45 protein-coding genes and 3 pseudogenes (2 of these 48 running past the window's edge) are annotated in these 57671 nt (G+C 61.9%); 21 read left to right on the forward strand and 27 right to left on the reverse strand.

Annotation, left to right across the window (positions count from 1 at the left end):
• From FLM52_10275 to FLM52_10295, 5 genes are all read right to left on the reverse strand, one after another.
• Positions 1 to 350, reverse strand: partial view of an NERD domain-containing protein gene (locus FLM52_10275; protein NVN56175.1) — the 5' end (the start) only. It extends 1069 nt beyond the left edge of the window; only the first 350 of its 1419 coding nucleotides appear in the window; the start codon lies at positions 348 to 350; its stop codon lies beyond the left edge, outside the window.
• 248 nt (positions 351 to 598) lie between these two features.
• On the reverse strand, positions 599 to 1489 hold the full coding sequence (locus tag FLM52_10280; GenBank protein ID NVN56176.1) for a LysR family transcriptional regulator: 891 nt from the start codon (positions 1487 to 1489) through the stop codon (positions 599 to 601).
• Positions 1490 to 1617: 128 nt separating this feature from the next.
• Positions 1618 to 2556, reverse strand: a complete 939-nt coding sequence (locus FLM52_10285; GenBank protein NVN56177.1) for a trimeric intracellular cation channel family protein — start codon at positions 2554 to 2556, stop codon at positions 1618 to 1620.
• A 205-nt stretch (positions 2557 to 2761) separates the two neighbouring features.
• Complete coding sequence (locus FLM52_10290; protein ID NVN56178.1) at positions 2762 to 3853, reverse strand: helix-turn-helix domain-containing protein; 1092 nt, start codon at positions 3851 to 3853, stop codon at positions 2762 to 2764.
• A gap of 302 nt (positions 3854 to 4155) precedes the next feature.
• Positions 4156 to 5139, reverse strand: a complete 984-nt coding sequence (locus FLM52_10295; protein ID NVN56179.1) for a DMT family transporter — start codon at positions 5137 to 5139, stop codon at positions 4156 to 4158.
• Between the two features lie 307 nt (positions 5140 to 5446).
• Here FLM52_10295 and FLM52_10300 point away from each other — a divergent pair, with 307 nt between their 5' ends.
• Complete coding sequence (locus FLM52_10300) at positions 5447 to 6382, forward strand: LysR family transcriptional regulator (GenBank protein ID NVN56180.1); 936 nt, start codon at positions 5447 to 5449, stop codon at positions 6380 to 6382.
• A 78-nt stretch (positions 6383 to 6460) separates the two neighbouring features.
• Here the strand turns inward: FLM52_10300 and FLM52_10305 are convergent, their stop codons facing one another.
• The 3 genes and pseudogenes from FLM52_10305 to FLM52_10315 form a co-directional block, all read right to left on the reverse strand.
• Positions 6461 to 7717, reverse strand: a complete 1257-nt coding sequence (locus FLM52_10305) for a GGDEF domain-containing protein (protein ID NVN56181.1) — start codon at positions 7715 to 7717, stop codon at positions 6461 to 6463.
• A 192-nt stretch (positions 7718 to 7909) separates the two neighbouring features.
• A complete protein-coding gene (locus FLM52_10310) occupies positions 7910 to 9427 on the reverse strand; it encodes a sodium:solute symporter family protein (GenBank protein ID NVN56182.1) in 1518 nt (505 codons plus the stop codon).
• A 58-nt stretch (positions 9428 to 9485) separates the two neighbouring features.
• A pseudogene (locus tag FLM52_10315) lies at positions 9486 to 9707 on the reverse strand (hypothetical protein).
• A 398-nt stretch (positions 9708 to 10105) separates the two neighbouring features.
• On the opposite strand from FLM52_10315, the gene FLM52_10320 reads away from it, so the two are divergent.
• The 4 genes from FLM52_10320 (at position 10106) to dkgB (ending at position 14381) form a co-directional block, all read left to right on the forward strand.
• A complete protein-coding gene (locus FLM52_10320) occupies positions 10106 to 11287 on the forward strand; it encodes an MFS transporter (GenBank protein NVN56183.1) in 1182 nt (393 codons plus the stop codon).
• 118 nt (positions 11288 to 11405) lie between these two features.
• Complete coding sequence (locus FLM52_10325; protein ID NVN56184.1) at positions 11406 to 12320, forward strand: TIGR03571 family LLM class oxidoreductase; 915 nt, start codon at positions 11406 to 11408, stop codon at positions 12318 to 12320.
• A gap of 72 nt (positions 12321 to 12392) precedes the next feature.
• A complete protein-coding gene (locus tag FLM52_10330; protein NVN56185.1) occupies positions 12393 to 13403 on the forward strand; it encodes an alcohol dehydrogenase in 1011 nt (336 codons plus the stop codon).
• Between the two features lie 171 nt (positions 13404 to 13574).
• Positions 13575 to 14381: a 2,5-didehydrogluconate reductase DkgB gene (gene dkgB / locus FLM52_10335; GenBank protein NVN56186.1), complete on the forward strand. Its 807-nt coding sequence runs from the start codon at positions 13575 to 13577 to the stop codon at positions 14379 to 14381.
• Between the two features lie 139 nt (positions 14382 to 14520).
• Here dkgB and FLM52_10340 read toward each other — a convergent pair whose 3' ends face one another.
• From FLM52_10340 to FLM52_10415, 16 genes are all read right to left on the reverse strand, one after another.
• Complete coding sequence (locus FLM52_10340) at positions 14521 to 15372, reverse strand: SDR family oxidoreductase (protein NVN56187.1); 852 nt, start codon at positions 15370 to 15372, stop codon at positions 14521 to 14523.
• The gene (locus FLM52_10345) at positions 15369 to 16217 is read right to left on the reverse strand and encodes an iron-containing redox enzyme family protein (protein ID NVN56188.1); all 849 of its coding nucleotides are present in this window, start codon (positions 16215 to 16217) and stop codon (positions 15369 to 15371) included. Before FLM52_10345 ends, FLM52_10340 begins: the two co-directional genes overlap by 4 nt.
• Before the next feature lie 10 nt (positions 16218 to 16227).
• The gene (locus FLM52_10350; GenBank protein NVN56189.1) at positions 16228 to 18051 is read right to left on the reverse strand and encodes a long-chain fatty acid--CoA ligase; all 1824 of its coding nucleotides are present in this window, start codon (positions 18049 to 18051) and stop codon (positions 16228 to 16230) included.
• Entirely contained in the window at positions 17930 to 18760 is an 831-nt protein-coding gene (locus FLM52_10355; protein ID NVN56190.1) for a hypothetical protein, read from the reverse strand. The genes FLM52_10350 and FLM52_10355 overlap by 122 nt, the downstream gene beginning before the upstream one ends.
• A gap of 148 nt (positions 18761 to 18908) precedes the next feature.
• The gene (gene cydC / locus FLM52_10360; GenBank protein NVN56191.1) at positions 18909 to 20630 is read right to left on the reverse strand and encodes a thiol reductant ABC exporter subunit CydC; all 1722 of its coding nucleotides are present in this window, start codon (positions 20628 to 20630) and stop codon (positions 18909 to 18911) included.
• Positions 20631 to 20634: 4 nt separating this feature from the next.
• Positions 20635 to 22341: a thiol reductant ABC exporter subunit CydD gene (gene cydD, locus FLM52_10365; protein NVN56192.1), complete on the reverse strand. Its 1707-nt coding sequence runs from the start codon at positions 22339 to 22341 to the stop codon at positions 20635 to 20637.
• Between the two features lie 67 nt (positions 22342 to 22408).
• A complete protein-coding gene (cydB, locus tag FLM52_10370) occupies positions 22409 to 23407 on the reverse strand; it encodes a cytochrome d ubiquinol oxidase subunit II (GenBank protein NVN56193.1) in 999 nt (332 codons plus the stop codon).
• A 4-nt stretch (positions 23408 to 23411) separates the two neighbouring features.
• Positions 23412 to 24818 carry a cytochrome ubiquinol oxidase subunit I gene (locus FLM52_10375; protein NVN56194.1) on the reverse strand — a complete coding sequence of 469 codons (1407 nt, stop codon included), beginning with the start codon at positions 24816 to 24818 and terminating at the stop codon, positions 23412 to 23414.
• Between the two features lie 566 nt (positions 24819 to 25384).
• On the reverse strand, positions 25385 to 26629 hold the full coding sequence (locus FLM52_10380; GenBank protein ID NVN56195.1) for a GGDEF domain-containing protein: 1245 nt from the start codon (positions 26627 to 26629) through the stop codon (positions 25385 to 25387).
• Positions 26626 to 28125 carry a GGDEF domain-containing protein gene (locus FLM52_10385; protein NVN56196.1) on the reverse strand — a complete coding sequence of 500 codons (1500 nt, stop codon included), beginning with the start codon at positions 28123 to 28125 and terminating at the stop codon, positions 26626 to 26628. The genes FLM52_10380 and FLM52_10385 overlap by 4 nt, the downstream gene beginning before the upstream one ends.
• Positions 28126 to 28308: 183 nt before the next feature.
• On the reverse strand, positions 28309 to 29685 hold the full coding sequence (locus tag FLM52_10390) for a GntP family permease (GenBank protein ID NVN56197.1): 1377 nt from the start codon (positions 29683 to 29685) through the stop codon (positions 28309 to 28311).
• A 163-nt stretch (positions 29686 to 29848) separates the two neighbouring features.
• Positions 29849 to 30844 carry an NAD-dependent epimerase/dehydratase family protein gene (locus FLM52_10395; protein NVN56198.1) on the reverse strand — a complete coding sequence of 332 codons (996 nt, stop codon included), beginning with the start codon at positions 30842 to 30844 and terminating at the stop codon, positions 29849 to 29851.
• Positions 30845 to 31157: 313 nt separating this feature from the next.
• The gene (gene hyi, locus FLM52_10400) at positions 31158 to 31952 is read right to left on the reverse strand and encodes a hydroxypyruvate isomerase (GenBank protein ID NVN56199.1); all 795 of its coding nucleotides are present in this window, start codon (positions 31950 to 31952) and stop codon (positions 31158 to 31160) included.
• Positions 31953 to 31990: 38 nt separating this feature from the next.
• Positions 31991 to 32644, reverse strand: a complete 654-nt coding sequence (locus tag FLM52_10405) for an aldolase (protein ID NVN56200.1) — start codon at positions 32642 to 32644, stop codon at positions 31991 to 31993.
• Positions 32641 to 33993 carry a four-carbon acid sugar kinase family protein gene (locus tag FLM52_10410; protein NVN56201.1) on the reverse strand — a complete coding sequence of 451 codons (1353 nt, stop codon included), beginning with the start codon at positions 33991 to 33993 and terminating at the stop codon, positions 32641 to 32643. Before FLM52_10410 ends, FLM52_10405 begins: the two co-directional genes overlap by 4 nt.
• Positions 33993 to 34931: an NAD(P)-dependent oxidoreductase gene (locus FLM52_10415; protein NVN56202.1), complete on the reverse strand. Its 939-nt coding sequence runs from the start codon at positions 34929 to 34931 to the stop codon at positions 33993 to 33995. The genes FLM52_10410 and FLM52_10415 overlap by 1 nt, the downstream gene beginning before the upstream one ends.
• Before the next feature lie 162 nt (positions 34932 to 35093).
• Between FLM52_10415 and FLM52_10420 the strand changes: the two genes are divergently transcribed.
• From FLM52_10420 to FLM52_10440, 5 genes are all read left to right on the forward strand, one after another.
• Entirely contained in the window at positions 35094 to 36131 is a 1038-nt protein-coding gene (locus FLM52_10420) for a LacI family DNA-binding transcriptional regulator (protein NVN56203.1), read from the forward strand.
• 281 nt (positions 36132 to 36412) lie between these two features.
• The gene (locus FLM52_10425) at positions 36413 to 37348 is read left to right on the forward strand and encodes a 3-keto-5-aminohexanoate cleavage protein (protein ID NVN56204.1); all 936 of its coding nucleotides are present in this window, start codon (positions 36413 to 36415) and stop codon (positions 37346 to 37348) included.
• Complete coding sequence (locus tag FLM52_10430; protein NVN56205.1) at positions 37345 to 38298, forward strand: L-carnitine dehydrogenase; 954 nt, start codon at positions 37345 to 37347, stop codon at positions 38296 to 38298. The genes FLM52_10425 and FLM52_10430 overlap by 4 nt, the downstream gene beginning before the upstream one ends.
• Positions 38298 to 38765, forward strand: coding sequence for a hypothetical protein (locus FLM52_10435; GenBank protein NVN56206.1), 468 nt, complete (start codon positions 38298 to 38300; stop codon positions 38763 to 38765). Before FLM52_10430 ends, FLM52_10435 begins: the two co-directional genes overlap by 1 nt.
• Before the next feature lie 198 nt (positions 38766 to 38963).
• Complete coding sequence (locus tag FLM52_10440) at positions 38964 to 39932, forward strand: alpha/beta hydrolase (GenBank protein NVN56207.1); 969 nt, start codon at positions 38964 to 38966, stop codon at positions 39930 to 39932.
• A gap of 726 nt (positions 39933 to 40658) precedes the next feature.
• On the opposite strand, the pseudogene FLM52_10445 reads toward FLM52_10440, so the two are convergent.
• A pseudogene (locus FLM52_10445) lies at positions 40659 to 40955 on the reverse strand (hypothetical protein).
• A gap of 138 nt (positions 40956 to 41093) precedes the next feature.
• On the reverse strand, positions 41094 to 42050 hold the full coding sequence (locus tag FLM52_10450) for a GlxA family transcriptional regulator (GenBank protein ID NVN56208.1): 957 nt from the start codon (positions 42048 to 42050) through the stop codon (positions 41094 to 41096).
• A gap of 722 nt (positions 42051 to 42772) precedes the next feature.
• On the opposite strand from FLM52_10450, the gene FLM52_10455 reads away from it, so the two are divergent.
• The 6 genes from FLM52_10455 to FLM52_10480 all read left to right on the forward strand — a co-directional run bounded on the left by FLM52_10455 (position 42773) and on the right by FLM52_10480 (position 52645).
• Entirely contained in the window at positions 42773 to 44392 is a 1620-nt protein-coding gene (locus FLM52_10455) for a BCCT family transporter (GenBank protein ID NVN56209.1), read from the forward strand.
• 465 nt (positions 44393 to 44857) lie between these two features.
• Positions 44858 to 46555 carry a BCCT family transporter gene (locus FLM52_10460; protein NVN56210.1) on the forward strand — a complete coding sequence of 566 codons (1698 nt, stop codon included), beginning with the start codon at positions 44858 to 44860 and terminating at the stop codon, positions 46553 to 46555.
• Positions 46556 to 46835: 280 nt separating this feature from the next.
• Positions 46836 to 48314 carry a hypothetical protein gene (locus tag FLM52_10465; GenBank protein NVN56211.1) on the forward strand — a complete coding sequence of 493 codons (1479 nt, stop codon included), beginning with the start codon at positions 46836 to 46838 and terminating at the stop codon, positions 48312 to 48314.
• Positions 48315 to 48748: 434 nt separating this feature from the next.
• A complete protein-coding gene (locus FLM52_10470) occupies positions 48749 to 50260 on the forward strand; it encodes a Na+/H+ antiporter NhaC family protein (protein NVN56212.1) in 1512 nt (503 codons plus the stop codon).
• Positions 50261 to 50384: 124 nt separating this feature from the next.
• Positions 50385 to 51623 (forward strand): glycine C-acetyltransferase, encoded by a 1239-nt coding sequence (locus tag FLM52_10475; protein ID NVN56213.1) that lies wholly within the window; start codon positions 50385 to 50387, stop codon positions 51621 to 51623.
• Positions 51620 to 52645: an L-threonine 3-dehydrogenase gene (locus tag FLM52_10480; GenBank protein NVN56214.1), complete on the forward strand. Its 1026-nt coding sequence runs from the start codon at positions 51620 to 51622 to the stop codon at positions 52643 to 52645. Before FLM52_10475 ends, FLM52_10480 begins: the two co-directional genes overlap by 4 nt.
• Before the next feature lie 15 nt (positions 52646 to 52660).
• On the opposite strand, the gene FLM52_10485 is transcribed toward FLM52_10480, so the two are convergent.
• On the reverse strand, positions 52661 to 53602 hold the full coding sequence (locus FLM52_10485; protein NVN56215.1) for a LysR family transcriptional regulator: 942 nt from the start codon (positions 53600 to 53602) through the stop codon (positions 52661 to 52663).
• A gap of 131 nt (positions 53603 to 53733) precedes the next feature.
• Here FLM52_10485 and FLM52_10490 point away from each other — a divergent pair, with 131 nt between their 5' ends.
• The 5 genes and pseudogenes from FLM52_10490 to FLM52_10510 form a co-directional block, all read left to right on the forward strand.
• The gene (locus FLM52_10490; GenBank protein ID NVN56216.1) at positions 53734 to 54195 is read left to right on the forward strand and encodes a DoxX family protein; all 462 of its coding nucleotides are present in this window, start codon (positions 53734 to 53736) and stop codon (positions 54193 to 54195) included.
• 49 nt (positions 54196 to 54244) lie between these two features.
• Positions 54245 to 54970 (forward strand): pirin family protein, encoded by a 726-nt coding sequence (locus FLM52_10495; protein NVN56217.1) that lies wholly within the window; start codon positions 54245 to 54247, stop codon positions 54968 to 54970.
• A 219-nt stretch (positions 54971 to 55189) separates the two neighbouring features.
• A complete protein-coding gene (locus FLM52_10500; GenBank protein ID NVN56218.1) occupies positions 55190 to 55594 on the forward strand; it encodes a DUF1232 domain-containing protein in 405 nt (134 codons plus the stop codon).
• Between the two features lie 154 nt (positions 55595 to 55748).
• Positions 55749 to 56453, forward strand: a complete 705-nt coding sequence (locus FLM52_10505) for a hypothetical protein (GenBank protein ID NVN56219.1) — start codon at positions 55749 to 55751, stop codon at positions 56451 to 56453.
• Between the two features lie 355 nt (positions 56454 to 56808).
• Positions 56809 to 57671: pseudogene (locus tag FLM52_10510) on the forward strand (L-lactate permease); it runs 831 nt beyond the window's last position.

Consider the following 57671-nt stretch of genomic DNA (forward strand, 5'->3'; position numbering starts at 1 on the left):
ATCAACAGGCGCTTGAGAATATCCTGCTGCAATTCCGCCTGACGCAGTGGTGACTTGAGCCCAGACCAATTGCCCCGATAGCTGCGCTGCCATTCACCTGCCGCATTGACCCTGACTTCACCAGTGATGCTTTTCGACTCGATGATGATGAAGCCGAAGGGATGCATGACCAGATGATCGATCTGGGCATTCTCTTCACCATGTTTCAGTCGCAGATCATTGAAGATCACGACCTCGGGGTCGTCCCCGAAGGCACGCCGTAGATGGAAGGCCACATCCTCTTCCTGGCGGTGACCATATCTGGCGCGCTCATCGTCGCCACTGTAGGCCTCTTTTTCCTTGGCTATCATCTGCTCGTCCCTGAAGCGCTGATTACATCCTTCTCAGCCCAATATATCGCTATTGCCCGTAAAATACGCCATGCAACATGCGTCAATAAACAGATTTCATCAAGAGATTATAAACTTTATTTAAATCAGCCCGACTTCACTGCCATGCTTCAGGTGCGGGATAATCGTTAAAACTCTGTGCCAGGACAAATCAGCGCCCCTTTATCCGCTGTTGTCAGGGCAAGTCTGGGGCGCCAGACATCAGCCACTCACAGCGTCAGGCGGGTGGCGAGAAACTCGACGAAGGCGCTGATGCGTGGCGACAGCGTGCTGTTGCGGTAATAGACCGCCTGGATCTGCTCGCGGGGATTGGGACTCTGGACCTGCCCGGGCAACACTTCCACCAGAGCGCCGGTCTTGAGATCATTGCCCAGCATGAAGCGCGAGATCAGGGCGATACCATGTCCCGCCAGGCACAGCTGACGCATGACTTCGCCACTGGTGGTCGGCAGATGAGGGGTCGTGTCGAAGCCCTGTGCGGCACCCTTGAGCGGCCAGCGATTGAGACGACTGGGGGGCAGGAACCCCAGCAGCTGATGGGCCTGCAGCGCCGCGACACTGGACGGCACGCCATGCTCGGCCAGATAGGCAGGGCTTGCGACCAGATGCAGCGTGGAGCGGCCCAGTACCTTGGCGTGCAGCGTGGAGTCATCCAGCTCGCCGATGCGGATGGCCACATCGGTACGCTGTTCCAGCAGATTGATGATGTCATCGGCCGCTGACAGCTCCAGCGCGATGCCGGGATAGCAACGGGAGAACTCCGCGACCAGCGGCACCAGTTGATGCAGCACGAAGGGGCTCGCGGCATCGACGCGCAGCCGCCCGCTGGGCTGATCGCGCTGCTGCAACAGAGCCTCTTCGGCACTGCCGAGCAGCAACAAGCCCTCGCGCACGCGCTCGACGAAGCCGCGCCCCTCATCGGTCAGTGCCACGCTGCGTGTGGTGCGATTCAGCAGCGGCGTTTCCAGCTCACCCTCCAGGCGCTGGATGGCCCGCGATACCTTGGCCACCGGAATGTTCAACCGATTGGCGGCGGCGCTGAAGCCCCCGCTATCCACCACGGCCAGTAGCAACTCGAGGTCATCCGAACGGCTGCGCATGCTGTGATCTCCTTGAAAGTGCAAGATGCATGGTCCCATGCATCTTTGCAGAAATCACAATAATCATCCGCATCAGGATCGCTTTTGCAATATTGCTTGCCGATAAAATCACCCAGCAAAAGGATCGCCTAGAACCCGCCACGCCGACGCTCTCCGGGGCGCAACATCCTGACGCGTGCCTTGGGCGTGCGCCGCGGCAATGAAGGTGGCGCAGGAGGCGTCTCCAACTGATCAGAAGGGGGAACATCGCTGGTGCCGATCGAGCCGCCCAGCGTCGTCGCGAATTCCGAGCACCGAGAAGGCTTGTCCTCGATTGGTGCGTGCGAATTCCCACCTTTCTCAGCCGCCGTACCATCGACCCTATCCTCAGATGCCGAGCCATTGCCCTCTCCTCCCGATAAGGATGGGCCATGCCCATGACCTGCGGGCTGCGAAGCCAGTGGAGGAGGCGAAATGATCACCCAGGCAAAGGTCGGCAAGGTCAAATGCCAATAGATCGCCGGCAGGCGAATCGCCAGTATCAGCACGATGGCAGCGCCGGTGGCCCACGCCAGGCCAACGCCAGCCTCGAGAAGCGCGATATAGAGAATGCCACCCGCCAGCGACGCGGAGGCATAGATTTCCTGACGCAGCACCATCGGTACACGACGTGCGAGCACATCGCGGATCATGCCACCCGCCACGCCGCTCATGGTGCCCATCAGGACGGCCACGATGCCATCCACGCCCAGCATGCGCGCCTTGTGTGCGCCCAACACCGTAAACAGCGCCAACCCGAAGGCATCGGTGACCGGTAGGAAAACCCGCGTCAGGCGATGGATATAATGAAAGCCGAGCGTCGCCACCAGCACCGTCAACAGGATGACCCACAGATAGATCGGCTGCTCGACCCAGAACACCGGGCCGATCCCCAGCACGAGATCACGCAGCGTACCACCGCCGATACCGGTCACGGCACCCAGTACCAGCATGCCGATCGGGTCCATGCGTGAACGGCACGCCACGACGACACCGGTCAGGGCAAAGATCATCACACCGGCCAGGTCGAGCCAGGTTATCCAGTTCATTCTCGTGAAGCCTCCTGCAGTGCGCTGGCGTGCGCATGAAACAATGGCGTATATGCTTGTCGCGAACCGTGATGGCCTCTTCTGCCAAGTCGTCTGCTGCGATGGCGTTTCGGCGCAGCGGCGCGATCATACTCCCTTTGGCGGCTTTTTTTGCGCCCTCATGTCATCCGCGCCACCTTCAGGGAGCGCAGGATGGTGGGCCGCTTCAGGGCGAGACCTGACCACGGCGGGCGGTCGCGCTGGGCGGCTCCCCGAATCGCTGACGATAGGCACGCGAGAAGTGCGCCAGATGCGCGAACCCGACGCCGAGGGCCGCCTGGGAAACGCTGCGACTGCTGTCGGCCAATACACACCGCGCATGATCCAGGCGCATGCCGAGATAGCGCTGCTTGGGCGTTTCCTCAAAATGCGCCATGAACAGACGCGTCAACTGGCGCTGGGATTGGCCGACCAGACGGCAGATGTCGGGGATCGAGAGCACCTGGGCAAGATTGGCCTCCATCACGGCCAGCGCCTTGACCACACTACGTGGCAGCGAATCGTCTCGAGTGCTGACCGCAGCAGGCGTGGCCAGATGTCCGCGCTGATGCACCAGCTGCCACCCGACGGCGTCCGCCAGCGACGGCCCGTACAGAAACTCGATCCACGCCAGCATCATGTCGATACTGGCCGCGCCGCCAGACCCCGTCAGCCGCTCGCCCTGCCATTCATAGTCGGCCTGACTGATCTCGAGTTGAGGAAATTCCTCGCGAAAGGCCGGCACGCTCTCCCAATGCAGGGCGACCCGATGACCGGCGAGCACCCCGGCGCGCGCCAGAATGAAGGGAGCGGTGTCCAAGCCTCCCAACCAGGCGCCGTGGGCTGCCAGATGACGAATCACGCCACGCGCCTGGCTGCCGACGCTGACTTCCGGCCCGTAGGATGACACCACCATCAAGCGCGTCTGCGCCCCACCCTGGCCACCCGACGACGGCTCATCGACCAGAGACGACAAGGCACCATCGACGTCGATGCGTACGCCATTGCTGGCCACGACAGCCTCGCCATCACTGGACAGCAGGCGCCAGGCGAACAGCGGCCGTCCGAAGCGATTGGCGACCCGTAGCGGTTCCAGCAGACAAAACAACGTCAACATCGAGAAGCGCGGCACCAACCAGACATTCAGCGTGTGCTCGGCGGCCCCCGGCGCCAGCAGCGGCGGTGAATCCGGGCGCGGATACGGCGCCAGCAGCGGCGGTGAATCCGGGCGCGGATACGGCGCAGAGAGAGACTCCGACGCCGACGCTCGAGGAAGCATGAGGAATGGCGCGGGCTGTTCTGAAAGCCCGGAGGATTCAGAGGGGGCGGACTGCGGTTCAGACATGAGGCAAATTTCATCAACCTGTGGCCATTTTCCTCAACCTTACCCGTGTCATGCATTCGAGGTAAGTGGCACAGGGTTGAGACAGGTCACACCGGATGAAACATGATGCTGTACCCCGCTCACAGGCAGGGTGCAGCAACAGGCGTTCGATCATTCCCCGTCACTATCGCGAAATGCAGTTGCGATGCTCAGCCGTGCTTCTCTGCTGCGGCCTCAATCGTGATCCCAGGTGTTGATCATCGCGCCGAGTGATTCGAGGTCTCGAGGCCACCTGAACGTGGCAATACCTGTTCAGTTTCGAAGTCATCTGGATTGGGAGGCGCTACCTCCTGCATCTGTCGCGCGGATTGCAACAGGATGACGCCCACCAGAATGATCGCCATTGCCAGCAGGTCGAGTCCGCGGATGGGCTCTCCTATCAGCAGCACACCGATGATGACGGCGACCACCGGAGGCAGGTAGGTTACACCAGAGGCCTTGATGGCGCCAAGTTCGCCGACGATGAAGTAATAAAGCACATAGGCCACGCCGGTTCCCAACACCCCGAGGCCGATTACCAGCCCGGTCAAGGCAACGCCGTCGTTGCTCAGCGCCAGGATACCCTCAAGATCAATGACAGCGAGCAGCAGCAGAGTGGCTATCCCAGTCTGATAAGTAGCCAGGGCCAGCGAAGGGATCGCCAACGGCATCACGAAGCGCTTGGCATAGACGAATGACAAGCCGACACACAACGCGCCGCCAAGCATGGCAGCCACGCCCGCCAACGAGACATCCGCCTGCAGCCCCTGCCATGGGCGGGCAATCAACGCGATACCGATGATGCCGAGCAAGGTGGCGGTGATCGAACGTGCATTGATCGGCTCGTTGCGCAGGAACAGGGCCGCCGCCACGAAGGTGAAGAGCGGAATGGCGCCGCTGAGCATGCCCGCGACACTCGACAGCAATACCGAACTGCCATAGGCGAATGCCAGGTAGTACAGCGCCCTCGCCAACAGCGCCATGACAACGAAGTGATGTAGATGGCGCCAGTGCGCCCGGTGCAGGACGCCTTGGCAGGCAGCATAAAGGGCCAAGGGGATGAAGCCTGCCACGACACGCAGCAGTGTCACCTGACCCGGGGTGATCCACTCCGCTGCCCATTTCATGAACAGGAAGTTGCTGCCCCAGATGATACCGAGCGCCAGAAAGGCAAGATGTGCCGAGAATCGTGAGCGAGGCATGGGGGACTCCTTGTGGCGAGGATACTTGGGGAGCCAACCACATGGCACCCCTGGCGATAGCGCCATGTGGGGGGCGATAGCGTCATGTGAGGCCGGCGGCACCATGTTTGGCCGGCGGCACCATGTTTGGCCGATAGCGCCATGTTCGGCTGTGCTCCGCGTCGCGACAAGCGTGCATTATTTGCATTACCGTGTAGAAAATCTTCACTCTCATCTCATTAGGCGACACTCGTGGTGCGCCGGCTTCACGCTCGGATAGCGTGCTGGTGCCGAAGGGGTATCGTCGCCCTCGGCCGGCCAAGCGCCCATGGCGCTTAACATGAGCCTGAACATGAGCACGCCCCTGAACATGAGCAAGAACCTGAACACGAAACTGCGCCTGGGCGCGCTGCCGGCCTTTGATGCAGCAGCGCGCCATCTCAACTTTCGCCGCGCGGCGCAAGAGCTGTCGCTCACCCAGAGCGCCGTGGCGCAGCGTGTACGCGAGCTGGAAACACAGCTCGGGATAAAGCTTTTCCATCGTCTCCCGCGTGGTCTGGCATTGACTCACGCGGGCCAGCGCTTCCATGAGCAGATCGCCCTGGCGCTGGGCAATATCGATAAGGCCGTGCGCGATGTCATCCATGACCCCGCTGACACCACCCTGTCATTGAGCGTCCCCCCCTCCTTTGCCGCCAAGTGGCTGATGCCCCGTCTGGCAAGCTTTCGCCACGCACATCCCGAATGGCAACTGCGGGTACATGCAAGCGAGGGCCTTTCGAATCTGCATCAGGACGGGGTCGATCTCGCCATCCGCCAGGGCTATGGCCAGCATGACGCCGGACTCAAGGCAATATGGTTGACGGGGCTTGAGCGTATCGCCGTTTGCAGTCCCGGCTATCGGGAACAGCTGGGCGAGCGACTGGATAGGCTCGATATGCGCGGGTGCGTATTGATCGAGGACAGCCATCAGGGGTGGCATACCTTTGCGGCGCACTTCTCGGGCCTGGAGAAGGCCGATCGCCTCTGGGTCAATCACACCAGTCTCGCGATCGATGCCGCTCTGGCGGATCAGGGTATCGCGCTGACACCGCGCCTGATGGCGGCGGAAGGCATCGCGAAGGGGCAACTGGTCACCCTGTGTGGCCTGCCGGATCAGGGCCAGGGATTCCATCTGGTCTACCCCGGCGCACGGGCGCATCAGGCAGAGCAGATCATGCTGCCGTGGCTTCGCCAGCAGCTGGGGCTGTCACACAAGACGTGAGCGAACACCCCCTTGGGCGCTCGACCCAGACTCCACAACGACACAACGACACAACGACATCACCACATCACCACGACGCTAGCCGGCGAAGGCTCGGCCCAGCGCTTGCTGATTCTGCTGAGCAAACAGCTCGCAGCGATCTCGCCCCGAGGCCTTGGCACGATAAAGCGCCTCATCCGCCTGCTTCAGGATGGTCTCGAAGCTGCAGTTCTGGCCGGTGCCTGTGGCAGAAACCCCGATACTGACGGTGGCAATATCGTGGCGTGAATTCCCCGCGTGCGAAAGCGCCAGGTCGCGAACATGGCGGCAAATCTCTTCTGCGCGAGCCAGTGCCTGCTGCGATGTACAAAATGGAAGTAGCACCACGAACTCCTCACCCCCGAAACGCGCCACGATATCGACATCAGGGTGCACACTTTCAGAGATGGCCGTCGCGATACGCTTGAGGCACTGGTCCCCTTTCACGTGGCCGTAGTGGTCGTTGTAGGCCTTGAAATGGTCGACATCGATCATGGCCACAGCGCACTGGAGTCGACTGCCGGCCTGCTTGCCGGGCAGGGAGTTCACGAGACTGTCGAAGTGACGCCGGTTATAGACTTCGGTCAAGGGGTCGATCGATGCCAGACGCCGAAACTCTTCACTCTTTTCAGTGAACTCCTCGACCCTGAGCTGCTCGCGTAGCAGCAACAGGTAGGCAAGACGCTCGGCCTTTTCGCTGCGTAGATTGGCAATGATCGAAAACAGAGTAATGGAAAAGAACACCATGAAGGCCATCAAGCCCGCCGAATCGGAAGGCGTGGGATGCGTGGTAACCAGATACAGCATCACGCTGAAATGAAAGATCGAGGAGCACAGGGCATACCAGAAGCGCAGCTGAAACAGGACATTGCCCACCAGCACGATAAGACCGAGTGCGAACAGGTCGAGGAAGGAATGCGCAGAGGCTGACACCTGAAGCAACAAGGCAGTCAAAATCATCGCGAGGCAGATGAGCCCAGTCATCAACATCTCACGCATAATCGGTGAAACGCCACGCTTGAGCACGTATAGGCCGAACAAGGTGATGGGTGTCATGACCCCGACGCGAATGACGATGGCTTCCCGCATGTGGTCCGGTCGCAAATACCAGTCATTGAACAGAAACAACACATAGATACCTATCGCCACCAACCCCATCAAGGCGAGCTTATGACTACGAGCCTGATGAATATCCTGCTCGAAGCGGGCCTCAATCTCGACCGGGAAACGCACTCCAGGACCGCCCTTATGCTGTATCTGTCGTTCCACCTGCACCATCAGGTCATTCATTAACATCCCCTCCAAGAGGAGTGACAATCAATGAGCTCATTCTAGGTGTGGCGATTCAGATCGTTAAGCAATCAGATACAAACGTGACAATCGTTCACAACCTCGCCATACGCAGAGTCTGTCAACATATTTCAGACAACTGTTCTTGAGCCAAACGCTCGGTTATCAGCGGAGTGATGCCCCCCGACATCACTCCGCCATGACCTACCAGGCTGCTTATCAGCGCTTGAGACTCCAAGGGGCCGCGATGCGGAAGAAGCGCAACGTCACCGCCTCATCCACCGGCCGGGTCAGCAATGACACCAGCACGAAGACCGGCAGGTTGAGCATCAGCCCCCAGAAACCGGCATGCAGGCCCAGCGGATGCGGCCATACGACGGTAAACAGCACCGTGACCACGAAGCCGGCACTGATGCCGCTGATGACACCTGACGCCGAAGCGCGCGGCCAGAAGAACATGCCTAGAAATGCCGGCAATACCTGAGAGGCAAAGCCCAGCCCGATCAAGAGGATCATCACCAGGTTGCCCGGCTCCCAGATCGCAAGCGGCGCCACGATCAGGAACATCACCGGGAAGATCAGCCAGCGCGCCAGCCTGCCAGCGCGTTGGTCATCAAGCTTGAGGCCCGGCTGCAGCACATCACGACTCAAGCTCAGGGCCACCGAGTGGATGAAGGGCTCGCTTGAGGACATCGAGGCCGCCAGCGTGCCCGCGCCCAACAGACCCACCAGCCAGACCGGCATGTTGGCCATCGCGTATTCGAGCACCACGGTGTCGGCGCGCGCAAGCTCTGGCAGGCTATAGATACCGATGAAGCCGACCACCACCAGCGGCAGGATCACCACATAGTAGGTCGGCAGCCAGCTGGCACTGCGGCGGATGGTGTCGGCGGAGGCGGCACTCATCCATTGGGTCCATACCGGCGGCATGAAGGACAGCATCGAGACGATGATCGAGGTGGTCCAGAAGCTGAAGCTCATGTCGCCGCCGGCGCCGGGCAGACGCAGATACTCCGGGTGGCTGGCCTCAAGACGCGTGAACACGCCACTGAACCCCCATTCGCCGGTGGAGAGATAGGCCGCCCACAGGCCGATCACCCAGGCAACGACCAGCATCAACACGCCCTGGAAGGCATTGGTACGCCCGATGGCGCGCTGGCCGCTGACGAACAGATAGACGGCAATCGCGCTGAGCACCAGTAACACGCCAGCCCAGAGCGGAATGCGCCCGCCGCTCATCACCAGCAGGATGTAGGCCGAGCCGATGGTCTGCAGGACCGCATAGGCGATGGAGGCAATCGACATCACCAGCGCCGACAGCGCGCCCAGCAGCGGGCTTTGATAGCGGTCCGCGATCGCGCTTGCCTGGGTGACATGACCGAACTGCTCGCCGAACTTCCACACCTTGGGGCCGAAGTACCAGGCCACCAGCGCCAGATAGGCCAGATAGATGGCGACATAGAACACCGGCACGCCCTTGCTGTAGGCCCAGCCCGGCGCGCCCATGAAGGTATAGGCACTGACGCTGCCGGCGGCGATCAACAGATAGAGCGTCACAGGCCCCATCGAGCGCCCGGCAACTCCCCACTGCTCCAGCGTGTCCATGCGCCGGCCGCCCCGCGCCCCGAGACCGATGGCCATGGCGAGGACGACATACCCTAGGGTGACCAGCAAGGGCACGCTGTCATGCACGGGCGAAAAGGCATGCGGATCAATCACGCGGCGCCTCCGTCTCATTCGCCAGCGGGTCCTTGGTCATCAGGCCTTTGGCCCACGGGCCTTTCGTCAGCGCGTCGTCACCGTGGCGACGGCGCAACAGGCAATTGCCCAGCAGCATCGCACCACTGCAGGCGAAGATGATCAGGTAACTCCAGATGATCAAGGACGGCATGCCCCACAACAGGGTCTGCTGGTTGATCCAGCCGATCACCGGCCAGACGCCCATCACGACCAGTAGCAGGAAGATCACCAGCAGGCTCCAGCCCCGCCAGGTCGAGGGCACGACGAGGCGTGGCAAGGAACAGGGGGTCTCTGCAGCCCGGGCATCAGGCTGAGAGGAAGACAAGGTGTCAGGCGCGGCCAAGACGATCTCCGATGTGAACAGGGAGTGAATGAAAATTCTCGGCGCGCAGTGTAGCCGCTGCGCCCCGCCCTGTGGAGTCACCCTGGTGAATCCCGCTGTTGAGTCGCCCGGTTGAATCAGCCAGTGGCGCCACGTGACACGAAATCGCGCTCGATAAGGCGACACAAGCTGACAGGGACAGCCGCTGCAAGGATGGGAAGAAAAGAAGCTCTCAAGGGTCGTCTTTACGAAAACTGCAAAAGTCTTTCATCATTTGGCGCGTTTATCACAAAGGTAACTCACGGCAGACTGCACAGCATCCAAGACCCACCCATTGCTGATGGAGAACTGCCATGCCCCTTGCCCTGCTGGCGCTGACATTGAGCGCCTTTGCCATCGGGACCACCGAGTTCGTGATCGTCGGACTGGTACCCACCATCGCTCAGGATCTGAGCGTCTCTCTGCCTTCCGCTGGCCTGCTGGTCAGCCTGTATGCCGTCGGTGTCGCCATCGGCGCCCCCGTGCTGACCGCCATGACCGGCCGCTTCAATCGCAAGCTGGTACTGCTGGGGCTGATGGCACTGTTCATCGCCGGCAACCTGCTGGCTTGGCAGGCACCCAGCTATAGCTCGCTGATCACGGCGCGCATCCTGACTGGCCTGGCCCACGGGGTCTTCTTCTCCATCGGCTCCACCATCGCGACAAGCCTGGTGAGCAAGGACAAGGAAGCCAGTGCGATCGCCATCATGTTCACCGGCCTGACCGTGGCTCTGGTCACTGGCGTGCCGCTGGGCACCTGGATCGGTCAGCACTTCGGCTGGCGCGCCACCTTCCTCGTGGTCTCGGTCCTCGGCGTGCTGGCACTGATCGGTAGCGCCATTCTGGTGCCCAACAATCTCAAGAAGAACGTACCGGCCACCTTCGCCCAACAGCTCAAGGTGCTGACTCATCCGCGCCTGCTGCTGGTCTATCTGATCACCATTCTCGGCTACGGCGGCACCTTCACGGCCTTCACCTATCTGGCCCCGCTGCTGCAGAACGTCAGTGGCTTCAATGAAGGCGCCATCAGTCTGATCATGCTGGTCTACGGTGTCTCGGTCGCCATCGGCAACATCCAGGGCGGCAAGCTGGCCGACCGCATGGGCCCGATTCGCGCCCTGACCCTGATCTTCGGTGGCCTGATCGTCATCCTCGGCGTGCTGACCTTCACTGCCGCCAACCCGATCACCGCCGTGATCACCATACTGATCTGGGGTGCCTTCGCCTTCGGCAACGTGCCGGGCCTGCAGGTCTACGTCGTACAACAGGCCGAACGCTTCGTGCCGCAGGCCGTTGATGTGGCCTCCGGCCTCAACATCGCCGCCTTCAACATCGGCATCGCGCTGGGCTCCATCGTCGGTGGCCAGGTGGTCTCCTCGATGGCACTGACCGACACCGCCTGGATCGGCGCGCTGATCGTCACCGCTGCCCTGCTGCTGACCCTGCTGGCCGGTCGCCTCGACAAGCGTCACGCGTCTTCCATCGCGACCGCCTGACTCGTCACCTGCCCGCCCGCAGCCTAATGCCATCACGACGTGCCCCCGATTCCGACAGCTCAGCCTGCTGGCTCGGGGGCACCGTCGTCTACATACCCACTTGCTGAAGGATTCCATCATGATCTCCCCGACCCGCCCGCTGGATCGCCTCACCCAAGGCCCCCTGACCCTGGGCGTCGAACTGCCTCTCGACAATGACTGGGTCCGCACTGACAGAGCCCCCTCCACGCCCTTCGGCGTGCCTGACATGCGCGCCCATGCCGAGCTGATCAAACAGGTCGACAGGCTCGGCTTCCGCGCCGCCTGGCTGCGTGACGTGCCGCTGTTCGACCCCGCCTTCGGCGATGCCGGTCAGGTCTTCGAGCTGTTCACCTACCTGGGCTATCTGGCCAGTCACACCGACAACCTGCTGCTGGGTACCGCCGCCGCGGTGCTGCCGCTGCGCCAGCCGTGGCTGGTGAGAAAGGCCGCCGCCAGCGTGCAGGCCCTGAGCGAAGACCGCCTGCTGCTGGGCGTCGCCAGTGGCGACCGACCGGCGGAATATCCACTGTTCGGCGAGGAGTTCGCGACCCGTGGCGCCGCCTTCCGTCACGCGGTGGATGTCATCAAGGGCCAGGCGGATGATGCCCTGCGTGAAGGTCAGGCCATCCTGCCTGCCGCAACGCGCCCGCCGCTGTTGAGTGCCGGGCTCTCGCAGCAGACGCCGGAGTGGATCGGCCGCGAGATGGACGGCTGGCTGGCCTACCCAGGCACACCGGACGATCACATCCGCCGCGCGGCGCTCTGGCGTCAGGTCGCCGGCGACAAGCCCTACGTCAGTTTCATCCACCTCAATCTGGAAGAAGACCCGCACGCCCCGGTGCGTCGTCATCGCTTCGGGTTGTCGAGTGGCCGCCTTGCCCTCATGGAAGAACTGTCTGCCATGCAGAATGCCGGGGTAAATCACATCGGCTTCCACCTGCGTCGCAATCGCCGCCCGCTCACGGAAACCCTCGAGGAACTGGGTCGTGAGGTGCTGCCGCACTTTTCATGAGGCTGATGGTTCACACTGATCTGCCCCCGCCATGGCGCAAAGGATTACCGTTCACGCTTGCAAGGAGATCCCATGTCAGATTCCACAGAGACCACTACCCCGCAAGACATCAGTCACAGCGCCACTCGGGTACCCGCCTGGATATGGCAAGGCCCGGGAGAGCCTGAGGCGCTCGAGCAGTCAGAGGTGGACATCGGTGCCCCGGGTGACGACGAGGTACTGGTCGCCACACGTGCCATCGGCCTCAATCCCGTCGACTGGAAGTTCATGGCGATGGACAGCGAGCTGTGGCAAGCCGGCCAGATACCCGGCGTCGATGCCTCCGGCGAGGTGATTGCCTGCGGTGCCAATGTCCGCCACGTATCGCCGGGCGATCGCATCGCGGTCCACACCACTCTGGCGGGGCCGGGCACCTTCAGCAAACGCCTGCGTGTCCCGGCGCGCGCCGTGATGCGCCTGCCCGTCACCCTGGGCTTCAATGACGCCGCCGCCTTCCCGTGCCCGGCACTGACCGCCTGGCTTGCCATCGACAAGCTGCCCGTCAAGACCGGGCGACGCCTGCTGATCACCGGCGCCTCCGGCAGCGTGGGCCGCTGGTTGATCCAGCTGGCCAGACAGCGCAACTTCCACGTCATTGGCGTTGCCTCCGAGAAGCGCCACACGGACCTGAAGGCGCTGGGCGCCGACGAGACGCTTGCGGACGCCGAGCAACTGGACGCGCCGGTCTTCGCCGTGATCGACACCGTCAATGGTGATCACGCCCACAAGATGACCCGCCATCTGGGGGCCAATGGCCACATCGTCTGCATTCAGGACCGTCTGGAGCAGGCGGCCACGCCAGCCTTCGATCGCGCCATCTCGCAGCATGAAGTCGCGCTGGGTGCCCTGCACTGGGCGGGTGATGACGAGGACTGGGCACGCCTGGTCGAGGCGGGGGAAGGTCTGCTCGAAGCGATTGCCGATGGCTCCATGAATCAGCCGGCGCCCTGCGTCGAGTCGTTCACGGCACTGCCGACCTGTCTCGCCGAGCTGAAGGGCGGTGAGCGTCGCGCCCTGAAATTCGTTATCACGGCCAACGAATGAGGTGCATTGCGGGAGGCTCAGGTCGAGAAATGCAGCATTGTTGCGAAAACGGCACTTGACTGATGCGTAGGTACGCCATTGTCGCGCCACTTTTACAGCCCCAGTAAACACGACACCACACATGGAAACGCTCCCGTCATTCACGACGGAAACGTCAACAGGAGTTACCGCATGTCGACTACCCTACCGAATCCCGGCTTTGGCACTTTCCGTCTGGAAGGCGATGTCCTGCGTGACAGCATGCAGGCAGCGCTGGACGCCGGTTATCGTCACTTCGATACCGCTCAGTTCTACGGCAACGAAGCCGAAGTGGGACAGGTGCTCGCCGACAGCGGCATTCCGCGCAGCGAGCTGTTCGTCACCACCAAGATCTGGCACGACCGCCTGCAGCCGGGCGACCTGGAGAAGAGCGTCGAAGAGAGCCTTGAAAAGCTCAAGATGGACTACGTCGACCTGCTGCTGATTCACTGGCCGTCGCCGAATGACGAGGTGGCCATGGAGGATTACCTGCCGGCACTCGCCAAGCTCAAGGCTCAGGGCAAGGCCCGTCACATCGGCGTCTCCAACTTCACCTGTGCCCAGTTAGAACGCGCAGTGGGCATTCTGGGGCGTGACGAGCTGATGACCAATCAGGTCGAGGTGCATCCCTTCCTGCAGAACCGCAAGGTACTCGACAAGTGCCACGAGCTGGGTATTCAGGTCACCGCCTTCATGCCACTGGCTGTCGGCAAGGTGATGGATGACGACACCCTCAAGGCCATCGCCGAACGCCACGATGTAAGCCCCGCGCAGATCGCGCTGGCATGGCTCAATATGCAGGACATCGTCACCTTCCCGTCCTCCACCAAGGCGAAGAACATCAAGAGCAACTTCGAGGCCTTCTCGCTGACACTGACCGGCGAGGACATGGCCAAGATTGCCGAGCTGGATCGCGGCGAACGTATCGCCAACCCGGACTTCGCACCCGACTGGGACTGATGACCCTCAGGCCTGTGCCTGATGCCACGTCAAAGAAATGAAAAGGCCTCCCTCGGGAGGCCTTTTGCGTTGCTGTCCAAGGATACTGGCAGACAGACCCCGATCCCGCTCGCACGAATTTGACGTGTTATTCGCATCCTCACGCCTTATGGGAGGTAGCCCCTATCTTTTCATTCGTCTGTGAGAGCGGACCGAGATGACGTTCCATCACTTGACGCTTGCCTATCAATCCACGGTCCAATAGTCTCGGCCACAAACTATTGAGCACAGCGAAGGATCGCTCTGCCCACCCTATCGTTTGACGCACTTGTCCACTAGCCAACTGCTTCACCACAAGTCTCGCAACGCTTTCTGGCTCATCAATGGCATTGCCCAATGCCGCGTTCATCTGCTCAACATGTTGTGGATTGATGGGAGTACGAGTTGCCCGAGGTGCAATGTACTGTATCTTCACGGAACTGCCCGCGAGCTCTCGCGCCAATGCCTCACTGAACCCCCTGAGTCCTGCCTTCGAGGCACAATAGGCAACATTGCCAGGGTGGCCGATATGACCAAGCATCGACCCCACCAGCATCAACTGTGCTTTTTCTGCCAACGCCAGGATCGGCAAGAGCTGCTGGGTCAGCAAGATCGTGCTGGTCAAGTTGATGTCGAGCAATCGTTCCACCTTCTCGCTCGACTGTTGGGCAAACCAGCCAACCTCATTCACACCCGCCAGATGTACCACCAGAAAAGGTCGCTGAGACTGAGGACAGGTCAATAGTGCATCACTCAATGCCTCACGGGCACTGACGTGGGTCAGATCAAGTGCCAGCAAGCTGGTTACCACGCGCTTGGGCAACTCATCACGCAATGCCTCCAACGTGTCACGACGACGCCCTACCAACCATAGTTCACAGCCGAGCCTCGCCAGCTCATGGGCCAGTGCCCGTCCTATCCCGCCACTGGCCCCTGTGATCAATACTCTGGATGCGTGAAGCGAGTGGCTCATGCCAACGCCTCCTTCTCCATGGCGCAATCCGCTGCAAGCGCCGCATCAGTCCAGTGGAATGCATCCTCGAGCGCAGCCTGATGGACACTGGAATAGAGATGATAGAAGGCCTTGGCGGCATGGATAATTGCCTGCTGCTCTCCTTCATCGGTGATACTGTCCATGAGGTTGGCGAAGAACTCCATGTGAGAGATATCAAGCTCGCCATGAGAAAAAAGATAGTGGAAGGCATCATCTCCAAGCCCCAGACTGTCACGCACGGCTCGTCCGGCCCCGCTGGCCACAGCAGTACTGGTCCCCTCCAGCACCAGCACCATCCCGAACATGCTGAGTGGATGACGCCGACGTATGCTGTCGTAGGCATAAGCCACCATCAGCTCGGTTGCCAACAGTGGCGCTCGTTGCACCGCCCTCTCACGAGGGACTCCCGTCGCAGCGAGATCATCCAGTACCCAATGCTCGTGCCCCTTCTCTTCATCAATGTATTCCGCGACGGCCATACGCAGCGCGTCTCGCGAGACATGAGCGGGTTCTGACAACTGCGCCCCACAGGCCATCATGAGCGATACGGTATGGCGCACATGGTGATAGGCTTGAGCCAGGAAGGCGCGATATTCCGCCAGGGTGATCTGACCATTCAGTGCACGGGCCACCAGAGGACCGGATAGCAACTTCTCGCGTTCCGTGGCCGTGGCAGCGACCAACTGGCGGTAGAACCCATCAGGCCGGCCATTGTCGGAGGGGATGCCAGCTCCAGAGGCAGCAGGAGTCTGAGTAGCGACTTCGCCAGTATCCGCCTGCCGATTGACAGATTGGTATGATGAGACGTTGTTGTTTAAGGACATGATCATTTCCTCAGGAAGCACTGTGATGACGTGACAATACGTCAGACTCTTGGGAAGAAGAGGGGCAGGGATAAACGGTCGATGGCGTCGAGATGCGTTGAGCCAATCGCTTGAGATCATCACCACGCCGTTCACGAATACGCGCGCGCCTGAGGCGCCCGTTATCCGTCATTTCACCACTGGCAATCGATAATGGCTGCGTGGTATCCGGTGATGCTTCCAGTACCTGCCAGGCAACAAGTCGGGCGTAATCAGGCAAACGAGAATTGAGCAGGGTAATCGCTCGAGCAATGGCATCCTCCGTACACGTGGAGTCTCCGTTGAGCACCGGTGCCAGCAAGGCAATCAATCCGCATAGACCATCACCCTCCACGAAGGCCTGTCGGATACCGGGAATGAGTGCCAGCTCTGCCTCGATCCATCCTGGCGAGACATTTCGGCCCGAGGAAAGGATCAGCACGTCTCTTTGTCGCCCTTCCAGACACCAGCCCCCGGTTTCGAGACAGCGAGCAAGGTCACCACTGGGCCATGGCTGATCGGCTGACAAGGGATTAAGTTCCCCCAGATAGCCCAGCATGCGACGGCCGTGGATCATCAGCTGTCCCGTATCATCGAGTGAGAGATTCAGGCCCTCAAGCGGCTGCCCGACACTGTCAATTTCGCCTTTTTCCTCCCCAGGTAACGACAGACACACCACGGACCCCAATTCCGACAAGCCATATCCCTGGGCGACCGGCAGGCCAAGCCTTATGGCACGCGCCAGCAGCGAAGCGGGGACCTTGGCTCCACCGACCGCGACCAGCGTCAGTGAGTTGCGCCAAGGTGACTCAATCGGTGAGCTCTCACACAATGCAACCAATACCTGCAGCAGATTAGGGACCAGAATCAGGCTCTGGGGCCGACGTTCATCAAGCCAGGATTCAAGCGTCAGGGCATTGAGCCCTCCACTACCAATCAATCCAGTGCAACTAGCGGTATCCACGATGGCGCAGCGGCCTTGCCACAGTGCCAGCAGACCACCAGCGAGGTTCTCCAGTAGCACTGCCAGCGGCAGGAGAACGCCATGCCGCTTGAGCGTCACGGGCTCCAATCGTACCGATAGACCCTCAAGAACCTTTTCAAGATGCTCAAGCGACAGACAGACTCCCTTGGGCGCCCCTGTCGTCCCAGAAGTGAACGTGATCAATGCAGTGCCGGCAGGGACGGCAGCAGGGACGGATGAGCGCTGTATCAGATAGACCGCCTCACCCTTTTCCAGCGACAGACAGCGGGACCTCCATTCGCCCTCGCCAATCTCATGATCCAGCTGAGCATGCCATGACTCATCGGCCAGACTCTCATTGGAAACTTCTAAATTGACCAGACGAGTCAACGCCCCCGGTTCAGCGCTCGCGATGGCATCAAGTGCCGTAGTAGCCAACAGATGTTGGCACTGTTCGGAACTGAAGAAATTCGCAATAGGGGTAACGACAATACCCGCCCGCCAGGCGGCAAGTTGGATGACAAGCCACTGCGGACTGTTGTCCCCCGCCAACCCCAGATGGCGAATACCAACGGCATTGAAGGCGCCTCCAAGTACCTCGATCGCCTCCCATAGTTGCTTTGCCGTGTAATCTCGATCCTCATGGATGGCATCGCGCCCTATCAGCAAGACTCGCGCAGGGTCGACCTCGGACAGGAGCTCTAGCGTCTCCAGCAGTCGTGAGTTCATCTCAGCACCCTCCGTTAGTGGTAGGAAATGCCGGGAATGGTGAAAGACTTGTCTGCAGAAAGCGTGGTGCTCCAGCCAGCAATCGGCGTCCCAAGGGAGAGCTGCCCATACGCTGAGCCTCATCCAAGGGACGAATCACGACGACGCGAGGATCATGTGCATAATAGCTTCCCCAATCATCCTGACTGTCAAGGCATGTGGGATCGGCCTTGCCCATATCACGCATGGCGATACCCAGACGTGACAGACCATTTCTCACCTCGCGCGAAGCCGTCACCACCAGCCACTCGACCTCGAGACTCGCCAGCACCTCAACCAGAGCCAACATCAGCATCCGTCCTGCACCCGCAGTGGCGCTGCATAGTGCACCGATTTCCATGATCTGATGCCGTTCGATCTGACGTTGCTCAGTGTCGGCCAGCAGCGTCTCGATGCGAACTCCAAGATAGGCTTCCACCCTCAAGGGACCTTCATCGGCGCGCATCAGCCCAGTCACTGCATGAATGTCGACATCTCCGATATCAAGCGAATGGCCATCCTCTGGCTCACCCTGCATCACCAGTAGACGAGAATAGTGGACGTGAATGCGCGCACTATGGTGACGCTGGAAACAAGCTTTCACGAAGGCCTCTGCCTGAGGCCGGCCAGCTATATCGCACCAATACAACTCGTTGCGCACCGTGACATCGGATGGCGCTGGCGTCTCTGAAAACGAAGTCCCTGTTGCGACAAGAGAAGAACTACTGGAACGGATAACAGGCGAAACATCATTGCTGACCGCAACCGTCGCTGTCGTAAGCTGAGAGCTTGAAAATTCCATGGGGCACCTCATCGAGGAAGATGTCCCCAGACTAGGGTCGCCAGCTTAGCGAAGGCTTAAGACAGGAAAAAAGATCGTCACTAGGAAATGCACGGCCTGAGAGGTAACCGTGCATGTCATTCTGCAAGCCAGGTCGATGGCCACAGAGAGGATTCCGGGATCAGAGTTTCTTTTGCGCCAGAACGCTACTCGTTACCGGAAGTGAGTGAACCCGAGTGATGCTCTGCGTACCGGGGCGCGGTGAAGCCAAGTCATGCTCATGCAGCAGATAGATCACCGTTCGCGCCTTGAACCAACCCTCCAGACGCTGTGCCATACGCTGTGTGGTGCGCGCATCCAGGCCGGAAAAGGGTTCGTCCAGAATCAGCAATCCCGGGTCCGTCAGCACGAGACGCGCCAACCCCAGGCGCCGCGCCTGCCCCCCCGAGACCTGCCGGCCGCCCTCACCCACTCGGGTGGCGAGCCCCTGCGGCAACTGGCGTGCCCACCCGGCAAGGTCCACCGCTTCCAGAGCCTGCCAGACCTGCGCATCGCTGGCCTGACGCGCGCCCAGTCGCAGGTTGTCGGCAAGGCTAGCATCCAGCAGCTCCACCTGCTGGGTCAGACAGCCCACCGCATGGGAAAGCGCCTCGGGCGAACAGGCCTCGATGGGCTGATCATTGAGCAGGATGCTGCCGCTCTGCAGGCGCGTCTGACCAGTCAGCAAGGCCGCCAGCGTCGACTTGCCGGAACCGGATGCTCCACAGATGGCCAGTTGGGTACCTGGGACGATATCAAGCGTTACCTCATGCAGCGCCTCGAACCAGGCACCGGGATAACGCCACGACACCTGCTGTATCTGTACCCAGACGGCTCCGCTGGCCAGAGCCTGCTGCCCCTTCAGCGCGCGAGTGGCGAAGGACAGCTCATTGAGACGTTCGGCAGCCCCCAGGCTGGCGCCGGCCTGGGTGAAGGCAGCAGGCAAACCCGCCAGGCCCTCACTCAAGGCCATGGCCGCGAGCGGCAGCATGACCATCACCGCCGGTGTCAGTCGCTCATCCGCCATCCCCTGCATGGCGGCCGCCAGCAACAGCAGCCACGCAAGGCCGATCACCAGACTGGCCAGCCCGTTGCCGATGGCCGCGATCACCGCCAAACGCCACTGATCCTTCAACAGCCGCGATTCGATCTCGTCCAGCCGCTGGCGGGCACTGCCCAGCGCCGCATAGGCTTCAAGCTCCGCCTGACCGCGTAGCGTTTCCATCAGTGCCGAGCGCAACGCCTCCAGGGTCGTGACGCGTCGTCGACTGGCAGCCAGCCCCCAGCGCGCCTGGCCCAGCGTCAACCAGGCCCAGCCCAGCACGAGGAGTCCCGCCAGCCACGCCGCCGTTACCGGCAGCCAGACAGCGACCAGCCCCACCAAGACCGCGATCAGCCCCAGCGCCATCAGTGGCGGCGCTGCCAGACGCAGGTAAAGCGCATCCAGGGTGTCGATATCCGCGGTGAGGCGATTGAGCCAGTCACTGGAACGCCGCGCCGCCACCCGCGCGGGGTCCATCGTCACCAGTGCGGCAAACGCCGTGCCGCGTAGACTGGCCAACAGACGCAGGATGGTGTCGTGGTTGTAGAGCCGCTCCAGATAGCGCGACACGGTGCGCACGACGGCGAACAGTCGAATGCCGCTGCCCGGGGTGTAGACATCGAGTGTCATGGCCGCGCCAGCGGCCAACGCCGCCCCCGTCAGGGCGGACGCGGTGATGAACCAGCCAGACACCGCCAACAGGCCGAGCGCCGAGCAGGCCGTGAGCAGCATCAGCACCACGCCGAGTATCAGGCGACGGCGATAGCGATCATGCAGACGCCACCAGGGAGCCAAGCGCGTAAGCGCCTCGCGCAAGGTCACACTGTCAGTCTCGGGATGTGTCACGCTCGTCCTCCTGTTGGCTCGTCGCTCCGGCTGTCACTGGCAGGATTCGCCCCTCCTCCAGCACCAGGTGGCACGTCGCCATGGCGATCAGCGCCGGATGGTGGGTCGCGATCACCAGAGTTCGCCCTTGCGCGCTCAATCCCTCGAAGCCCGCGATCAGATGACGTTCCGTCTCGGCATCAAGACTAGCGGTGGGCTCATCGAGCAGCACCAGCGCGGCATCGCTCAGAAATACCCGCGCCAACGCCAGGCGCTGTGCCTGACCACCGGACAGCCCACGTCCGCCCTCGCCAAGCGGCGTGTCGATGCCGTGGGGCAAGGCGGCAAGCACGGCCTCAAGCCCGGCGCGCTCAAGCGCGCGGGTGATCTCGGCGTCACTGGCCAGGGGAGCAGTGATCCGCAAATTGTCGGCCAGACTGCCCTGCATCAGCAGCGGGCGTTGATCCATCCAGGCAAGCTGCGTGGAGGGGGCTATCTGACGCTGACCGCTGTCCGGGGCCACGAACCCGGCGATCACCTGAAGCAGGGTCGACTTGCCTGCCCCGGACGCCCCGCTGAAGACCAGCACCTCGCCCTCCATCAGTGCCAGATCCAGCGGCCCGAGTACCTGACCGCGCTCGGGGTGGCTCAGACAGACCTCCGTCAGGCGCAACAGCTCATCTGTCGCTGAGGCGGCAGCGTCACCAGGCGCAGGCTTCGCCACAGGGTCGGCATGGCGCGTCGGCGCGCCATCGGCAGCGGCGAGAATCTCCATCAGCGTCTCGGAGGCGGCCAGCGCCGCAGCGCGATCATGATAGAACTGCGACAGGGTGCGTAACGGCTGGAAGAACTCGGGCGCCAGCAGCAGGATCACCAGTGCACTGAACAGCGTCAGCTCATCGGCGGGCCCGATGGGGATGTCGCCGAGCAGGCCGAAGCCGATGTAGATGGCGACCACGGCGATCGACACCGAGGCAAAGAACTCCAACACCGCCGATGACAGGAAGGCGAGCCGCAAGGTGCGCAGGCTGCGTTTGCGGTAATCATCGGCCACCAGCGTCACCTCACGAGTCGCCAGATCCCCTAGCCCGAACAGCCGCAGGGTGGTGATGGCACGCACCCGATCGACGAAGTGACGCGACAGCCGAGAGACCGCCTGAAACTGGTCACGATTGAGCGACTCGGCCCCCATGCCGACCAATGCCATGAACAGCGGTATCAGCGGCGCGGTCAGCGCCAGCAGGATGGCCGCCAGCCAGTCCTGACTGAGCACGATGACAAGAATCACCAGCGGCGTGATCACCACCAGGCGCATCTGCACATGAAAGCGCGCGAAGTAGCCTTCCAGCGCCTCGACCTGTTCCACCCAGCGCTGGGCGAGCTCGGCACTGTGATAACGGGCAGCGCGGACCGGCCCCAATGTCTCGAGCGCTGTCAGCACCTCGCCACGAATGGCTTGGCGCAGTCGCTGGCTGGCACGCTGGGCCAGCAGCTCCTGTGCCCCCGTCGCCAGCACCCGCGCGCCCAGGAGCGCCAGCAGACCGACGAAGGGCCATATGAGCTCTCCCAGCGCGGCGGGAGACGCGATGGCTTCGCTGATCACCCAGGCGGCAAGCACCAGCTGGGCGACCGTCAGGCCGCCGGCCAGGATGCCGAAGCACGCCGCAAACCCAAGCAGGCGACGCTCTCGCGTCGCCTGCTGTCTCAGCCATCGACCGGCCTGGCTGCATTTTCGGGTGCCCCGATCAGCGTTACCGACCGGGGACTTGACTGATTCAGTGATAGCCACCTTCCTTGACCTTGCCGCGGAACACCCAATAGCTCCAGGCGGTATAGCCCAGCACCATCGGAATGACGAACAGGACGCCCAACAGCAGGAACAACTGCGATTCCGGCGCGGAGGCAGCGTCCCACAAGGTGATATCCGGTGGCACCAGATACGGCCACTTGCTGAAGATCAGCCCGAGATAAGTGAACAGGAACAGACCCAGCGTCGCCACGAAGGGCTGTCCTTCCAGGCGCTTGCTGGTGGCCCGCCAGATCAATGCCGCGCAGCACAGCGCCAGTACCGGGAAGACCCAGAACACGCCCAGATGATCGAACCAGCGCTCCCGCACATAGTCATCCACGAACGGGGTGTAGAGACTGATGACCCCGAAGCCGACCAGCACGGCAATCAGCAGTTTCGGCGTGATGCGATAGGCCCACTCCTGCACCTCGCCCTCGCTCTTCATGATGGTCCAGGTGGCCCCCAGCAGGGCATAACCTGCCACCAGCGCAAGCCCGGTGATCACGGTGAACGGGGACAGCCAGTCAAAGGCGCCGCCGACATAGACGTGCCCTTCAGTGGCGAAGCCCTGAATATAGGCACCGACCACCACGCCTTGACAGAAGGTCGCCAGGAAGGAGCCGCCGCTGAAGGCGATGTTCCACCAGTGACGATTGCGCGAGGACTTGAAGCGGAACTCGAAAGCGATGCCCCGGAAGATCAGCCCCGCCAACATCAGGAACACCCCCAGATATAGCGCCGGCAGCAGGATGGTGTAGACCGCTGGGAAGGCGGCCAGCAACCCGGCCCCACCCAGCACCAGCCAGGTCTCGTTGCCATCCCAGATGGGCGCGACCGAGTTCATCATCACGTCGCGGGCGTGCTCGTCAGGAGCGAAGGGATACAGGATGCCCACCCCGAGATCGAAGCCATCCATCAGGATGTACATCATGACGCCGAAACCGATGATCAGCGCCCAGATCATTGTCAGATTGATCATTTCCATCAGCTCAACTCCTCACCGTACGGCTGGCATCGTCATCCAGGCTCTCATGGGCGGCAGACAGCGGACGCATCGCGGTCTCGACTTCGTCATGCGGCAGTTCCGGTTGCATGCCACCGCGGATGACGCGGGTCAGGTAGTAGCTGCCGGTCACGAAGACCACCAGATAGACCAGGAAGTAGCCGATCAGAGTGGTCAGCACCATCCATCCGGTGAGTGACGGCGTAACGGCCTCCTGCTGAGTCATCATCCCGTAAACCAACCATGGCGACCGCCCGGCCTCGGTCACGAACCAGCCCGCCAGCACGGCGAAGAATGGCGCAATGGACATCAGGCGCAGCGTCTGCAGGAAAGGACGTGAGTGATAGAGCCTGCCCCCGCGGCGCAGATAGAAACCGATGAAAGCCACGGCGATCATCAAGAGCCCCATCGCCACCATCACGCGGAACGACCAGAACACGAACCACACCGGCGGCTGCTTGTCAGGCGCGACCTCCTTGAGCCCCGGCACCACACCGTCGGGGTCATGAGTCAGAATCAGACTGGCAAGCTTGGGAATCGCGATCTCGAAGTGGTTGGTCTGGGCTTCCTTGTCCGGCCAGGCGAACAGCAGCAGCGGCGCGCCCGACTGGGTCTCCCAGTTGCCTTCCATCGCGGCGACCTTGGTCGGCTGGTGCTCCAGCGTGTTGATGCCGTGCATGTCACCCACCACCGCCTGCGCCGGCGCCAGCACCAGCAGCAACCACATGCACATGGACAAGGCCCGCTTGTTGGCTTCCACGTCGCGTTTGATCAGCAGATACCAGGCACTTACCCCCGCCACGACAAAGCCACCAGTCAGAAAGGAGGCGATCGCCATATGGGCGAAGCGATACGGCAGGGAGGCATTGAAGATTGCAGCGGCCCAGTCCTTGACGAAGAAGTGGCCATCTACCAGCTCCACGCCTGCCGGGGTCTGCATCCAGCTGTTGGTGGAGAGAATCCAGAACGAAGAGATGAAGGTCCCCAGTGCCACCATCAGAGCTGAGAACAGATGAACCCCTTCCGGCACCTTGCCTCGCCCAAACAACAGCACGCCGAGGAAACCCGCCTCCAGGAAGAAGGCCGTCACCACCTCATAGCTGAGCATCGGGCCGATGAAGTTGGAGCTGGCATAACTGAAGTTGCTCCAGTTGGTACCGAACTGGAAGGCCATCACGATTCCCGAGACCACCCCCATGGCGAATACCACGGCAAATACCTTCACCCAGAAGGCGGCAAGTCGATCCCAGGCAGCATTGCCCGTCTTGTAATAAAGCCCGTGCAACAAGGCAACATAGGACGCCAGACCGATAGTAAACACCGGGAAGACGGCGTGGAATGACACGACAAAACCGAACTGTATTCGCGACAGCATCACGGGATCCAGTTCCATGGGCGACTCCTCACGACTTCAAGCTTCAGGATTGCACAGCGCGCGCCTCATCCAGAGACAGAGCGCTCTGTGGCAGCGATATCACGGTCAGGCCGTGATCACACGATAGACAGGCTCAATGCTTTTTACTGACATACAGAGCATAGAAAACAACGTTCTAACATGCACGATGACGTATTGCCGCAGGCCTGGCCGTACCCATCATCATCAAATGCTGCGTGACAGGGCCCGCCATATTGCATGGCAGCATCTCCGTATTTTTCACTCAAATCACTTCCACTTGCCACCTTTCTTTCTCTGCATAACCGTATTTATTGACGCATATCAAGATACCCAAACGCCGAGCTTCAGACACGGCCAATGATAATCAAAATCAGTGACGAGACAGCTTGGCTGCCATCGGCCGCTCCCCACTGATTCGAGCACTTACATTAATATAGTCTTATGTAAAGACATACCCTTTCGAGAATACATGTTATTTGCTTCCATGCCTCGATTGCTTTTTTGCCAAACCTCTTACTTTGCCCTCTTCTTCTTGTTCTGTTCTACCACTCTGGCGCAGTCACTCACCCCACGACACACCGATCACGGCCCTGATGCTTGGCATCATACAATGCTGCATCGGCGGCACGTACAAGGTCGGTGAAGTTGGTGTGCTGCTCAGCCTTGTAGCTCACCGCCCCGACACTGACGGTCAGTACTTTCGCCACGGAGCTTTCGGGGTGGATCAGCTTGAGCGCACGCACCTTGCGACGGATGCGTTCGGCGCAGGCCCGCAATTGCCGCTCGGTCACTGACTCCAGCAGAACCAGGAATTCCTCGCCGCCATAGCGCACCACCATGCCCGGCTGCGGGCCGATGGCGGCCTGAAGGGCCTCGGCGACCTGCCGCAGGCAGTGATCCCCTTCCACATGGACATGATGGTCGTTGTAAGTCTTGAAGTAATCGACATCCACCATCAGGATCGCCAGCCCATTCTCACGGGTCAGGTCCGCCCAGCGCTGGGCCAGATCCCGTTCCAGGTGACGCCGGTTGTAGACGCCCGTCAGTGCATCGCAGTTGGCTTCTCGGGTAAGGCGCTGACCGGCAGCGCGCTTCTCCTCCAGCAACAGTCGCTCACGCTGGCGCAGCAACCACACCTGCCGCTGATTGTGCTCGAGCTGGTAATTGGCCAATAGCGAAAGTCCCGTGGTGCTGACGAATATCACCATCGCCAGCAGCTCCAGCCCCTCCTGACCGGCAGGTTCCAACACGATCACCCCGGCCATGATGAGCGTGCAGGTCAGCGACGCCGTCAGTGCCTGGGGGAAGCGCAGCCGAAAGAGAATGTTGCCGACCATCGGAAAGAAGCCGAACAACAGCGTATCGACATGCGAAAGCTCGGTGCGCGAGAGCTGCAACAGGATGGCGCTGACCAGCATGGTGTTGATCACCAGCGCAGTCATCAGCCATTCCTTGAGCCGCATGGAAGACGCGCGCTGCACCAGCGGCAGCACCAGCATGGCCACCACGCAGACACAGCCCAGCCGCAGCATGGCGGCCAGTGCCAGGTCCTCACTGCGATGGATGGTGTCACTGATCAGGAAGGTGGCATACATCACGAAGGCGAAGATGCCGGAATACAGCAAGCCGCGCGTGCGCGAGACGCGCGTCTCTTCCACATACCGAGTCTCGAGGGCGTCAGGGAACATGAGCCGCCAGCGTGACGCGCCATGACCGTCGATCAGCCCCTCGACGACCCCGCGCTCGGCGGCCACCGCCGCGGGCATCATCGCCTCACGGCCGCCGGGGAGTCGCTTTTGACTTCTCATGACAGGCCCGCTCCGCCCATCGGCGGCCTGTGATCAGGCAACTCAGCCTTCTGTTCATCGTGCTGCGCATTCTGCCGCTCACCCTGCGGCGCAGCCTGGCGCTCGTCATGAAGGCCATCACGCAGGTCATCACTGACCTGGGCGCGCGCCTTGTCATGGCCGTTGCCACGTTGCACGCAGGTACGGTTGCGGCCATGGCGCTTGGCACGATAGAGCCCCTTGTCGGCCTGATCGACCCAGCGGCTGAGCAGCGTCTCGACCGCCATGTCACGCGTCATCTCATCCTCCATCCCCTCGCCCTCGAGCAGGTACGACAAGGGGATGACGCAAAGCCCCACACTCAGGGTGACGACGCCGAGTTCCGACTCGCGGTGAGGCAGCTTGAGCGACTTGATGGCATAGCGCATCGCCTCGGCCAGGCTGCGCGCATGCTCGAGATCCCGCACGGCCACCAGGGCGGTAAATTCCTCGCCACCGAAGCGGACGACGCTGGCCAACGCAGCCTCTTTCCCCTCGAGAGCACCGGCGTTGCCAGCGCCTTTTTCTCTGTCCAGTGTTTCGTGCAAGGCCTGGGCGATCTGATACAGGCAGTTGTCGCCCGCAACATGTCCGTAGTGATCATTGAAGGCCTTGAAGTGATCGACATCCATCATCATCAGCGCCAGACATGGTAAGGGTGACATCGGATGGGACGCTGACACGCCGTTCTTTGCCTGCTGAGCATCGCCATGGTGCTGCTTGAGCACCTCGATCAGATGACGGCGATTGTAGAGCTGGGTCAAGGGGTCGAGGCTGGCCATTTCCTGCAGCTCGGCATTGCGCGACTCGACATCCTGCAGACGCAGTTGATCGATGGAGGTCATCAGGTAGGCATGGCGGGCCGAGAACTCGATGCGAAAGCTGGCAACCAGCGAAAACAGGCAGAACGCCATGAAAACGAAGGCGATCGCGAAGTCCATGTGGGCATAGGGCATCGCGACACTCAGCGCTACGCTCATCACGATGGCCATTCCCCCTGCCGACAGCACCAGAGCCGAGACGAAACGAATCTGCATCAGGACGATACCGATCAGTGGCACCACGCCCAGCGCATAGAGTTCGAGGAAGCAGCGCAGGTGATTCTCGCGCACCGCCAGCCACGCCGCCAGGCCGATCACGCCCCACAGGGTCGCGACCAGCAGCGCCTCGCGCCCGGCGGAACGACAGACCTCGCTCTTGAGGACCAGCACGAGTATCGCGAGTGCGATGCAGACATACAGGCGCAGCATCACGGCGAGATTCTCTGTCACCGGCATCACGATCGGCGCATAGACGGTGTCATAGAGCACGAACATCAGCTGAAAGATGATCAGGCTCCAGCAACCCATTACGGCACGGCTTACCCGCCGACGATGCTCGAACTGCTCAAAGTCTCTCTCGAGTTCAGGGGCAAAGCTCAGCTTCGCAGGGGTCGTGGCACTCAGGTGCTGCTCCAATATTGCCATTCGTGAAGGCATGTCTGATTTCCCTTCAATCGTCCTGCTTTCTTTATCACATGCGCAGATGTTGAAAGCACGCTGATGGAAATGACAAACGCCTCAGGTCCGTGTTGATACCCCGCTGATGGACGAAAATCCAACGAAAACACCGGGCCTCGATGAGGCCCGGTGTTCTAGATACAGCTGACTGCGCTAACTGGCTCAACCGATGATGGCGTTGAGCAGCAACAGGGTAATGATGGAAATGGCCCAGGCGAGTGTCGTCGGCAATGTCAGCACCAGCATCTGATGCTTGGTGCTCTTGACGCCGAGCATGCGGTTGACGACCCAGAAATAGCTGTCATTGAAGTAGCTGAAGAACATCGCGCCGATACAGGCGGCCTGCGCGGCCAGCACCATGTTGACGTCCGGCATGCCCATCAGGATAGGTGCGGAGATCGAGGCCGCAGTAATCATCGACACCGTGCCACTCCCCTGGATGAAGCGCACCAGGGTGGCGATGATGAACGGAACCAACAGCGGCTGAAGCCCCAGCGCTGCCACCTGCATGGCGATGTAATCGCCGCCGCCACTGGCACGCAGTACCGAGCCCAGCGCACCACCGGCACCGGTGACCAGCAGGATGATACCCGCCGTCTCGACACCCTTTTCCAGATGATCGAACACTTCCTGCCTGGGGGTCTTCGGCATCAGACCATAGATGGCGACCAGCACCCCGATGCCCACAGCGATCACCGGATTGCCGACGAAGGCGATGGTGCTGGTAAACACGTTGCTGGTATCGCCCATCACGGCGCTGACCAGCGTATTGAGGAAGATCAGCGCGATGGGCAGGCCGATCGGCATGCAGGACATCAGCAGGGAAGGCAGCTGCGATTCAGGCATCATGCTGTCGGTGTCATGCTTGACGCTACCTTCGAAACCACCCGGCTGGGCTTCCAGCATCGCCTCGATACGCGGCCCCATCAGGCGGGCATAGATCACCAGTGCAATCAGCGCCGGCGCGGTAATCACCAGGCCCCAGCCGATCATCAGACCGATGTCGACACCGAAGATACCGGCCACGCCCAGCGGGCCCGGGGTCGGTGGCACGCTCGAGTGGGTGATGATCAAGCCGGCCGCCAGCGCGATGCCCAGACCGATCACCGAACGTCCGCTGTTGCGCGCCAGTGAACGCACCAGCGGGTTGAGGATGACGTAGGCCGAATCACAGAAGATCGGGATGGAGACGATATAGCCCGTCAGCGCCATCGCGGCCTCTTCCTTGTTCTTGCCCAACAGATTGAGGATGGCATAGGCCATGCGCTGCCCGGCACCGGTCACCTCCAGGATACGCCCCATCATCACGCCGAAGCCGATCACGAGGCCGATGGTGGAAAGCGTCTTGCCGAAACCAGTGGTGATGGCACTGATGACCTCATTGGGCGGCATGCCGCCGATCAACCCCGCCAGCGAGGCGGCGATGATCAAGGCCAGCAAGGCATGCACGCGGGTTTTCAACACCAGATAGATCATGACGAAGATGGCGATGCCCAGGCCGATGATGACCTGTGGCCCCGCGACGGCGGCGTCTGTCATGGGGTGCTACTCCTGTAGTTTGTTATTGTGTGGCGCAAGGTATGCGGTGTCGGCGCTGCCGGCTGGCATGACGCCGATCATTGTTATTGACGTACTGCTGTGACGAGCAGGTCTGGCAAAGGTGTCTGGCGAGCTCGTCCTGGATGAGATGCCCATACGCTGGCTAGGCGATAGCACTCTCGTCGCGATACGCATTGAGAATCTCGTGCAGGTCGGCATCGCCGACGAAGCCCAGCGAACGCGCCTTGCGGGTGTCAAAGCGCGCCGGCCAGCTGCCGACGATGGCGGTGATACGCGAGTCAGGCTCATGCTTGACGAGTGCCAGCGCCTGCTCGCCGGCGATATCCTTGAGCGCCGCGAGCATTGACGCGACGCTGACGGTGATGCCCGGCAGCATGAAGCAGCGCGAGAGGCCGAAGTCCGCGCTCGCCACCTCCGCGCCCTTGATCAGAGCCGCGACCACCCGACGGGGCGACATCACGAACATCTCGAGCTCGCTCGGTACCGGGCAGATGGCGGCTTCGCCATTGAGCGGTTCACGCAGGATGGAGGAGGCGAAGCTCGAGGCTGCCGCATTGGGACGCCCCGGGCGCACGATGATGGTGGGCAGACGCAGCACGCAGCCATCCACCAGCCCGCGACGGCTGTAGTCATTGATCAGCAGTTCCGACATCGCCTTCTGGGTGCCGTAGGAGTTCTGCGGCACCAGCGCGGTCATGTCGCTCAGCGTCTCGGGGAGATCGCCTCCGTAGGCGGCGACCGAGCTGGCCATCACCAGCCGGGTATCGCGCAATCCACGCGCCGCACAGCCTTCCAGCAGCAGGCGAGTCGCATCGAAATTGACGCGCATGCCGAGCGCCAGATCCGCCTCGGCCGCCGAGCTGACCACGGCTGCCAGGTGATAGATCACCTGCGGCTCACCCGCCAGGCAGCGATCAAGCACCTCGGCATCGGCGATATCGCCTGCCACGATCTCGATATCCAGCGAGGTGGCCGGTTCGGCTGCCAGACATGACGCCGCCTCGGGATGTGGCGCCTCGATCTGGTCCAGCAGGGTCAGGCGTGACAATGGCTGCCCCTTCAGGCTGCCCTTGTCGATCAGGGCCTCGGTCAGGCGCTGACCGAGAAATCCGGCGGCGCCGGTAATCATGACGTGCATCGTGTGGACTCCACTTTTGTGTTCTGGCGTAGGTAGGCTTGCCGCATGGGCAGATCACTCAGCAGCAGCTCTCAAGTGGTACAACAACCAGACCAGACGGAATGGAAAAATAGCGCTTCACACTCTTCAGCAGCAATGAGAAGAAGGTATATGCGACTAAAAAGGCGTCACTCACTCAATTACTTCATCTTTTCTGCACATTGTGGTCTGAACAATATACCACTGATTTTGCTACTGATCCTTGAACGCTCGCCCGGCGCAGTCACCTGCCCCAAAACTCTGGTCTTCACCGAGCGAGCCCTCTGAATCAGATTCAGGGCGTCAAGCCATGCTCGCGACCCCAGCCGAGGCCTGCGCGCGTCTCACCCCGCGGACGATATTCACAGCCGATCCAGCCGTCATACCCCAGACTCTCCAGCCGGTCGAACAGCGCCGGATAATGCACTTCCCCGACATCCGGCTCGTGACGGTCCGGCACGCCGGCGATCTGCACATGGCCAATATGCGCGAACTGCGCTTCCAGGTTGCGGATCAGATCGCCCTCGACGATCTGGCAGTGATAGAGATCGAACTGCACCTTGAGGTTGGCGGCGCCGACCTGGGCGAGAATCTCGCGTGCCTGCGCCTGGCCACTCAGATAGAAGCCAGGCATGTCGCGCGGGTTGATCGGCTCGATCAGCAGTGTCTTGCCGACCTTCTCAAGCTCGGCAGCGGCGTAACGCAAGTTGCTGATATAGGTCTCGGTGCAGCGCGCGCGCATGGCCTCATCCGCGCCCTGCGGCACCAGGCCCGCCATGGCATGCACGCACGGACAGTCCAGCGCCTGGGCATAGCGGATCGCCTCGGCCACCGAGGCCCGAAACTCCTCCTCGCGCCCCGGCAGACAGGTCAGGCCACGCTCACCGGCCTCCCAGTCGCCCGGCGGCAGATTGAACAGCACCTGCGACAGCTGGTGCTCATCAAGCCTCGCGCGCAATGCTTCCGGGGAATAGGCATAGGGGAAGAGATATTCGACCCCGCGAAAACCGCTGTCGGCCGCAGCCGCGAAGCGATCGAGAAAGTCATGCTCGGTGAACAGCATGCTGAGATTGGCGGCCAATCGGGTCATGTCAGATCCTTGGGTTTCAGAGACGAAGACGTCATCACTCAGGGGCGCCCGAACTTGGCTTCGAGTTCTGCCACCTGTTCCGGGGTCAGCCCACGTGGGTTCTTGCCCTGCAGCAACAGGAACAGCTTGGCGGTTTCCTCAAGCTCCTCCGTGGCATAGACCGCCGCTTCCAGGGTCTTGCCGGCCACCACAGGGCCATGATTGGCCAGCAACACGGCGCAGTGCTTGCCGGCCAGGCCACGCACGGCATCGCCCAGCGCGGGGTCGCCCGGCATGTAGTAAGGCACCAGCGGCAGCTTGCCGACCCGCATCACGTAATAGGCCGTCAGCGGAGGAATGCACTCGCAGGGATTCACGTCCGGCAGGCAGGACACCGCCACTGAGTGAGTCGAATGCAGGTGGACGATGGCACCCGACTGCGGGCGCTCGTCATACATGGCGCGATGCAGGAAATGCTCCTTGGTCGGCGCGTCGCCATCGATCAATACGCCCTGGGCATCGAGGCGCGAGATGCGCGCCGGGTCCAGGCGCCCCAGGCAGGCATTGGTCGGCGTCATCAACCAGCCGCCATCGTCCAGCCGCTGGCTGATGTTGCCGCTGGAGCCCATGGTCAGGCCGCGGTCGAACAGTGACTTGCCGTAGGTGGCGATCTGCTCACGCAACACGTTGATATCGTGCTGTGACTGACTCATGCGTTCTCCTCGCGAGGATTCATGGCATCCAAAACGTCGAATGCCCGGGTAAAGAAGTCTTCGCCCCCGAAGTTGCCGGACTTGAGTGTCAGCGAGAGCACCGCCTCCGGCTGCGAGGGGCCGGCGGCCGGGTGCGGTGCCTGTGTCCAGGGCACGCCGGGGTCGATCTGACCGCCGATACGCAGCTCACGGATGTCGAGTGCCGAGACTACCGCGCCGGAGGTCTCTCCCCCCGCCACCAGCAGGCGCCCGACGCCTTCCGCGACCAGCGTGCTGGCCAGACTGGCCAGGGCGCACTCGATGAGCTCACCGGCCTGCTGGACGCCCAGTGACGCCTGCGCCGCCTTGACGCTCTCCGGTTCGGCCGAGGCGTAGATCAGAAATGGCTTGGGGTCCGTCGCCGCCAGTTGCTCACGGGCGAAGCCCAGCGCCGCTTCGAAGTGGGCATCGCTTGCGTTGAGCTTGACGGGGTCCAGCGCGAAGGCAGCATGCTGCTGCGTGAAGTGCGCCACCTGCTTGAGCGTCATGCGAGAACAACTTCCGGACAGCACCATCGCGGCGCCCTGCGCCGGGGACAGCACCGCCGCATCATCGATCGGCTCAAGCCAGTTCTTGCGGCGGTACTGGGCAGGCAAGGCCTGCGCGAGGCCAGAGCCACCGGTGACCAGCGCATGATCGACCAATGACTCGGCCAGCACCTCGAGATCCTGCTCATCGAGGCTGTCACAGACCACATGACGCACGTCTTGATGGGCAAGCTCGTCCAGACGCTGACGGGCCGCCTGCGCGCCGCGGCGCAGAGTGGCGTGATCGAGCAGCCCCACGCCATGGGGCGTCTGGCGTGACAGCACGCGCACGATGTCGGCATCGGTCATCGGGTTGAGGGGGTGATGCTGCATGCCGCTGTCATTGAGCAGGCGGTCACCGACGAACAGATGGCCTTGATAGACACTGCGCCCGTTGATGGGGAACGCCGGTACGAAGGCCGTCTGCGTGGCGGACAAGGCCTCCAGCAAGGCATCGGCGACCGGCCCGATGTTGCCCTCGGGCGTGGAATCGAACGTCGAGCAGTACTTGAAGAACAGCTGGCGCGCGCCCTGGGCTTTCAGCCATTCAAGCGCCGCGAGGGATTCTCTGATCGCCTGATCCACCGGGCAACTGCGCGACTTGAGCGCGACCACCACGGCGTCGACCTCAGTCAGGTCCAGCCCGTTCGCCGCCCCTTCCTGCAGCGCGTCCTGGGGTACCCCGATCACCTGCACGGTGCGCATGCCGGCACGTACCAGGTTGTTGGCAAGATCCGTCGCGCCGGTGAAGTCATCGGCGATTCCGCCCAGTACGATCGGCATCACTGCGCTCCTTCATCATTTGCGGCCGGCAGGTTGAAGCTGCCGAGACGCTGATAGATCTTGATGACGGCCGAGTCATCCTCGCGCCCGAAGCCTGCCCCACTGGCGGCGGTGAACTGCTGCAGGGCACTGCCAGCCACCGGCATGGCAAGCTTCAGCTCGCGGCCGGTGCTGTGCACGATATTGAGGTCCTTGACGAAGATGTCGACGGCCGACAGCGGCGTGTAATCGCCCTTGAGGATGTGCGGCACACGATTCTCGAACATCCAGGAATTGCCCGCGGAATGGGTGATGACGTCATACAGGGTGTCGGGGTCGATCCCCATGCTCATGCCCAGCGCCATGGCTTCTGCCGCCGCCGCGATGTGCACGCCAGCGAGATGCTGATTGACCAGCTTGACGCTCGAGCCCGGTCCGGCGCAGTCGCCCAGCCGATAGACATTGGCCGCCATCGCCTCCAGCACGCGTTCCGCCTTGACGTAAGCCGCTTCACTGCCGGAGGACATCACGGACAGCTCACCACTGCGTGCCTTGACGGCGCCGCCGCTGATCGGGGCGTCGAGCAGCTCAAGTTGCATGCCGTTCAGACGGGTTTCGAGATCACGCGCGAAGCTCGGCGCCACTGTGGCGCACTGGATCACCAGGCTACCCGGCGCGAGTCGCTCGGCCAGGCCGCCCTCACCCTGCTCCCCGAACAGCACCTGCTCGACCTGATCGGCATTCACCACGACCAGCACTACCACCTGACACTCGGCCGCCAGTTCCAGCGGCGAGGCAACGGCGCGGCCACCCGCCGCTTCGAAGGCCTGACAGGCGGCGGGCGAGATATCACAGCCGATCACGTCCAGGCCTGCTTCCAGCATGGCGCGCGCACTGCCCATTCCCATCGCGCCGAGGCCGACAAGGCCGATCACTGGTGAAGTCGTTGCTGCTGTCATCTCGCATCTCCCGCGGAAGCTGTTGCAAGTGATGATCAAGGCGACCTCATGCGGCACACCGATCAGCACTTCACTGAATGTTAGCGCTACCATGTTAGCGCTAACATCATTAATAGATTAGGCTCCAAGCCACGACAAGCGGCAAATGAGAAAACGCGACATATGTCTAATCCACCATCATCTCCCCGCCGCAGCCGCAAGGGTGCCATGCAGCCGACCCTGAATGACGTGGCCCGGGAAGCCGGGGTCTCCTCGATCACCGTCTCGCGCTACTTCAATAGCCCCGACAGCGTGCGCGAAGCGACACGCGTCAAGGTCGAAGCGGCCATCGAGAAGGTCGGCTACGTGCGCAACATGATTGCCGGCAGCCTGGCCTCGGCCTCCAGTCGCGTGATTCCAGTGATCGTGCCCTCATTGTCCAACGTGGTGTTCATCGACGTGATCAAGGGCCTGCAGGAGGAGTTCGAGGCACACGGCTATCAGCTGCTGCTGGGCAAGACGGATTACGATCTGGCTCGGGAAACCCAGCTGATCCGTACCTTTCTGGGCTGGTCGGCTGCGGGCCTGGTGGTGACGGGGCTGCGCCATGACGATGCGACGCGCCAGATACTGGAGAACTGGAATCAGCCGATCGTGGAAATCATGGAGCTGGGGGAAGGGTTGGATCTGAACGTGGGGATGGATCATATCGCTGCCGGACGCGCCATGACCGAGCACCTGCTGGCACGCGGGTACCGCTCGATCCACTTCGCCGGTGCCGAGCTTGATCGCGACTATCGCGCGGCGATGCGCTATGCCGGGCATCGTGAGGCGCTGGCGGCGGCCGGCATCGAGGAGGCCCCCTTGCTCGATCTGCCCGTACGTCAACAGATGACCAGCGGTGCTCAGGCGCTTGAGCGTATCAAAGCGACATTCCCTGACTGCGACGCCATCCACTTCGCCAACGATGACATGGCCTGTGGCGCCATCCTCGCCGCCGCGCGGCTTGGGGTGCATATCCCGGACGACATCGCCATCGCCGGCTTCAATGGCCTGCCGATCGGAGAGCATGTCACGCCGCGCCTCACCACCATCGTCTCACCGCGGGAGCAGATCGGCCGCATGGCAGCGCGCAAGCTGCTGGCGCGCATCAATGGCGAACCCGTCGGAGAACTGAGCCACGACCTGGGATTCACGCTGCGGGTCGGTGGCAGTACCTGAGACCGCGAAGCCTCCTCAAGGCGCAGCTCGATAGGCTCAGGCGCGCAGCGTCTAACCGATGCATTCGCGTCCATCAGGGTGGGTTGGCGCCCGGCCTGAGCAAAGTTGACGTAAAACGCAAAGTATCTGGCGTCTTCTGATCATCTCGCAGCTCTCAACTTCACGACACTGTGTTCAACAAAGGCGCAGAGGCGATGCGACCGGGACGTGCAGGTCGACGTCTGGTGACATGGCCGCTGCGACTTACCGCAGACAAGTGTTCTGACACGTGAGGCCCGACGATGAATCGCAAGACTATCCTGACATGCGCCATCACTGGCGCGGGTGATACCGCCAGCAAGAACCCGAATGTTCCGGTGACGCCGAAGCAGATCGCCGATGACTGCATCGCGGCCGCCAAGGCCGGTGCCAGCGTGGCTCACATTCACGTGCGTGATCCGGAGACCGGCGGCATCAGCCACTCCACCGAGCACTTCCGTGAAGTCATGGACCGTGTGCGTTCCGCCGACACCGACATCGTCATGAACATCACTGCAGGTGGCGGCGGCGACTGGATTCCGGACGTCAACGACCCGACTCGCGGTGGCCCGGGCACCGACATCCAGACCCCGGCCGAGCGTCACGCGCCGATCCAGGAACTGCTGCCGGAACTGTGCACCCTGGACTGCGGCAGCCTGAACTTCGGCGACATGGTCTACATCAACACCGCTGACTGGCTGCGCGAGCACGCTCGTCTGGTGCAGGCCGCTGGCGTCAAGCCGGAGCTCGAGTGCTTCGATCTGGGCCACGTCTGGTTCGCCCGTCAGCTGCAGCAGGAAGGTCTGCTCGACGACGACCTGCTCTTCCAGCTGTGCCTTGGCATCCCGTGGGGCGCGGAAGCCGACACCGAAACCATGCTGACCATGAAGAACAAGCTGCCGACCAACTCCAACTGGGCTGCCTTCGGCATCGGCCGCATGCAGATGCCGATGGTCGCACAGGCCGTGCTGCTGGGCGGTCACGCTCGCGTCGGTCTCGAAGACAACCTCTATCTGTCCAAGGGTGTGATGGCGACCAACGCGCAGCTGGTCGAGAAGTCCTCCGGCATCATCGAGAACCTGGGTTCCAGCGTGATGACCCCGGCCGAGACGCGTGAATTCCTCAAGCTGCGTGATCCGTCCACCGGCAAGACCGCTGGCGATATCGCCGCACTCGAAACCGCTGGAGGTGTCGCATGAGCCAGTTGTCTGTCGTAGGAACCGGTGTCATCGGCAATGGCTGGATCTCTCGTGCGCTGGCCAATGGCTGGGATGTGGTCGCCTTTGACCCGGCGCCGGACGCCGAAGCCCGTACTCGCGCCTTCGTCGCGAATGCCTGGCATGCACTGGAAAAGGATGGCCTGGCAGAGGGTGCCTCCGTCGAGCGTCTGCGCTTCGCCGCGACCCTCGAGGAAGCCGTGATCGGCGCCGATCTGATCCAGGAGAACGTGCCGGAGCGCCTGCCGCTCAAGCAGGAAATCCTCAGCGCCATTGATGCCGCTGCCGAAGAGCACGTCGTGATCGGCTCTTCCACCTCCGGCTTCAAGCCGACCGATCTGCAGCAGGACTGCAAGAAGGCACCGGGCCGCGTCATCGTCGCTCACCCCTTCAACCCGGTCTATCTGCTGCCGCTGGTCGAGCTGGTCGGTGGCGAGCACACCTCACCGTCACTGCTGGAAGGCGCTCGCGATGACTACCAGCAGCTGGCGATGCGTCCGCTGATCGTGCGTCGCGAGATCGAAGGTCACATCGCTGACCGCCTGATGGAAGCGCTGTGGCGGGAGGCCCTGCACCTGGTCAACGACGGCGTCGCCACCACCGAAGAGATCGACGCGGCTGTCGTCTATGGCTGTGGTCTGCGCTGGTCGCTGATGGGCACCTTCCTGACCTTCCACCTCGCGGGTGGCGAGCAGGGCATGCGTCACATGCTCGAACAGTTCGGCCCGGCCCTGAAACTGCCGTGGACCAAACTCGAAGCACCGGAACTGACCGACGAGCTGATCGACAAGGTCGTGGAAGGCTGCGAATACCAGGCAGCAGGCCGCCCGGTCGCCGAGCTGGACCGCCGCCGCGATGACTTCCTGGTCGAGCTCTTGAGCCTGACCCGCAAGTACTGGCCGGAAGCCGAAGGCCTCGAGGGGCGTATCTGATGGACCTGCTCGAGATCACGGTGCCGCATGAGTGGGTCGACTATAACGGCCACATGAACGATGCCGAGTACGCGCGCGCCTTCTCGATGGCGGTCGAGGCGCTGATGGAGCACGTGGGCCTGGGGGAGGAAGGTCGCAAGGAGCACGATCTGACCATCTACACCCTGGAGACGCACCTGTGCTATCTGGCGGAAGCGCACGAGGGCCAGATGCTCAAGGTCAAGGTGCTGCTGCTGGACCATGACGCCAAGCGCCAGCACGTGCTGTTCACCCTGACCGATGCCGATGGCGGCGAGATCGCCACCAGCGAGCAGATGTTGATGGCGATGAGCATCAGTGGCGGTCGTCCCACCCCCTGCCCAGAAGCGGTCGCGGAGCGCATTGCCGCCCTGCCCCAGTCGGCAGACAGCGATGACTGGCCCAAGGCGGCCGGTCGTCGTATCGCCATCCGCCGCAAGACGGCCTGAGACATGTGACAATCGGTGTCCGATTCGGATAACAAGTCGCTGATTCAGCGTCGAAACCCGCACCCTGCCAGTCTTCTGGCGGGGTGTTATTGTCTTGGGACACCCGCCGAGAGCCGATTCATGACCATGACGCCTTCCCCCATCACCTGTCGTACCTTCATCAATGACTTCGCACGTGGCATGGATGAAATGGTAGAGATGCCGCTGGCAGACGCCCGCAAGCGCTATGAACAACTGTGCCAGCAACTTGGTGCGCCACTCGCGGAGGGCATCACGTCTCATGAAAATCATGTCGAGGTCGCCGGCCGCGCGACGCCGCTGCGCCTGCGCCACTTCATCCCGGAGGTGGCACGCAAGGCGGATGGCAACCTGCCGGCACCGGTAGTGTTTCTGCACGGCGGGGCCTGGCAGATAGGCTCGCCGGAGAGCCATCAGGGCATCGCCTCCAGTCTGGCCGCCCAGCTGGGGCGTGAAGTGGTCAGTGTCGATTATCGCCTGCTGCCAGAAGCCAGCTATCGTGACGCACTGGCGGATTGTCTGGCGACCATCGAGCACCTCTCCGCCACTGTCGAACCGGTGGCCATCGTCGGTGACAGCGCCGGCGCTCGACTGGCGATGGATGTGGCGCGCCGACTCGATACCGAGATGCCCAACATCGGCCTGCAGGGCACGCGCATGCAAAGCCTCGGCACCCACGGCGCGGAAATGGAGAAGGCCCACCATCAGGAGAATCCGCCCCCCGAGAAGCCCACACGCTATGTGCTGGGGCTGATCTACCCGCCGATGGACCCGGTCTTCGTGCTGGCTAAAGAAAATGAGTTCGCGCTTGGCTCGGACGCCCCGCTGCTTGGCCGTGAGGAAGTGGTCAGCATGTGGCTGACCGTCGCCGAAGGCGACCGCTCTGCCAGCTACTCGCCCTCGCCGGCCCATTCCCAGCAGCCGCCGGCACGCCAGATCGAAGTGCTGGCCGCCGAGCATGATCCGCTGACCCAACCGCTGGAAGCAGCGTTGGATGTCTGGCGCTGGCGCGGTGCCGATGTCGGTTATCGCTGCGCACGCGGCATGGTGCATGCCGCACTACATGCGCATCACGCGCTCCCCGAGATGCAGCACGCCTGGCGGGCCTTCTGTGAAGCCCTCGATCGACGCCTGTGCGACCTGGACTGACGCAGACTTCCCGCGCACATATGGATACCCAGCTACGCAAACGCCCAGCCGAGAGCACCGTGACTGGGCGTTTGCGTGACAGGCGGCAACGTTCGAGCCTCAAGTCGTCGCTTCCGTTCTCAGACTGGCCGCTGACATGAAGCGCAGCTCGATGGCGACCGGGCACTGACGGATGCGCTGATGCCACTCTTGCTCCAGCCGCTCCCGCGTCATGCCCTGAGACGAATCATCCGTCAGCACGACCACGACGATCAATCTGAAATTGGCCTCCAGGATGCGGTCCACCAACAGCGCTTCGTAGAGCAGACTTTGCAGCACCGTCTGCGCTCTGGCGTAGTGCTTGAGCACCTTCACTTCAATGAACGTGAAGGGAGCACCATCCCCCTCGAGCAGTGCATCAAAGCAGGCATCGGTCTCGCCGACACGCACATGCCGCGTCATCGCGCCGCTCGTACTACCGCCACCACCCGCCGTGGAGGACTCCTGCATCTGACGCAGCACCGCATCCTTCAGCCGGGTCACCTGCTGGCGATGATGATCCAGATGCTCGGCACGCGATAACGGCGCCTTCTCGTCGGTGCCGCCCTGAGGGCTCAACAGCTGCGCAACATCGGCATCGTCGACGGCCTGACCGCTATCCTCATCTGCGGCTGATACCTGAGCCTCGGCCTCTACTCCGCCCTGCTGCCAATCACTCTCCCCCAGCGACGCCTGCACCTCGCGAGTCAGACGCTGCTCCTGCTCAGCTGGCGATAGCGTGCGCATGAAGGAGCGGTCCTTGTCGTAATCCCCCGGCGCATACAACTTGCCGTGATGATGCGTCACGAGTCGATAGAACACCGCCAGCACCAGCAGCGGAAACACCACGATGAAACCGATCAGCGGCCAACGCTCCGCCACCGTCAGCATCTCGGCCGCCGAATTCAGCAACAGACTCGCGAAGCCATAGATCAACGAGATGAACAACGCGATGATCCCCAGCGGGTTTCGCGCCAACTGCCGGGCATATTTCACGAACTGCATGCGCGCTCCATTCCTTGGGGCTTGCTGAGAGCATCTTCATGTAATGGAGGCGAGCAGCCTGATAATGCAAGAGGCCCGCCTCACCACTGCATCACGATTAACGTCAGCGTCATCACGCCGATGGCGACCAGCCAGGCCTCAGCGCGTCTGGCGAGGAGAGTGCCCGAAGTGGTTGCGGTAGGCTCGCGAGAAGCTGGAGCTGGAGGTAAAGCCGCTCGACAGTCCGACCGAGAGAATATCGAGGTCGGTTTCCTTGAGCAGATGCCGCGCCCGCTCCAGGCGCAGCCGCAGGTACCAGGCTCGCGGCGAGGTCGACAGCTCCTGCTCGAACAGGCGCTGCAACTGGCGCAGCGAGACGCGACAGCGCTTGGCCAGCTCCTCCAACGACAAGGGGGTGTCCAGGTTCTGCTCCATCAGGGCGACCGCATCGACCAACTGGCGCTTGTGGGTGCCCAGGCGGCGCGCCAACGTCATGCGCTGCTGGTCCGTCCGCGTGCGCATGCGGTCGTGTACCAGCTGCTCAGAGACATCCACCGCCAGCGCCGTGCCGTGCCGGCGGGCAATCACATCCAGCGCCATGTCCATCGCGGCTGCCCCACCGGCACAGGAAAAGCGCCGCGCGCCCAGCTCGAACAGCTCATCCGAGGTACTGATGGTCGGGAAGCGCTCACGAAACGCCGGCAGGCTTTCCCAGTGCAGCGTGACGCGCTCGCCATCGAGCAGTCCTGCCGCCGCCAGCAGAAAACACCCGGTATCCAGGCCGCCCAGCACACAGCCTCCACCATCGAGACGATGCAGCCAGCCCGTCAGGGCACGATTGAGGTGCGCCTCGGGCTCGAAACCGCTGCACACCGCCAGCGAAGGCAGAGAGCGAATGTCGAGAATGCTGTGGTCGGCGACCAGCGTCATGCCACTGGAAGACGTGACCGGCTGGCCATCCTCACTGATGAGCAGCCAGCGAAACAGCGGCTTGCCACTGATGCGATTGGCGATGCGAAGAGGCTCCACGGCCGCGAAGAACGCCATCATCGAGAAGCGTGGCAGCAAGAGAAACCCGATGGTTTCCGGTAGTGGGCCGATGTAATCGAGTCGCATCGTGCAGTGGCTCCAGAGAGTGAGAAGGTGAATCCGCCCTGCCCGGCGACTGAGCGCAAGCAGCGTCAATGACATCCTGAGGGCAAGCCCCTGAGGTGCAGGCTCGGCTCACGCCCCTGCACCGCCGGAATGATATCCCGAAAGCGCCCATCAGACGGCCAACATTGTCGCTTTCGGGCAATAAAGAGTCGTATCACATCAAGAATATCATTGCATAATTTCTGTCTCTCAGACAGCTGCAACGCTCCTGCGCGATAGACCCTGCCAATGCGTCGGCGTGACCAAATGGGCTCGCTGGCGAACGCGCTCTCGCGACACAGCCAATTTTCCAGAAGCTGTAGCCATCAAAATCATTTCCATACATAATATATTGTAATGCTTTGAAGGAGTTAGCGTCTTTCGCCGCCTCTCGACAATCATTCACGTCTTCATCTCGTTGCCTTATCGACAACAATTTTTCGCAACAGATGAACGGTCATTCCGCCGTGACCGCGACAGGGAACGCTGGCCCTACGACCAGCTCGAACAGGAGATATTGCGTGACCCCACCTCAGCCTGATCCCGCCTCACCTGACATTGCCAGTACCAAAAACGCCAGTAACAAAAACGCCACCTCCAACAACACCACCTCTGGCGGCAGCGCCTCGGCAATCGTCGGTTCTCAGCGCTACCATTCACCGGACCTGAGCCTGCGCGTCGAGACCTCCGGCCCGCTCAAGGGCATGCACAAGGGCATGACCCTGACCTCCGCCGGCCTGCTGCTGCTTTTCGTTCTCGCCACCGGCCTGGCTCCCGAACTGTCCTCCAGCCTGTTCGGCGCCGCGCGCGCCTGGATCGAATCCACCTTCGGCACCTATTACCTGGTGACCATCGTCGGTCTGATCGGCCTGTGCATTGCCCTCGTCTTCTCCCCCTGGGGCAAGCTGCGCCTGGGCGCGCCGGATAGCCGCCCCGAATTCTCGCGCTTCACCTGGGTCTCGATGCTGCTCTCGGCAGGCGTCGGGATCGGCATCCTGTTCTTCGGCGTCGCCGAGCCGATGCTCTACTTCGACAATTCCGGCGGCTTCGGCTATCCCAACAACCCGCACGCTGACCTCGCCGGCCATATGGCGATGGATCACGCCCGCGCCGTCGACGCGCTCAAGCAAGCCTTCTTCCACTGGGGGCTGCACGGCTGGGCGGTCTATGTCATCGTCGGCATGACGCTGGCCTACTTTGCCTATCGCCGCAATCTGCCGCTGGCACTGCGCTCCGCGCTCTATCCGCTGATCGGTGAGCGCATCTACGGCCCCATCGGCCATGCCGTCGACATCATGGGCGTGCTGGGCTGCGTGTTCGGTATCGCCACCTCGCTGGGGCTGGGCGTCAGTCAGATCGCCGTCGGCCTCAACCGCCTGACCGGTATCGACTCGGGTATCGGCACCCAGGTCGTATTGATCGCGATCATCAGCGTCATCTCCATCGTCTCGGCGGTCTCCGGCGTCAAGCGGGGTATCCGCATCATTTCCGAGCTGAATGTCGGCGTGTCCGTCATCGTGGTCGGCAGCTTTCTGATCGGTGGCCCGACCCTGTGGCTGATCAGCATGTTCGGCGAGACGGTCGTTTCCTACGTGCGTGACGTCATCCCCATGGGCCTGTGGGTCGCGAGCACACCGGTCGAGCGCGACTGGCAGGATGCCTGGACCATCTTCTACTGGGCCTGGTGGCTGGCATGGGCTCCGTTCATCGGTCTGTTCATCGCGCGTATCTCCAAGGGCCGCACCCTGCGTGAATTCATCCTCGGCGTGCTGATTGCCCCGCCGCTGATCATCTTCATCTGGCAGACCCTGTTCGGCGGCACCGCCCTGCATCAGGAACTGAACGCAGCCATGGGTCCGGGCACCGGCCAGCTGATGGGCATGATTCGCGACTGGAATCTGCCAGAGGCGCTGTTCGCCACCGCAGATGCGCTGGTGAGCAATGGCATTCTCAGCACCGTGCTGACGTCACTGCTGATCTTCCTGCTGATCAGCTGGTTCGTGACCAGCTCCGACTCCAGCACCCTGGTCATCACCACCATCCTGTCGATGGGCGATGAAGACCCGCTGCCGCGTCACCGCATCTTCTGGGGTGTCTGCATCGGCTCCGTCGCGGCGGTGCTGCTGATGGCAGGCGGGCTCAAGGCGCTGCAGACGGTCCTGATGGCTGCTGCCTTGCCGGTCAGCTTCGTGATCCTCGCCATGACGCTTGGCCTGCTGGTCGCGCTGGTCGATGAATCACGCAGTGCAATCAAGTCGCGTCGTCGGCCCAAGAGCGGCCCGCAAGCCACGCCGCGAGCGGTCAGCCAGACCAACGCGGGCTAAGGACTGCAGAAGAGTCACACTCTTTGGTAGTGATTTGTCATCATCAAGTCACCAATGCCCGCTCAGGCCAACACCTGAGCGGGCATTGTCATTTCTGGCATCTTTTGCATGCCCTTGACGTCGTGTTGCGGCAAATAGCCGTCGCCTTTCTTCAACGCCCACACACCGCACCTGACTAGTCTGGAAGGCGCAACCCTCGGCCTGACAGCCGGTTGCGTTGCTGACAGGACACTGACAGCAAAGGTGCCCAGCTAGGCACGCATGACACTCTTGGCACTCTCGTGATTGGCCATCCCCGGCATTGGCCTGATCGAGAACACCACCCCCTACTTTCGCCACTGGCCTTGCCCGTACCGCTTTCGCTCTCAAGGCTTCAAGGCATTCAGGCCGCAGCAGGAGCGACAGCTCAAACAGCAATTAGAACGACAGCTCACACAACAACTACAACAATTCAGGAGTCTTCTCATGGCAGCGACAGACCATGATCCGCTCGGTGATCACGCACCACCCCCTTCGCAGAACAATGCCCTCACGGCACATCTCCATGTGGAAACCAGCGGCCCGCTCAAAGGCATGCACAAGGGCATGACCCTGACCTCGGCCGGCCTGTTGCTGGCATTCGTCGTCGGGGCCGGCCTCTCTCCCGATGGGGCGGCCGCCATCTTCGGTGCCGCACGCAGCTGGATCGAACATACCTTCGGTACCTACTACCTGGTGCTGGTGGTCGCGATGATCGCCCTGTCGTTGGCACTGGTATGCTCGCCCTGGGGCAACCTGCGCCTCGGCCCCAAGGATAGTGCCCCGGAATTCTCGCGCTTCACCTGGATCTCGATATTGCTGTCGGCAGGAGTCGGCATCGGCGTGCTGTTCTTCGGTGTCGCGGAGCCGATGTTCTATTTCGACAACTCCGGTGGCTTCGGCTACCCCAACAACCCACATGCGGATCTGGCCGGTGCCACCGCCATGGACCACGCCCGCGCCGTCGAGGCGCTCAAGGTGGCCTTCTTCCACTGGGGGCTGCATGGCTGGGCGATCTACGGCATGGTCGGCATGACACTGGCCTACTTCGCCTATCGCAAGAAACTGCCGCTGGCGCTACGTTCAGCGCTCTATCCGCTGATCGGTGATCGCATCTACGGCCCGATCGGCCATGCCGTCGATATCATGGGCGTGCTGGGCTGCGTGTTCGGTATCGCCACCTCGCTGGGCCTGGGCGTCAGCCAGATCGCGGTGGGCCTCAATCGCCTCACCGGCCTGGATGCCGGCATCGGCACCCAGCTGGCATTGATCGTCGTGATCAGCGCGATCTCCATCGCCTCGGCGGTCTCCGGGGTCAAGCGCGGCATCCGTTACATCTCGGAGCTCAATATCGGCGTGTCGATCATCGTGGTCGGCAGCTTCCTGGTCGGTGGCCCGACGCTTTGGCTGATCTCGCTGTTCGGCGAGACGTTGCTGGCCTATCTGCGCGATGTGGTGCCGATGGGGCTGTGGGTCGCCGAGACCCCGGGCGAGAGCAGCTGGCAGGAAGGCTGGACCATCTTCTACTGGGCCTGGTGGCTGGCGTGGGCGCCTTTCATCGGACTGTTCATCGCCCGCATCTCCAAGGGCCGTACCCTGCGGGAATTCATCCTGGGCGTGCTGATCGCCCCGCCGCTGATCATCTTCATCTGGCAGGCGCTGTTCGGCGGTACCGGCCTGTATCAGGAGCTGACGGCCAGCATGGGCGCCGGCAGCGGTGAGCTGATGACGCTGGTACGCAACTGGAACCTGCCCGAAGCGCTGTTCGCCACCGCCGATGCCCTGACAGGCAACGACGTGCTGGGCATCATTCTCTCGGCACTGCTGATCTTCCTGCTGATCAGCTGGTTCGTGACCAGCTCGGATTCCAGCACTCTGGTGGTCACGACCATCCTGTCGTTGGGCGATGAAGAACCGCTGGCGCACCACCGTATCTTCTGGGGCATCTGCATCGGGCTGGTGGCCGGTACGCTGCTGATGGCAGGCGGACTCAAGGCGCTGCAGACCATCCTGATGGCTGCCGCCCTGCCGATGAGCTTCGTGATCGTGGCAATGACGCTGGGCCTTGTGGTGGCGCTCTATCAGGAATCCGGCAACGCACTGAAAAGGTTCAGGAAACCTGCACAGCATCACACAGGCCCTTGAGCCCACTCAAAGCCCCTCACTCGACCCGAGTCCGTCGTGCCAGCAGGCAACGGCGGGTCTTGAGCCATGTCTTTCACGTCAGGCGTTGCACGAAACACATAATGTCGTGTTATGGAAAATACTGGTCGTCAATAAACAAAAATTCACCAGAGGGCAGGATAGGCTTATGAGGTCCTTGCCACCCACAGGAGTCAGCCATCGTTATCTGCCCTCGCTTGACGACTTATTGCTGCCGCCAGCTTGCCAGTTCGACAACAACAACTTCAGGAATCGCGCTCTCATGACGACCGACACTTCCTCCTCCCGCCAGCCCGAGGCCACCACGGATTCCGTCTGCGGCCTGGGGGACACAGACTCCGCCAAGGGCAAGTACCTGACCTCGATCGCCACCGTCGCGGTCATCACGCTGCTGATCGGCGCCGCCGCCCTCTTCCCGACGGGATTTCTCGCGGCCCTGGACGCCGTCAAGACCTCGGTGATCGGCAACTTCGGCTTCATCTTCACCTGGCCGGCCTTTGCCGTGTCGCTGCTGCTGGTCGCGGTCTGCTTTACCCCACTGGGCAAACTGCGCTTCGGCGAAGGCGAACCGGAATTCCATACCCTGAGCTGGATGGGCATGCTGTTCGCCACTGGCATGGGTATCGGCCTGCTCACATGGGGCGTGCTGGAGCCCAAGTATCATACCGATGCCGGACAGAGCACCGACATGGCGCTGCTCAACGCCTTCAATCACTGGGGCCTGCTCGCCTGGGCGGGCTACTTGGCCATCGGCGCGCTATTCGCCCACGCCATGTACAACATGCAGATGGCCAAGCCCGCCGAAGAACTGCTGGGCAACGGCCTGTGGAGCAAGCTCAACCTTGTCAGCCTCGTCGTTTCCACCGTCATCGGCCTGTCGCTGTCCTTCACCTACGCGACCACCCCGATCCAGCAGGGGCTGGTCAAGCTGGTCGGCATCGAGTTCAGCCCGACCCTGATCATCTGTGTACTGGCCATGTGCGCTATCGTCTCCTCCGCCTCGGGCCTCAAGCGCGGCATCAAGTGGCTGAGCAACTACAACACTCTATTCGCCATCATTCTGATGATCGGCGCACTGGTGCTGACCGTCCCCGGCGACATCCTCTCCACCTTCGTGCGTCTGGTGCCGGAATACCTGCTCAAGTACCCCGCAATGGCCACCGATATCGGCCTGGGCGATCCGGAGCGCAAGACATGGCTGGCTGACTGGCTGTATGCCTTCGAGGCGGCCTGGTATGGCTGGTTCATCTTCACCGGCGTCTTCATCGCCCGCATTTCCAAGGGCCGCACCCTGCGTGGCATGGTACTGGGCGTGATGCTGGTGCCGACCCTGTTCTCATGCCTGTGGTTCGTGGTGTTCGGTCTCGGCAGTCTGAGCCTGGGCGTCGATGACGTGTTCAAGCTGATCGATACCATCGACACCACCGGTATCCTCTCACTGATACTGACGCTCAACATCCTGCTGTTCTTCATCACCAGCGCCGACTCCGCGGGCTTGGTGTGCGAGATGCTGACCGTCAAACGCTCACGCGCCTTCTGGATCATCGCCATGGCCGCCCTGGCCGTCGTGGTCAGCTGGCTGGGCGGCGATGTCTACAAGACCCTCCTGAGCCTGATCTCGGTCGCCGCCATCCCCGTCGCCTTCGGCATCTTCGCCCTGGTGATCGCCTTCGTGATCCGCGTACGACGTGATCGGGCCTCCCAGGCAATCCCGGCACCGGCGACACTCGCTCAGCGCTGAACCGCCATGGCGTGAGGTGATCCGCAGCGCACACTAGTGCGATGCCGTCTGCCCAACACAACGGCCCTGCCCTCGAATGAGGTGCAGGGCCGTGTCACGTCTGATGGACACCTTTTTTCGCTACCCGCCACGAACGACACGTCTTGCGCCTTCGCCGCATTGACAGTCCATCAGCACACACTGATAGGCTGAAATGACTGGCAGAACGCTGGATTTTCAGCGCTTCATGCTGGAAAGACATCAAACATCCACAAGCCTTGCTGGCGTTTGTATTGCTGACAAGGCCATGCGGACATCGCCATTGCGCTCTGGCATGTGCCGAGTGCAATCCGATGCAAGGTGAAGCAAGTGCCTTGCCATTCGGAAGATCGTCTTGCCCAGCGACTGCCTCAAGTCGTCACCCAACAATCACAATGACGTAGACAGGTAATGACATGTCCCCGACTTCACAGCAGAGTCCTGGGCAGCAGAACGCTGCTCACCCGCCCAATGACGCATCACACGTAGCGCCTGGCTCCCCTTCGCTGACATTCCGCTTCGGTGCCTGGGGCGCCGCCATCCCGTTGATCTTCTTTGTCGTCTGGGCAATCACGACCAGCGTGCTGGGGCTGTCCTCTGAAATCGGCCTGGTCATGGGGGCACTGTTCGGGCTGACCCTCGGTCTGTTCTTCTGCACCAGTCGCTGGGAGGACTATGCCAACGGGCTGTTCGATGGGCTGACGCAGCCCATCGGGGTGGTCGCCATCGTCGCCTGGTTCTATGCCGGGATGTTCGCTCAGGTTCTGCAGGTCGGGGGACTGGTCGAAGGGCTCGTCTGGCTGGGCGGCATCTCGGACATGACCGGGGGCTGGTTCGTCGGGCTCACCTTCCTGCTCGCAGCCGTGTTCTCGACCGCTGTCGGTACTGGTTACGGCACCACGGTCGCCTTCTGCACGCTGATGTATCCGGCCGGTATCGCGGTGGGCGGTGATCCCACCCTGCTGTTTGCCGCAATTCTGTCCGGTGCCATCTTCGGCGATAACCTGGCCCCGGTGTCAGACACCACCATCGTCTCCGCCACGACCCAAGGCGCGGATGTCCCCGGCGTGGTGAAAAGCCGTTTCAAGTACTCGATTGCAGCAGCCTTGCCGGCGCTGGCGTTGTTCGTGATCTTCGGCGGCAGCGAGCAAGGCGGAGTCACCGACCCCGCGGCGGTTCAATCGATGCAGGAGGCCGCCGATCCAGCGGGACTGATCATGCTGGCGCCCTTTGCACTGGTACTGATACTGGCACTGCGTGGACAGCACCTGCTGACCTCTCTGACCTGGGGCATCCTGCTCGCCATTCCTGTCATGCTGATCGCCGGCACCGGCAGCCTGCCACAGATCATCGCCTTCGATTCCGAGGCCGATGGCGTCATGACTGGCGCATTGGTTCGCGGCGTCGAAGGTTACGTCAACATGGGCATCCTGATCCTGCTGATCGTCGGTGCGGCCCACCTGATGACCCTCGGCGGCACCATGGAGCATGTCACGCGCCTGCTGATGCGCTGGATCAAGCAATCCATGCGCCGCGCCGAGCTGGCCATCTGGGGGATCGTGGCGCTGCTCAACAGCGCCATCACCATCAATACCGCCGCCGAAATCGCGGCCGCGCCCTTCGTGCGTGCGCTGGGCACCCGGTACCGCATCCATCGCTATCGCCGCGCCAACATGCTGGACGCCGTGACCTCCGCACTGGGCTACATCTTCCCTTGGGGGGCACCGGTGCTGTTGGGCTGGTCGACAATCCAGTCCATGCAGGGCACCTACGATTGGCTGCCCACCGTCTCGCCGACCGCCGTCTTCCCGTTTGTCTTCCAGGGCTGGTTCCTCGTGGCCATCATGCTGCTGGCTGCCATTACCAGCTGGGGGCTGACCTTTGAGGACGAGGATGGCAACGAACTCAAGGAGCACCCGGCCAGCTGAGCGCCCGATCCGCACCACGCCGCTGACAGACCCCGACTACGCTGAAAGCCTGTGCCATCACGTTTCCCGCAGGCGTTCAGCGTCCATCGGAAACGAACAGGACAACGACAGACAGGAGTGACGCATGCCAGCCAGTTTCCACGACCACCTCAGCCGTCAGATCAATGAACTGCAAGAAGAAGGTCTCTACAAGCAGGAGCGCGAGATCACCTCGCCCCAGCGTGCCAGCCTCAGAGTCGCGAGCGGTGATGAACGCGAGGGGCAAGGGTCGGAGGTGATCAACTTCTGTGCCAACAACTATCTGGGCCTGGCCGATAGCCCCGAGCTGATCGCGGCCGCGCAGCAGGCGCTGGAGCGTGATGGCTTCGGCATGGCCTCCGTGCGTTTCATCTGCGGTACTCACCATCAACATCGCGTGTTGGAAAAGCGCCTCGCGGCCTTTCTCGGCATGGACGATGCCATCCTCTATTCCTCATGTTTCGACGCCAATGGTGGCCTGTTCGAGACACTCTTCGGCCCTGAAGACGCCATCATTTCCGATGCGCTCAATCACGCCTCCATCATCGATGGCGTGCGCCTGTGCAAGGCCAGCCGCTATCGCTATGCCAACAATGACATGCGCGAACTCGAGGCCCGCCTCAAGGAGGCGGACGCCGCTGGCGCACGCTTCAAGCTGATTGCCACCGACGGTGTCTTCTCGATGGATGGCGTGATCGCCAATCTCAAGGGCATCTGCGAGCTCGCCAGACGCTACGATGCGTTGGTGATGGTGGATGACTCCCACGCCACCGGCTTCGTAGGGGCCAACGGGCGTGGCAGCCACGAATACCATGACGTGATGGACCAGATCGACATCATCACCACCACCTTCGGCAAGGCACTGGGCGGGGCCTCGGGCGGCGTGACGGCCGCACGCGGGCCCATCGTCGAGTGGCTGCGCCAGCGCTCGCGCCCTTATCTATTCTCCAATTCGCTGGCGCCGCCCATCGTGGCGGCGACCCTCAAGGCGCTGGACAAGGTCGAGGACAGCGCCGAGGCGCGCCAGAAGCTTTGGGAGAACGTCGAACGCTTCCGTCGCGGCATGCAGGAGGCCGGCTTCACCCTCGCGGGTGCCGGTCACGCCATCATTCCGGTGATGATCGGCGATGCACGGCTGGCGGGCGACTTCGCCAATCGCCTGCTGGAGGCCGGTATCTACGTGATCGGCTTTTCCTATCCGGTGGTGCCCAAGGGACAGGCGCGCATTCGCACCCAGATCTCGGCGGCGCATACCCCGGAGCAGATCGAGACGGCCATTGCCGCCTTCACGCGCATCGGCCGCGAGATGGGCGTGATCGACTCCACGACGGGAGGTGATGCATGAAGGCGCTGGCCAAGCTCAAGGCCGAACCCGGCATCTGGATGACCGAGACGGCCGTGCCGGAAATCGGCCACAACGATGTGCTGATCAAGATCCGCAAGACCGCGATCTGCGGCACGGACATGCACATCTATCAATGGGATGAGTGGTCGCAGGCGACCGTGCCGGTGCCGATGGTCACCGGTCATGAGTATGCAGGGGAGATCGTCGCACTGGGCAGCGAGGTGCGCGGCTATGAGATCGGCGACCGTGTCTCGGGCGAAGGACACATCACCTGCGGCCATTGCCGCAACTGCCGCGCGGGGCGTCGTCATCTGTGCCGCAATACCGAGGGCGTGGGCGTCAACCGTCCCGGCGCCTTCGCCGAATACCTCGCCCTGCCCGCCTACAACCTCTTCAAGTTGCCGGATGAAATCAGCGATGACCTGGCAGCCATCTTCGATCCCTTCGGCAATGCCGTGCATACGGCACTGGCCTTTGATGTGGTCGGCGAGGACGTCTTGATCACCGGTGCCGGGCCCATCGGCATCATGGCGGCGGCGGTCATCCGCCATATCGGGGCTCGCCACGTGGTGATCACCGATGTGAATGACTATCGACTGGCACTCGCCGAGCGGATGGGCGCGACCCGCACCGTCAATGTCAGCCGCGAATCCCTGAAGGAGGTGATGGCAGAGCTCGACATGCATGAGGGCTTCGATGTGGTGCTGGAAATGTCCGGCGTGCCTTCCGCCGTCGAGCAGATGCTCGATGTCATCAATCATGGCGGCAAGATCGCCATGCTGGGCATTCCGCCCGGCGAGATGGCCATCGACTGGACCAAGGTCATCTTCAAGGGGCTGACCATCAAGGGCATCTATGGCCGCGAGATGTTCGAGACCTGGTACAAGATGGCCAGCCTGATCCAGTCAGGTCTGGATCTTTCGCCCATCATCACCCATCGCCTGAGCGTCGCAGACTTCCAGCAGGGCTTCGAGATCATGGGCTCCGGTCAGTCGGGCAAGGTAGTGCTCGACTGGGACTGAGGGCGTCTGTTCGTGTCAGTCTCCACGCAAGTCAGTCGTCGCCTCGCGCGGCAACAGTCCGAAGGTCTCGCCCATGCCGGGGGCGGCAAGGCGCTCAAGGAACCATTTGAGCGCCTTGCCCTGACGACCACTGCGCCACGCGAGCGAGAGATCGAGCGGCGCGCGCTGCGTCTCCAGCGAAAGCACGACCAGACTGCCCTCCTCCAACTGGCGATGGATTCGATGCCGCGGCAGATAGCCGACCCCCAGCCCCTTGCGCTGAACCTCGATCTTCTGCGCCGTGGTCTTGACAATGATCTGACTGCGGCCATCCAGCAAACCGGAAGAATGGCCGGGCAGGCTGCGCGAACTGTCCGCCACGATCACGGTGGGATACTCCTGCAGCGCCTCGATGGCAATCGGCTGCGTCAGCCGGGTCAGCGGATGATCTGACGCCACGACGAAGACAGGCTCTATTGCGCCGAACCGCCGGCACGCTAGCCCCGACACCGGTGGCTCGCCGGGCACGCCGATCACCAGATCACAGCGATTGTCATGCAGCGCATCCCAGGCACCCGCCATCACCTCCTCGCTCAACACCACCCGCGTGCGCGGCTGGATGGCCTGGAATTCCTCCAACAGCGGATAGAGCGCCTCCGGATCAAGAATGGTATCGACGCAGATACGCAGCTCGACCTCCCAGCCAGCTCCCGCCTGACGCGCCAGCGCCGTCATCTCCTCGGTGGCCAGCAGAATGCGCCGCCCATGCGCCAGCACCAGGTGGCCCGCATCAGTCAGCTCAGCCTTGCGACGCGAGCGATCGAACAGCGGCACGCCCAGCTCTTCCTCCAGCTTCTGGACCGAATAGGAAATCGCCGAGGGCACGCGATGCAGTGTCTCGGCGGCCGCGGCGAAACTGCCGCGTCGCTCGATGGCATCCAGCACGCGCAGGGCGTCGAGTGTGATGGGTGAGACCATGGTTCAAAAATTCTGATTATTTAGACCAGAATCCTCCGTTATTTTTTTGATAAGCCGCATTCTATAGTAGCTCCATCGATCAAACACACTGATCTGAAAAACCTCATATCCCCTGATCAATGGAGCCACACATGTTCAAGTCTGCCCTCTCTCGCCTGATGACCACCGATTCCAGCCTCGCAAGCCTGGTGCTGCGTGTCCCGACCGGCATCATCTTCATGGCCCACGGTTCACAGAAACTGTTCGGCGCCTTCGGCGGCTACGGTCTGGAAGGCACCGGTCAGTGGATGGCCTCCATCGGTATCGAACCCGGCTATCTGATGGCGCTGCTGTCCGGCAGCGGCGAGTTCTTCGGCGGACTGGCGATCCTGATCGGCCTGCTGACACGTCCGGCGGCTGCCGTGCTGGCCTTCACCATGCTGGTCGCCATCCTGACCGTGCATATCGGCAATGGCCTGTTCATGAGCAACAACGGCTACGAATACGGACTGGCACTGCTGACCATCGCGGCGAGCCTGGCGATCACCGGCGGCGGCAAGCTGTCCCTTGACCGGATACTGCAACCGGGCAGCAACGCTGTGCGCGAAGACTGAAGCCTGCTTCACTTACCGGCAGACACCACGACACTCTGAGGAGGTTGCCATGTTCACGTTACGAGCAGCGGCAGAACGCGGTCATGCTCGATTTGGCTGGCTGGAAAGCCGCCACAGCTTCTCCTTCGCCAGCTACTACGACCCGGCTCACATGGGCGTCTCCGTATTGCGCGTAATCAACGATGACCACGTGGCGCCGGGCGCGGGCTTCGATCCGCACTCGCACAGCGACATGGAAATCATCAGCTATGTGCTGTCAGGCAACATCGAGCATCGCGACAGCATGGGCTCACGGCACACCTTGGGGGCGGGCGAAGTCCAGCTGATGAGTGCCGGGACGGGCATTGAACACAGTGAGTACAACGCCTCGTCCCTCGAGCCGCTGCGCTTTCTGCAGATCTGGATCACGCCACAGGCCAAGGGGCTGCCGCCGCGCTATCAACAGCAGCCCTTCGTCGCCCGCGACGGTCTCACCCTGCTGATCGCACCACCGGCGCAAGCCGCGCCTGGGATGCTGACCATCAATCAGGATGCCCGGGTGTATCGCATCGGCCTGCAAGGGAATGACGAGCAGCGCGCAGCACTGGAACTGCCGCTGGATAGCGAGCGCCGCTACTATCTGCACGTCATCGACGGGTCGGCGACACTGAAGGGCAAGGGTCAGCAGAGCCTGCCACTGTCCGCGGGGGATGCCGTCACGCTGGATCATGAACCCGAGGCCACTCTCGATGAGGCGCGAGGTCTGCATGCGCTGCTGTTCGACCTGCCCGCTTGAGCCGGCCTTTGATGGCATCGGGCCATGATTGTCCTCTAGACCCACGACGCCTCCCCGCCCATATGACTGTCGGCGGGGAGGCGTCGTTATGGCATGTCCGCATGGGAGAACACCTGGCAGGGAACGTGGCTGGGCGACATCTGTCATAGGGAGTCATGATACGATCAAGCGCGAGGCTGGCCGTCATCGCCATCCTCGTGAGCTGACGGAGGAAACCCAATGAGCAAGGACACGACCATTACGTCCACTCCACCCGAGACACCCGGATTGCCGGCACCGGATGCACAGCCCCTCACGGCCCACGCCTCCGAGTACAGCGAGGAAGGTTTCTGGCACAAGGTCTCGTCGGTCGCCCGCAAGGCCGGCCAGACAGCACTCAATCCCGCCCTGCGCATGTATTTCGCGGCGCAGGATTCCGATACCCCTGTCTGGGCCAGAACCACCATCTACGGCGCGCTGGGCTACTTCATTTCCCCCATCGATGCCCTGCCGGACTTCACCCCCCTGCTGGGTTACACCGATGACATCACCTTGATGGCGGGCGCGGTAGCCATCGTGGCGGCCCATATCAAGCCGGAACATCGCGCACGCGCGGACAAGGTGCTCAAGCGCTGGTTCGACTGAGCTGACGCCTCTTGCGAGCCTTCACATAGACAAATGCAACATTATTCAACAAAAGTTGACAAAGGTTGAAAGGCGTTGTCTGGCCCGTGTTTAGCCTCATGACATGCGCATGTTACGGTTAGCGACAACTTCGCCACGCCCGAGAATTCGTCATATGCCCGTCACTCGAATGCCCAAGCCATTGATGAAACTCGCTGTCGCGGGCACCGCCCTCATGATGCTGGCCGGCTGCGCATCGCGCGCGCAGATCGATGTCCCGAAGGTCGCGCCAGTGGAAGCGCAGGCCTACCAGCACAAGGTGTTCTATTCCGACGTCTATTACAGCCAACCACAGGCCAACCTGTTTTCTGGCGCAGCCCAGCAGGCCATGCAACCACTGGGCAACATCAAGCTGTCGCGCATCTGTTCACCGGCGATGACCCACTTCGATCAATTGCTGCGTGAGCAATTGCCCGCGTCTTCGCGCATCACCCATGATGCGCGTGCCAGCGACTACCGCCTGCGGGTGGAAATCCAGGCCCATGAGAATCGTGGCCCTGTCTATCTTGATTACCTGATCGCCCAGAACCTGACCAAGAATCTGCTGACCTTCGGCGTCGCCAACGAGGATTTCGATATCATTGCCGATTTCGATGTCCAGTATCGTCTCTACGACAAGAACGAGCAGTTGCTTTACAGCAAGGATTACGCCGTTCAGGACTCCGTGCCTCACCAGGCAGGCAACTTCGACTTCGGCGATCGCATCTTCCTGCCGGCCCAGAACATGATGAAGAAGTACCTGCTGTTGACGATGAATGACTTCTTCGTCAACGCCAGCCGCCCGAGCCCAGAACTTGCCGTCGTGCTCAGCGATAGCTGACAGCGAGCCAGATCAAGCACGCACTGGCAACACTCGACTTCCTATATGTCACATCACGACAACGCCTCGCCAGCCATGCTGACGAGGCGTTGTCGTAAGTGACTATTAGTCTAACTTCGATAGCTTTTCTGCATAGGTCTTCACTGACAAAACTAAAAAACTCATCAACAGATTCAATGACTTGATGACCAGGAAATTTTGTTGAGCCACTGGTAATACCAGATGACCTCAAGTAGCAGAAACAAATGGACTCTCTTACCTTGAGCTAGCGTCAGGTGCGACATGACAACGCACCCATCCAGCAACAAAGACTTCCAAACGATGTTCGCCACGCAACATAGGGAGAGTGCTGCACATGAATCAGTCGCTATTGGCACTATTGGCCTTTGTGCCATTGCTGCTCGCCGGGGTGCTGTTGATCGGCTTTCGCATGGCCGCCCGCCTCGCCATGCCCATCGTCTTCGTGGTCACTGCATTGATCGCACTGCTGGCCTGGGACATGACCTTCACTCGTGTACTGGCCTCGTCCCTGCAGGGGCTGATACTGACGGTCGCGATCCTGTGGATCATCTTCGGCGCCCTGCTGCTGCTCAACACCCTCAAACATTCCGGCGGCATTGCCGCAATACGCAACGGCTTCTCCGGCATCAGCCCGGACCGCCGCGTACAGGCCATCATCGTGGCCTGGCTGTTCGGCTGCTTCATCGAGGGGGCCTCCGGCTTCGGCACTCCCGCCGCCGTCGCCGCTCCCTTGATGGTGGCGCTGGGCTTCCCGGCCCTGGCGGCGGTCGTGGTGGGCATGATGGTGCAATCGACACCGGTCTCCTTCGGCGCCGTCGGCACGCCCATTGTGGTCGGGGTTTCCGGTGGCCTCGACAAGGCCGGTATCAGCGAGACACTGGCCGCGAATGGCTCGAGTTGGGATGCCTACTTCCAGCTGGTGACGTCTGAAGTCGCCATCACTCACGGCATCATCGGCATCTGCATGCCGTTGATCATGGTTGCGGTGATGGTGCGGTTCTTCGGTGCCAATCGCTCCTGGCGTGAAGGATTGGAAGTCGCCCCCTTCGCGCTGTTTGCCGGCGTCTGCTTCGTGGTGCCTTACGTACTGGCCGGCATATTGCTGGGGCCGGAGTTCCCGTCGATGATCGGCGCCATGGTGGGGCTCGCCATCGTGGTACCGGCGGCGCGCAAGGGCTTCCTGCTGCCCAGCCGGAC

The organism is bacterium Scap17 (genome assembly GCA_013376735.1).
Classification (GTDB): domain Bacteria; phylum Pseudomonadota; class Gammaproteobacteria; order Pseudomonadales; family Halomonadaceae; genus Cobetia.

Excerpts from the sequence above, each read along its gene's own strand:
- FLM52_10405 (NVN56200.1), bottom strand. The coding sequence starts at position 32,644 with ATGAGTCAGTCACAGCACGATATCAACGTGTTGCGTGAGCAGATCGCC.
- FLM52_10350 (NVN56189.1), bottom strand. The coding sequence starts at position 18,051 with ATGAGGCTCAGCGTATGGGCAGCTCTCCCTTGGGACGCCGATTGCTGG.
- FLM52_10280 (NVN56176.1), bottom strand. The coding sequence starts at position 1,489 with ATGCGCAGCCGTTCGGATGACCTCGAGTTGCTACTGGCCGTGGTGGAT.
- FLM52_10355 (NVN56190.1), bottom strand. The coding sequence starts at position 18,760 with ATGAGGTGCCCCATGGAATTTTCAAGCTCTCAGCTTACGACAGCGACG.
- FLM52_10430 (NVN56205.1), top strand. The coding sequence starts at position 37,345 with ATGAGCCAGTTGTCTGTCGTAGGAACCGGTGTCATCGGCAATGGCTGG.
- cydB (NVN56193.1), bottom strand. The coding sequence starts at position 23,407 with ATGGAAATGATCAATCTGACAATGATCTGGGCGCTGATCATCGGTTTC.
- FLM52_10505 (NVN56219.1), top strand. The coding sequence starts at position 55,749 with ATGCCCGTCACTCGAATGCCCAAGCCATTGATGAAACTCGCTGTCGCG.
- FLM52_10395 (NVN56198.1), bottom strand. The coding sequence starts at position 30,844 with ATGCACGTCATGATTACCGGCGCCGCCGGATTTCTCGGTCAGCGCCTG.
- FLM52_10295 (NVN56179.1), bottom strand. The coding sequence starts at position 5,139 with ATGCCTCGCTCACGATTCTCGGCACATCTTGCCTTTCTGGCGCTCGGT.
- FLM52_10415 (NVN56202.1), bottom strand. The coding sequence starts at position 34,931 with ATGACAGCAGCAACGACTTCACCAGTGATCGGCCTTGTCGGCCTCGGC.
- FLM52_10325 (NVN56184.1), top strand. The coding sequence starts at position 11,406 with ATGATCTCCCCGACCCGCCCGCTGGATCGCCTCACCCAAGGCCCCCTG.
- FLM52_10380 (NVN56195.1), bottom strand. The coding sequence starts at position 26,629 with ATGAGAAGTCAAAAGCGACTCCCCGGCGGCCGTGAGGCGATGATGCCC.
- dkgB (NVN56186.1), top strand. The coding sequence starts at position 13,575 with ATGTCGACTACCCTACCGAATCCCGGCTTTGGCACTTTCCGTCTGGAA.
- FLM52_10480 (NVN56214.1), top strand. The coding sequence starts at position 51,620 with ATGAAGGCGCTGGCCAAGCTCAAGGCCGAACCCGGCATCTGGATGACC.
- FLM52_10485 (NVN56215.1), bottom strand. The coding sequence starts at position 53,602 with ATGGTCTCACCCATCACACTCGACGCCCTGCGCGTGCTGGATGCCATC.
- FLM52_10320 (NVN56183.1), top strand. The coding sequence starts at position 10,106 with ATGCCCCTTGCCCTGCTGGCGCTGACATTGAGCGCCTTTGCCATCGGG.
- FLM52_10450 (NVN56208.1), bottom strand. The coding sequence starts at position 42,050 with ATGCGACTCGATTACATCGGCCCACTACCGGAAACCATCGGGTTTCTC.
- FLM52_10310 (NVN56182.1), bottom strand. The coding sequence starts at position 9,427 with ATGAGACGGAGGCGCCGCGTGATTGATCCGCATGCCTTTTCGCCCGTG.
- FLM52_10410 (NVN56201.1), bottom strand. The coding sequence starts at position 33,993 with ATGCCGATCGTACTGGGCGGAATCGCCGATGACTTCACCGGCGCGACG.
- FLM52_10470 (NVN56212.1), top strand. The coding sequence starts at position 48,749 with ATGTCCCCGACTTCACAGCAGAGTCCTGGGCAGCAGAACGCTGCTCAC.
- FLM52_10385 (NVN56196.1), bottom strand. The coding sequence starts at position 28,125 with ATGCCTTCACGAATGGCAATATTGGAGCAGCACCTGAGTGCCACGACC.
- hyi (NVN56199.1), bottom strand. The coding sequence starts at position 31,952 with ATGACCCGATTGGCCGCCAATCTCAGCATGCTGTTCACCGAGCATGAC.
- FLM52_10435 (NVN56206.1), top strand. The coding sequence starts at position 38,298 with ATGGACCTGCTCGAGATCACGGTGCCGCATGAGTGGGTCGACTATAAC.
- FLM52_10300 (NVN56180.1), top strand. The coding sequence starts at position 5,447 with ATGGCGCTTAACATGAGCCTGAACATGAGCACGCCCCTGAACATGAGC.
- FLM52_10420 (NVN56203.1), top strand. The coding sequence starts at position 35,094 with ATGTCTAATCCACCATCATCTCCCCGCCGCAGCCGCAAGGGTGCCATG.
- FLM52_10285 (NVN56177.1), bottom strand. The coding sequence starts at position 2,556 with ATGAACTGGATAACCTGGCTCGACCTGGCCGGTGTGATGATCTTTGCC.
- FLM52_10440 (NVN56207.1), top strand. The coding sequence starts at position 38,964 with ATGCCGCTGGCAGACGCCCGCAAGCGCTATGAACAACTGTGCCAGCAA.
- FLM52_10330 (NVN56185.1), top strand. The coding sequence starts at position 12,393 with ATGTCAGATTCCACAGAGACCACTACCCCGCAAGACATCAGTCACAGC.
- FLM52_10465 (NVN56211.1), top strand. The coding sequence starts at position 46,836 with ATGACGACCGACACTTCCTCCTCCCGCCAGCCCGAGGCCACCACGGAT.
- FLM52_10375 (NVN56194.1), bottom strand. The coding sequence starts at position 24,818 with ATGGAACTGGATCCCGTGATGCTGTCGCGAATACAGTTCGGTTTTGTC.
- FLM52_10475 (NVN56213.1), top strand. The coding sequence starts at position 50,385 with ATGCCAGCCAGTTTCCACGACCACCTCAGCCGTCAGATCAATGAACTG.
- FLM52_10500 (NVN56218.1), top strand. The coding sequence starts at position 55,190 with ATGAGCAAGGACACGACCATTACGTCCACTCCACCCGAGACACCCGGA.
- FLM52_10340 (NVN56187.1), bottom strand. The coding sequence starts at position 15,372 with ATGAGCCACTCGCTTCACGCATCCAGAGTATTGATCACAGGGGCCAGT.
- FLM52_10390 (NVN56197.1), bottom strand. The coding sequence starts at position 29,685 with ATGACAGACGCCGCCGTCGCGGGGCCACAGGTCATCATCGGCCTGGGC.
- FLM52_10490 (NVN56216.1), top strand. The coding sequence starts at position 53,734 with ATGTTCAAGTCTGCCCTCTCTCGCCTGATGACCACCGATTCCAGCCTC.
- FLM52_10425 (NVN56204.1), top strand. The coding sequence starts at position 36,413 with ATGAATCGCAAGACTATCCTGACATGCGCCATCACTGGCGCGGGTGAT.
- FLM52_10290 (NVN56178.1), bottom strand. The coding sequence starts at position 3,853 with ATGCTTCCTCGAGCGTCGGCGTCGGAGTCTCTCTCTGCGCCGTATCCG.
- FLM52_10455 (NVN56209.1), top strand. The coding sequence starts at position 42,773 with ATGCACAAGGGCATGACCCTGACCTCCGCCGGCCTGCTGCTGCTTTTC.
- FLM52_10495 (NVN56217.1), top strand. The coding sequence starts at position 54,245 with ATGTTCACGTTACGAGCAGCGGCAGAACGCGGTCATGCTCGATTTGGC.
- FLM52_10460 (NVN56210.1), top strand. The coding sequence starts at position 44,858 with ATGGCAGCGACAGACCATGATCCGCTCGGTGATCACGCACCACCCCCT.
- FLM52_10345 (NVN56188.1), bottom strand. The coding sequence starts at position 16,217 with ATGTCCTTAAACAACAACGTCTCATCATACCAATCTGTCAATCGGCAG.